41 protein-coding genes and 1 pseudogene (1 of these 42 running past the window's edge) are annotated in these 57,671 nt (G+C 72.3%); 22 read left to right on the top strand and 20 right to left on the bottom strand.

Annotated features, from left to right (window positions below; genetic code table 11):
• A protein-coding gene (locus tag KUF83_RS06140) for a SpoIIE family protein phosphatase (protein WP_217453523.1) crosses the window boundary here: on the bottom strand, window positions 1-2,065 show its 5' portion. Its footprint begins 395 nt before the window's first position; only the first 2,065 of its 2,460 coding nucleotides appear in the window; it begins with the start codon at window positions 2,063-2,065; its stop codon lies off the left edge, out of view.
• 338 nt (window positions 2,066-2,403) lie between these two features.
• Between KUF83_RS06140 and lanKC the strand changes: the two genes are divergently transcribed.
• The 4 genes from lanKC to KUF83_RS42765 all read left to right on the top strand — a co-directional run bounded on the left by lanKC (window position 2,404) and on the right by KUF83_RS42765 (window position 9,051).
• Entirely contained in the window at window positions 2,404-5,070 is a 2,667-nt protein-coding gene (gene lanKC, locus KUF83_RS06135; protein WP_217453522.1) for a class III lanthionine synthetase LanKC, read from the top strand.
• 75 nt (window positions 5,071-5,145) lie between these two features.
• Entirely contained in the window at window positions 5,146-5,262 is a 117-nt protein-coding gene (locus tag KUF83_RS06130) for a SapB/AmfS family lanthipeptide (protein ID WP_217453521.1), read from the top strand.
• Between the two features lie 88 nt (window positions 5,263-5,350).
• Window positions 5,351-7,168, top strand: coding sequence for an ABC transporter ATP-binding protein (locus KUF83_RS06125; RefSeq protein ID WP_374105989.1), 1,818 nt, complete (start codon window positions 5,351-5,353; stop codon window positions 7,166-7,168).
• Window positions 7,165-9,051 carry an ABC transporter ATP-binding protein gene (locus KUF83_RS42765; RefSeq protein WP_308402923.1) on the top strand — a complete coding sequence of 629 codons (1,887 nt, stop codon included), beginning with the start codon at window positions 7,165-7,167 and terminating at the stop codon, window positions 9,049-9,051. Before KUF83_RS06125 ends, KUF83_RS42765 begins: the two co-directional genes overlap by 4 nt.
• On the opposite strand, the pseudogene KUF83_RS06115 reads toward KUF83_RS42765, so the two are convergent.
• Window positions 8,977-9,525: pseudogene (locus KUF83_RS06115) on the bottom strand (LuxR C-terminal-related transcriptional regulator); the annotation flags it as partial. The gene KUF83_RS42765 and the pseudogene KUF83_RS06115 overlap by 75 nt on opposite strands.
• A 323-nt stretch (window positions 9,526-9,848) precedes the next feature.
• Between KUF83_RS06115 and KUF83_RS06110 the strand changes: the two are divergent.
• The gene (locus tag KUF83_RS06110; RefSeq protein ID WP_308402922.1) at window positions 9,849-12,005 is read left to right on the top strand and encodes a SpoIIE family protein phosphatase; all 2,157 of its coding nucleotides are present in this window, start codon (window positions 9,849-9,851) and stop codon (window positions 12,003-12,005) included.
• Window positions 12,006-12,124: 119 nt separating this feature from the next.
• Here KUF83_RS06110 and KUF83_RS06105 read toward each other — a convergent pair whose 3' ends face one another.
• Window positions 12,125-13,510 (bottom strand): S1 family peptidase, encoded by a 1,386-nt coding sequence (locus KUF83_RS06105; protein WP_217453518.1) that lies wholly within the window; start codon window positions 13,508-13,510, stop codon window positions 12,125-12,127.
• 221 nt (window positions 13,511-13,731) lie between these two features.
• On the opposite strand from KUF83_RS06105, the gene KUF83_RS06100 reads away from it, so the two are divergent.
• From KUF83_RS06100 to KUF83_RS06070, 7 genes are all read left to right on the top strand, one after another.
• Window positions 13,732-14,013: a hypothetical protein gene (locus tag KUF83_RS06100; RefSeq protein WP_217453517.1), complete on the top strand. Its 282-nt coding sequence runs from the start codon at window positions 13,732-13,734 to the stop codon at window positions 14,011-14,013.
• A 74-nt stretch (window positions 14,014-14,087) separates the two neighbouring features.
• Window positions 14,088-14,783 (top strand): type 1 glutamine amidotransferase domain-containing protein, encoded by a 696-nt coding sequence (locus KUF83_RS06095; protein WP_217453516.1) that lies wholly within the window; start codon window positions 14,088-14,090, stop codon window positions 14,781-14,783.
• A gap of 537 nt (window positions 14,784-15,320) precedes the next feature.
• Entirely contained in the window at window positions 15,321-15,536 is a 216-nt protein-coding gene (locus KUF83_RS06090) for a type A2 lantipeptide (protein WP_217453515.1), read from the top strand.
• 160 nt (window positions 15,537-15,696) lie between these two features.
• Window positions 15,697-16,503 carry an HlyD family efflux transporter periplasmic adaptor subunit gene (locus KUF83_RS06085; protein ID WP_217453514.1) on the top strand — a complete coding sequence of 269 codons (807 nt, stop codon included), beginning with the start codon at window positions 15,697-15,699 and terminating at the stop codon, window positions 16,501-16,503.
• Window positions 16,504-16,550: 47 nt separating this feature from the next.
• Window positions 16,551-18,767 (top strand): NHLP family bacteriocin export ABC transporter peptidase/permease/ATPase subunit, encoded by a 2,217-nt coding sequence (locus KUF83_RS06080; RefSeq protein ID WP_217453549.1) that lies wholly within the window; start codon window positions 16,551-16,553, stop codon window positions 18,765-18,767.
• A 1-nt stretch (window position 18,768) separates the two neighbouring features.
• Window positions 18,769-21,627, top strand: coding sequence for an NHLP bacteriocin export ABC transporter permease/ATPase subunit (locus tag KUF83_RS06075; RefSeq protein ID WP_217453513.1), 2,859 nt, complete (start codon window positions 18,769-18,771; stop codon window positions 21,625-21,627).
• Between the two features lie 194 nt (window positions 21,628-21,821).
• Complete coding sequence (locus tag KUF83_RS06070; protein ID WP_217453512.1) at window positions 21,822-23,333, top strand: MFS transporter; 1,512 nt, start codon at window positions 21,822-21,824, stop codon at window positions 23,331-23,333.
• A gap of 71 nt (window positions 23,334-23,404) precedes the next feature.
• Here the strand turns inward: KUF83_RS06070 and KUF83_RS06065 are convergent, their stop codons facing one another.
• From KUF83_RS06065 to KUF83_RS06025, 9 genes are all read right to left on the bottom strand, one after another.
• Window positions 23,405-24,904, bottom strand: coding sequence for an ABC transporter substrate-binding protein (locus KUF83_RS06065; protein ID WP_217453511.1), 1,500 nt, complete (start codon window positions 24,902-24,904; stop codon window positions 23,405-23,407).
• A gap of 48 nt (window positions 24,905-24,952) precedes the next feature.
• A complete protein-coding gene (locus KUF83_RS06060) occupies window positions 24,953-25,483 on the bottom strand; it encodes a GNAT family N-acetyltransferase (protein WP_217453510.1) in 531 nt (176 codons plus the stop codon).
• A gap of 16 nt (window positions 25,484-25,499) precedes the next feature.
• Window positions 25,500-25,973, bottom strand: coding sequence for a hypothetical protein (locus tag KUF83_RS06055; RefSeq protein ID WP_217453509.1), 474 nt, complete (start codon window positions 25,971-25,973; stop codon window positions 25,500-25,502).
• 208 nt (window positions 25,974-26,181) lie between these two features.
• Complete coding sequence (locus tag KUF83_RS06050; protein WP_217453508.1) at window positions 26,182-28,170, bottom strand: DUF2264 domain-containing protein; 1,989 nt, start codon at window positions 28,168-28,170, stop codon at window positions 26,182-26,184.
• 18 nt (window positions 28,171-28,188) lie between these two features.
• Window positions 28,189-29,286, bottom strand: a complete 1,098-nt coding sequence (locus KUF83_RS06045; protein ID WP_217453507.1) for a LacI family DNA-binding transcriptional regulator — start codon at window positions 29,284-29,286, stop codon at window positions 28,189-28,191.
• Window positions 29,287-29,326: 40 nt separating this feature from the next.
• Complete coding sequence (locus KUF83_RS06040) at window positions 29,327-30,985, bottom strand: extracellular solute-binding protein (RefSeq protein WP_217453506.1); 1,659 nt, start codon at window positions 30,983-30,985, stop codon at window positions 29,327-29,329.
• 156 nt (window positions 30,986-31,141) lie between these two features.
• Window positions 31,142-32,029, bottom strand: a complete 888-nt coding sequence (locus KUF83_RS06035) for a carbohydrate ABC transporter permease (protein WP_217453505.1) — start codon at window positions 32,027-32,029, stop codon at window positions 31,142-31,144.
• Window positions 32,026-32,880, bottom strand: a complete 855-nt coding sequence (locus tag KUF83_RS06030; RefSeq protein ID WP_217453548.1) for a sugar ABC transporter permease — start codon at window positions 32,878-32,880, stop codon at window positions 32,026-32,028. Before KUF83_RS06030 ends, KUF83_RS06035 begins: the two co-directional genes overlap by 4 nt.
• Window positions 32,881-33,129: 249 nt before the next feature.
• Window positions 33,130-33,843, bottom strand: coding sequence for a MerR family transcriptional regulator (locus KUF83_RS06025; protein WP_308402921.1), 714 nt, complete (start codon window positions 33,841-33,843; stop codon window positions 33,130-33,132).
• A 206-nt stretch (window positions 33,844-34,049) separates the two neighbouring features.
• Here KUF83_RS06025 and KUF83_RS06020 point away from each other — a divergent pair, with 206 nt between their 5' ends.
• Window positions 34,050-34,241: a hypothetical protein gene (locus KUF83_RS06020; protein WP_217453503.1), complete on the top strand. Its 192-nt coding sequence runs from the start codon at window positions 34,050-34,052 to the stop codon at window positions 34,239-34,241.
• Between the two features lie 147 nt (window positions 34,242-34,388).
• Here KUF83_RS06020 and KUF83_RS06015 read toward each other — a convergent pair whose 3' ends face one another.
• Complete coding sequence (locus KUF83_RS06015; protein ID WP_217453502.1) at window positions 34,389-34,817, bottom strand: protease inhibitor; 429 nt, start codon at window positions 34,815-34,817, stop codon at window positions 34,389-34,391.
• A gap of 307 nt (window positions 34,818-35,124) precedes the next feature.
• Here KUF83_RS06015 and KUF83_RS06010 point away from each other — a divergent pair, with 307 nt between their 5' ends.
• From KUF83_RS06010 to KUF83_RS06000, 3 genes are all read left to right on the top strand, one after another.
• On the top strand, window positions 35,125-35,751 hold the full coding sequence (locus tag KUF83_RS06010; RefSeq protein ID WP_217453501.1) for a hypothetical protein: 627 nt from the start codon (window positions 35,125-35,127) through the stop codon (window positions 35,749-35,751).
• Between the two features lie 265 nt (window positions 35,752-36,016).
• A complete protein-coding gene (locus KUF83_RS06005; protein ID WP_217453500.1) occupies window positions 36,017-37,018 on the top strand; it encodes a hypothetical protein in 1,002 nt (333 codons plus the stop codon).
• A 309-nt stretch (window positions 37,019-37,327) separates the two neighbouring features.
• The gene (locus tag KUF83_RS06000; RefSeq protein ID WP_217453499.1) at window positions 37,328-38,497 is read left to right on the top strand and encodes a lactate 2-monooxygenase; all 1,170 of its coding nucleotides are present in this window, start codon (window positions 37,328-37,330) and stop codon (window positions 38,495-38,497) included.
• 334 nt (window positions 38,498-38,831) lie between these two features.
• On the opposite strand, the gene KUF83_RS05995 is transcribed toward KUF83_RS06000, so the two are convergent.
• The 3 genes from KUF83_RS05995 to KUF83_RS05985 form a co-directional block, all read right to left on the bottom strand.
• Window positions 38,832-40,691, bottom strand: a complete 1,860-nt coding sequence (locus KUF83_RS05995) for a ricin-type beta-trefoil lectin domain protein (RefSeq protein ID WP_217453498.1) — start codon at window positions 40,689-40,691, stop codon at window positions 38,832-38,834.
• A gap of 576 nt (window positions 40,692-41,267) precedes the next feature.
• On the bottom strand, window positions 41,268-41,645 hold the full coding sequence (locus KUF83_RS05990) for a toxin Doc (protein WP_217453497.1): 378 nt from the start codon (window positions 41,643-41,645) through the stop codon (window positions 41,268-41,270).
• Between the two features lie 3 nt (window positions 41,646-41,648).
• On the bottom strand, window positions 41,649-41,894 hold the full coding sequence (locus tag KUF83_RS05985; protein ID WP_055617648.1) for a hypothetical protein: 246 nt from the start codon (window positions 41,892-41,894) through the stop codon (window positions 41,649-41,651).
• 223 nt (window positions 41,895-42,117) lie between these two features.
• Between KUF83_RS05985 and sigJ the strand changes: the two genes are divergently transcribed.
• The 3 genes from sigJ to KUF83_RS05970 all read left to right on the top strand — a co-directional run bounded on the left by sigJ (window position 42,118) and on the right by KUF83_RS05970 (window position 47,627).
• Window positions 42,118-43,077 (top strand): RNA polymerase sigma factor SigJ, encoded by a 960-nt coding sequence (sigJ, locus tag KUF83_RS05980; protein ID WP_217453496.1) that lies wholly within the window; start codon window positions 42,118-42,120, stop codon window positions 43,075-43,077.
• The gene (locus KUF83_RS05975; RefSeq protein ID WP_217453495.1) at window positions 43,074-44,816 is read left to right on the top strand and encodes a cytochrome b N-terminal domain-containing protein; all 1,743 of its coding nucleotides are present in this window, start codon (window positions 43,074-43,076) and stop codon (window positions 44,814-44,816) included. The genes sigJ and KUF83_RS05975 overlap by 4 nt, the downstream gene beginning before the upstream one ends.
• A 402-nt stretch (window positions 44,817-45,218) precedes the next feature.
• The gene (locus KUF83_RS05970; RefSeq protein WP_217453494.1) at window positions 45,219-47,627 is read left to right on the top strand and encodes a SpoIIE family protein phosphatase; all 2,409 of its coding nucleotides are present in this window, start codon (window positions 45,219-45,221) and stop codon (window positions 47,625-47,627) included.
• A 52-nt stretch (window positions 47,628-47,679) separates the two neighbouring features.
• Here the strand turns inward: KUF83_RS05970 and KUF83_RS05965 are convergent, their stop codons facing one another.
• The gene (locus tag KUF83_RS05965; protein WP_217453493.1) at window positions 47,680-50,232 is read right to left on the bottom strand and encodes a ricin-type beta-trefoil lectin domain protein; all 2,553 of its coding nucleotides are present in this window, start codon (window positions 50,230-50,232) and stop codon (window positions 47,680-47,682) included.
• A 426-nt stretch (window positions 50,233-50,658) separates the two neighbouring features.
• Here KUF83_RS05965 and KUF83_RS05960 point away from each other — a divergent pair, with 426 nt between their 5' ends.
• Together KUF83_RS05960 and KUF83_RS05955 are read left to right on the top strand one after the other, a co-directional pair.
• Window positions 50,659-51,918, top strand: coding sequence for an SLC13 family permease (locus tag KUF83_RS05960; RefSeq protein WP_374105985.1), 1,260 nt, complete (start codon window positions 50,659-50,661; stop codon window positions 51,916-51,918).
• A gap of 144 nt (window positions 51,919-52,062) precedes the next feature.
• Window positions 52,063-53,916 (top strand): glycoside hydrolase family 9 protein, encoded by a 1,854-nt coding sequence (locus tag KUF83_RS05955; protein ID WP_217453491.1) that lies wholly within the window; start codon window positions 52,063-52,065, stop codon window positions 53,914-53,916.
• A gap of 16 nt (window positions 53,917-53,932) precedes the next feature.
• On the opposite strand, the gene KUF83_RS05950 is transcribed toward KUF83_RS05955, so the two are convergent.
• Window positions 53,933-54,877, bottom strand: a complete 945-nt coding sequence (locus KUF83_RS05950; RefSeq protein WP_217453490.1) for a helix-turn-helix domain-containing protein — start codon at window positions 54,875-54,877, stop codon at window positions 53,933-53,935.
• 63 nt (window positions 54,878-54,940) lie between these two features.
• Here KUF83_RS05950 and KUF83_RS05945 point away from each other — a divergent pair, with 63 nt between their 5' ends.
• Window positions 54,941-55,768 (top strand): phytanoyl-CoA dioxygenase family protein, encoded by an 828-nt coding sequence (locus KUF83_RS05945; protein WP_217453489.1) that lies wholly within the window; start codon window positions 54,941-54,943, stop codon window positions 55,766-55,768.
• A gap of 32 nt (window positions 55,769-55,800) precedes the next feature.
• Here KUF83_RS05945 and KUF83_RS05940 read toward each other — a convergent pair whose 3' ends face one another.
• Together KUF83_RS05940 and KUF83_RS05935 are read right to left on the bottom strand one after the other, a co-directional pair.
• Entirely contained in the window at window positions 55,801-56,448 is a 648-nt protein-coding gene (locus KUF83_RS05940; RefSeq protein ID WP_217453488.1) for an HAD-IA family hydrolase, read from the bottom strand.
• An 11-nt stretch (window positions 56,449-56,459) separates the two neighbouring features.
• Window positions 56,460-57,476 (bottom strand): NAD(P)-dependent oxidoreductase, encoded by a 1,017-nt coding sequence (locus KUF83_RS05935; protein WP_217453487.1) that lies wholly within the window; start codon window positions 57,474-57,476, stop codon window positions 56,460-56,462.
• Window positions 57,477-57,671: the final 195 nt, after the last annotated feature.

The following is a 57,671-nucleotide window of genomic DNA, read 5'->3' as shown; positions in this document are numbered from 1 at the left end:
GGTCCAGGCCGTCGTAGCGCATGAGGAGCAGGGCCACGTCGTCGCTGCGGTTGGCGCCCGCGAGCAGGGCGTCCGCCACCGGTCCCAGGTGGGCGGTGTCCGCGGCGGCCAGTTGGTCGGACAGCCGGCGCAGGCCGTCCTCCAGGTCCAGCTCGGCGGACTCGACCAGGCCGTCCGTGGTGAGGGCCACCACCGTGCCGGGCTGGAGCGGCAGCGGGCTCATGGGGAAGTCGGCCTGCGTGATGACGCCGAGCGGCGGCCCGCCCTCGGTGACGACGATCTCGGTCGTGCCGTCCGGGTGGCGCAGGACGGGCGGCAGGTGTCCGGCGCGCACACACCAGGCGGAACCTTCCGCCAGATCGACGTCGACGTAGCAGCAGGTGGCGAAGAGGTCGGTCTCCATTCCCATGAGCAGCCGGTTGGCGTGCGAGACGACCACGTCCGGGGGGTGGCCCTCGACGGCGTACGCGCGCAGGGCGGTGCGCATCTGGCCCATGATGGTGGCGGCCTGGGCGTTGTGCCCCTGGACGTCGCCGATGACGAGGGCGACGTGGTTGTCGGGAAGCGGGATCACGTCGTACCAGTCGCCGCCGACCTCCAGGCCCGCCGTGGTGGGCAGATACCGGGCCACGGCCTCCGCGCCCGGCAGGGGCGGCAGCCGGCGGGGCAGAAGGGTGCGCTGCAGCATCCCGACGAGTTCGTGCTCGGCGTCGAAGGCGTGGGCACGCATCAGGGCCTGGCCCGCCAGGCCCGCCGAGGCGGTGAGCAGGGCGCGCTCGTCGGGGCCGAAGTCGTGGGGGGTGTCCCAGCCGATGAGGCAGGCACCGGCCATGCGGCCGCCGGCCGGCAGGGGCAGCACGGCGAGTCCGCCGGGGCCGACGTCGGCGAGTGCGGGTTCCAGCGGTGTCCCGGCGGGCCAGATCGCCGCCCGTCCCTCGCGCAGGGCGGCGGCCAGGGTCGGCATGGTGCGTACGGGGGCGTCGGGCCACTCCGAGCGCCACTCGGTGCGCCACACCTCGGGCCAGGCCTCCGGTTCCGGCGGGTCCAGGACGGTGACGACGAGCCGGTCGCCCTCCAGCTCGGCGAGGGCGATGCGGTCGGCCTTCAGGGGCCGGCGCAGGGCGGTGACGACGGCCTGGCCGACGTCACGGACGGTGCCCGCCGTGGCGAGGGCGGCCGCCAGGCGCTGGACGCGGGCGACCTCGTTGCCGCCGGAGCGCAGCTTGGAGGCGTCGGCGACGGTGCCGACCAGCCGGGACGGGCGTCCGTCGGTGGCGGGCAGCAGCCGGGCGCGCAGCCGGAGCCACTTCTGCTCGCCGGAGGGCTGGAGGATGCGGAACTCCAGGTCCCGCTCGCCGACGAAGACGTGGTCGGCCTCCACCACGGACATCAGCGTGGGCAGGTCCTCCGGCACGGTCATGCTCAGCAGGGTCTCGACCTTGCCGTCGAACTCGTCGCGGGTGAGTCCGAAGAGCTCCAGCATCTCGTCGTCGACCTCGACACGCCCGGAGTCCATGGCCAGGCTGAACGAGCTGCTGGGCAGCTCCTCGAAGTCGCCGGTGCTGGACGAGGGCGGGAAGGAGACTGCCTCGGCGAGCATCTCCAGGCACCTGCGGTCCTCCGGGTCGAAGCCGCCCCGGCCCTCGCTCACGGCGACCAGACAGCCGCCGCCGCGCGCGTCGGGCGGCAGCGGCAGGGCGGCCAGCCAGACGTCCCCCGCCGCCGCGTGCCGGGCACCGGGGTCCACCGCGAGCTCCTCGGGGCTGAGCCACAGGGGCCGTCCCAGGCGGTAGGCGTCTGCCGCGGGCGAGCCCCCCGAGAGCGGGTAGCTGTCGCGTACGCCGTACAGGGCGCGGGGCACGCCCGCGGACTCGATCAGGCACAGCTGGTCACCGCGGTCCCCCGGCGCGTACACGAGGGTGAGCGTCGCACCGCCGAAGACGAGTGCCTGTTCGAGCACGCTCCGCAACCGTTCGGGTGAGCCGAGGTCCGCGTGCAGCGACTTGAGGGCAAGTTCGGCACGCAGCGTTCTCGTTCTGCGTCCCGCCGCGCCCTCACTGACCACGTCCGTATTACAGCGCTTCCAGGAGCCCGGCGCAGCCCCTGTGACCGTTCCGAGGCCAGGTCGCGCGTCGGCGGGGCGTCCACGGGGCCGCGCCTTCGGGCCCGTTGGCGGCGTCCCGGGGTTTCTCGGGCGCCGCTCGGACGTTCCGCCGACAGGGGTCACGCTGCGTAGGGCGGGCCGGCGCGGCGCCCGGCCGGTGCCCCCGAACGAGCGCGGAGGGGCGGCGCCCCGGGGCGCCCGGAAAAGCCGTGCATTTCGCACGGTGACCTCGTGACAGGCGTGACTGTCCGTGCCCCGGGCGTGGTGGAAGGCTCAATCAGGAGCCGGAGGGGGTTGGGATGGACAAGCGGTACGAGGTCTATGCGCTGGCCGACAGGCACTTCTACGAGACGCCCGACCGGCTGGCCGGGGAGGGGGCCGACGCGGCGCCCTCCTACGAGACGGCCCGCCGTCCGGTCCCCGCGGGATGGCGGGCGGCGCGCATCGGCGACTGGCTGGCGCTGACGCCCGTGGACGCCGAGGGCAGGCCGCGGTCCGGGCCGGCGCAGGGCTGGAAGATCCACGCCTCGGCCACCCGGGAGAACGCGGAGCGGATCGCGGGGATCGTGTGGGACTACTGCGTGCCGAGGGCCGTCCCGTTCAAGTTCGTCCCAGGACCGCACCTGCTGCACCTGCGGAACGTGAAGTACGCGGCCCGCGACGGGAGCGGAAAGTTCGTCACCATCTATCCGGCGGACGAGGAGCAGCTCCAGGTCGTGCTGGAGGAGCTGGGCGCGCTGCTGGAGGGCCTCGACGGCCCGTACGTCCTGACCGACCTGCGCTGGAACGAGGGTCCGCTGTACGTGCGCTACGGCGCCTTCGCCCGCTCGTTCGTCGTCGACGACCGCGGCACCCTGGTGCCCGCGGTGACGGACGGCGAGGGCCGGCTCGTACCGGACCGGCGGGCGCCCTCCTTCCAGGTGCCGGAATGGGTGACCCTGCCCTCGTTCCTGGAACCCCAGCTCGCCGCACGCAACACCACGACCGTCGGCGACCTGCCGTACCGCATCGAGAAGGCGCTGCACTTCTCCAACGGGGGCGGCGTGTACTCGGGCGTCGACACCCGCAACGGGCAGCGGGTCGTCCTGAAGGAAGGGCGGCCGCACGCGGGCCTCGCCGCCGACGGGGCGGACGCCGTCACCCGGCTCGCGCGGGAGAAGTACGCCCTGGAGCGGGTGTCCGGCCTCGGTGTGGTGCCCGAGGTGCGCGACTGGTTCACCCTCGGCGACCACCGCTTCCTCGTCATGGACTTCCTGGAGGGGCGGCCGCTCAACTCGTTCTTCGCCGAGCGGCATCCGCTGCTCTCCCCCGATCCGGACCCGGCCGCCGTCGCCGACTACACGGCCTGGGCGCTGCGCGTCCACCGCATGGTCGAGGAGGCGGTGGAGGCGGTGCACGGGTGCGGGATCGCCTTCAACGACCTCCACGTGTTCAACATCATGGTCGCCCCCGACGAGCGGTCGGTGTCCCTCCTCGACTTCGAGGCGGCGGCGCCGATCGAGGAGGGCGGTCGCCAGGTCGTCGCCCACCCGGGGTTCTTCGCACCGCCGGACCGGACCGGCGCGGACGTGGACCGGTACGCGCTGGCCTGTCTGCGGCTCGCCCTGTTCATGCCGGTCACCACGCTGTTCGTGGTCGACCGCGCCAAGGCCGCCCACCTGGCCGAGGTCATCCTCGGGCAGTTCCCGGACATACCGCGGTCGTTCCTGGACGAGGCGGTCGCCGAGATCACCCGGACCCCCGCGTCCGCCGGTACCACGACGGCGTCCGCGAGCGCCGTCCCACCAGCGACCGACCGCAACTCACCGTCCCACAGGGCCGGTTCGCCGTCCGCCGCGCCTCCCTCGCCGTACGAAGCCCTCGCCGAGCCCGGCGACTGGCCGTACAGCCGCGACTCGATGGTCAAGGCGATCCTCGCCTCGGCCACCCCGGAGCGCGACGACCGCCTCTTCCCGGGCGACATCGCCCAGTTCTCCGACGGCGGCGGGCTCGGCATCGCGTACGGCGCGGCAGGCGTCCTGTACGCGCTGTCCGAGACCGGGGCCGGCCGGTACGAGGAGGGCGAGCGCTGGCTGCTCGACCACACGGACCCGCTGCCGGCCGGCACGCCGCTCGGGCTGTACGACGGTCTCGCCGGCGTGGGATACGTCCTCGACCGGCTCGGGCACCGGCAGCGGGCACTGGACCTCGTCGGTACGGTCCTCGACGAGAAGTGGCACAAACTCTCGTCCGACCTCCAGGGCGGCCTCGCCGGACTCGGCCTGGTCCTCGACGAACTGGGCCGCACGACCGGGGAGTCCGAGCTGGAGGTACGAGCCGCGGAGGTGACACGGATCCTCCAGGAACGCCTGGCCGAGCCCCCGTCCGACACGAAGAAACGACGGGCCGGCCTGATGCGCGGCGCGAGCGGACCCGCACTGTTCCTGCTGCGCCGGTACGAGGCCACCGGTGATCCCGGACTGCTCGCGTCGGCCGCCGAGGCGCTGCGCCGGGACCTGGAGTGCTGCGTCGTGCATCCGGGCGGCAGCCTGGAGGTCGACGAGGGCTGGCGCACCCTGCCCTATCTCGGCGACGGAAGCGCCGGGGTCGGCCTGGTCATCGACGACTACCTCGGACACGCCGACGACGACCAGGGCGAGTTCGAGCGGGCCCGGGCGGGGATCCTCACCGCCGCCACCTCACGCTTCTACGCGCAGCCCGGGCTGTTCCAGGGCAGGGCCGGCATGGTCCTCCATCTGAGCCGGACCGGTGCGGCGCCCGAGCGGGTCGCCGAGCAGGTCGCGGGACTCGGCTGGTTCGCGATGCCCTATCAAGGCCAACTGGCGTTTCCCGGCCACCAGATGATGCGTCTCTCGATGGACCTGGGCACCGGAACGGCAGGGTGTCTGCTCGCGCTCGGCGCCGCCCTCGACGGCGAGGTCCCCGCTCGACTGCCGTTCCTGCCGCCGCCACGACGGCGGCCCTGAGACCCGGCTCCGCCGCCCGGCGGAGTCGTAACCCCCCGTCCCCACACAAGGGAACACAGGGAAAGGAAAACAATCATGGCCCTTCTCGACCTGCAGACGATGGAATCCGACGACATCACCGGCGGCGGCGGTCCCAGCACGCTGAGCCTGCTCTCCTGCGTCAGCGCCGCGAGCGTCACGCTCTGTCTCTGACAGCACCGTATCCACGGCTCCGGACGGCTCCCGCCTCTCCACGAGGCGGGGCCGGCCGGGGTCCGTCCCCGTGTCGGGAGGCCGCCCGGTGACTGTTTCCGCTGGCTCCGCCACCTCGCCCCACCCCGCAGGTCCTGGTCCTGCGTCCGCCTCGACGGGCGACGCGCTGCTGCGCGCGGCGACCCGCCACAGCGGTGTCCGCTGCGTGGCCCTGGGGCTGATGGCCCTGGCCGCGACGGCGGCGAACCTGCTGCTGCCCGCCGCGCTCGGCCGGGCGCTGGACGTCCTGCTGACCGACCCTTCCCGGGCCACGCGCTGGGTGCTGTACTGCACGGCCCTGATGCTGGTGGTCGCCGTGCTCGACGCCTGCGAGACGGTGCTCGGCGGGACCACGAACGCCCGGGCCACCGCGTGGCTGCGGGCCCGTCTGACCGGACACGTGCTGGACGCGGGACCGCGGGCCGGCCGCCGCTTCGGGTCCGGCGAGCTCGTCGCGCGCCTCGTGGGAAACGCCGGGCAGGCGGGAGCCGCTCCCGCGACCCTCGCCGGCGTTCTCGCCGCCCTCGCCGCGCCGCTCGGGGCGGTCGTGGCGCTCTGGCTGATCGACCTCCGGCTGGCACTGGTCTTCCTCTGCGGGGCGCCCGTCGTCGTCGCGGTCCTCAGAGGGTTCACGCGCAACTCGTCGCAGTGCGTGGCGCGTTACCAGGAAGCGCAGGGTCGCATCGCGGGCGGGCTCACGGAGGCGATCGACGGAGCACGCACCGTCGCGGCGGCCGGGACCGCCGACAAGGAGGTGGCGCGGATCCTGCGGCCGCTCCCCGAACTCTCCCGCGAGGGCCACCAGATGTGGCGCGTCCAGGGGCGCGCCGCCGCACAGGCCGTCGCGGTGGCACCGCTGCTGCAGATCGCGGTGCTGGCCACCGCGGGTCTGCTGCTCGCACAACAGGCGATCAGTGTCGGCGAGTTGCTCGCCGCCTCCCGGTACGCGGTGCTGGCGTCCGGCGTCGGTGTCCTGGTCGGCAGGCTCGGCGCCCTGGTCGAGGCCCGGGCCTCGGCCCGCCGGCTCGGCGAGGTGCTGGACGTCCCGGCGACGAGGCACGGCACCCGCCATCTGCCGCCCGGCCGGGGGCGCTTGGAACTGCGGGACGTCACGGTACGCCGTGGCGGGCGGACCGTCCTGGACGGCGTGGACCTCGTGGTCCCGGCCGGCGGGACGCTGGCCGTCGTCGGCCGCTCGGGCGCGGGCAAGTCGCTGCTCGCCGCCCTCGCCGGACGCCTGGCCGACCCGGACGGCGGTGACGTGCTGCTCGACGGCGTGCCGCTGCGCGCGCTGGACCGGCGCGAACTGCGCCGCCAGATCGGATACGCCTTCGAGCGTCCCGCCCTGCTCGGCGACAGCGTCGGGGCCACGATCGGCTTCGGCGACCCCGTTCCCCCGCCGCACCGGGTCCGGGCCGCCGCCCGCACCGCCCGGGCCGACGACTTCGTGCGCCGCTTGCCCCGCGGATACGCGACGCCCTGCTCCGAGGCTCCACTGTCCGGTGGCGAGGTCCAACGCCTCGGTCTGGCAAGGGCGTTCGCCCGCGGTGGGCGGTTGCTGATCCTGGACGACGCGCTGTCGAGCCTCGACACCGTGACCGAACAGCACGTCACCGAGGCGCTCTTCAGGAACACACCTGGGTGCAGCCGTCTGATCGTCGCGCACCGGGCGTCCACGGCGGCGCGGGCGGACACCGTCGCCTGGCTGGACGGGGGGCGCGTGCGGGCGGTGGGACGGCACGGGGAGCTGTGGACGATGGCCGAGTACCGCCGGGTGTTCGGGGGCGGCCCGGCCCCGGACGAACCCGGGAGCGAGGGTGAGGCCGCAGGGCCGCCGGGTCGCGAGCGTCCCGGAGGGAAACGGTGAGCGGCGACGGCGTGTACCGGCGAGGGTTCCGGTTCCTGCGGGCCAGGCGACGGGTGGTCGCGCGCCTCGCCGCATGGTCCGTGCTGGAGTCCGGGCAGACCTTCCTCACCGGATACGCGCTGGCGCGGGCCGTCGACGCGGGCTTCCTGGCCGGTCGGGCGACGGTCGGGCTGGGCTGGCTGGGGGCCGCCGCGGTCGCCGTGGTCGCCGGGGCGTACGGCACCGGGCGGGTCTACGCCGCCGTGGCGGCGCTGGTGGAGCCCTTGCGCGACCGGCTCGTACGGGACGTGGTCGACCGGGGGGTGCGGGAGGCGGACAGGGGCGCGCTGTCCCGGCTCACGCAGCAGGTGGAGATCGCCCGGGACACCTTCGCCGGAGTGGTGATGGTGTCGCGTTCCTTCGTGTTCACCGCCGCGGGCGCCCTCGTCGGACTGTTCTCCCTCGCGCCGCTGCTGCTGCTCGTGGTCGGGCCGCCGCTCGTTGCCGGAGTGGCCCTGTTCGCGCTGACCCTGCGGCCGCTGACCCGCCGCCAGGAGGCGTTCCTCGTCGCCGACGAGGAACTCGCCTCGCAACTCGGCGCCGTCTGCCCCGGGTTGCGGGACATCACGGCCGCCGGCGCCGAGGAACAGGTCGCCGCCGCGGTACGGGAACGGATCGGGGCCGAGCAGCGCGCCGCTTGTGCGCTGGCCCGGTGGGGCGTGCTGCGTGTGGTGGCCCTGACGGTCGGCGGACAGCTCCCGATCGTGCTCCTGCTCGCCACCGGGCCCTGGCTCCTCGCGCACGGCGTCACGGCGGGCGCGCTGGTGGGCGCCCTCGCGTACGTCGGCCAGTCGCTGCTGCCCGCCCTGCAGAACCTCATCCACGGCCTGGGCACGAGCGGCTCCAGACTGGCGGTCGTCCTGCACCGCCTCTCCCCGGGCACCCCGGGCACCCCGGGCACCCCGGAGCTCTCGCCCACGTCCCGATCCGTACCAGCACCAGCACCAGCACCAGCACCGACGCCGCCGACGGGCTCAGCCCCTCCCGCCGCCGTCACCCTCTCCCATGTCACGTTCGCCTACGGTCCCGCCAGCGAACCCGTGATCGAGGATCTCGACCTGACCGTGCCCCACGGCACCCACCTCGCGATCGTGGGCCCCAGCGGCATCGGCAAGTCCACTCTCACCGCGCTCATGGCCGGGCTCCTCGAACCGACCGGCGGCCGCGTGCGGGTGCGGAGGGCGCCCGGCACCCGTCCCGGCGAGCACCACCGCGTACTGATCCCGCAGGAGGCGTACGTCTACACCGGGACGCTCGCCGAGAACCTCGGGCACCTGCGGCCGGACCCCGTGCCGGAGGCGGAGCTGCTGGCCTCGGCCGATGCCGTCGGGCTGACCGCGCTCCTCGACAGGCTGGGCGGACCGACGGCCGAGGTCGCCCCGGCAACGCTGTCCGCGGGCGAGCGCCAGCTCATCGCGCTGGCGCGCGCCCATCTCGCGTACACCCCCCTTGTGCTGCTCGACGAGGCGACCTGTCACCTCGACCCCGCGGCGGAGGCGCGCGCGGAGCGTGCCTTCGCGCGCCGGGGCGGCACCCTCGTGGTGGTGGCGCACCGGGTCAGCTCGGCGCTGCGGGCCGACCGGGTGCTGGTCATGGACGGCCGTCGCACCGCGTACGGCTCCCACGCGGAGCTGCTGGACCGGTCGCCGCTCTACCGCGACCTGGTCGGCGCCTGGTCGGGCGCCTCACAGCCATCCCTCGCCCTGGGAGATCCGGATGGCGTCGACGCGGTTGCGGGCCCCGGTCTTCCTCGTGATGGCCGCCATGTAGTTGCGTACGGTCCCGTTGGACAGATGGAGACTGCCGGCGATCTCCGCGACGGAGGCCCCGTCGGCGGCGAGTGAGAGCACCGTCAGCTCCCTTCGGGTCAGCGGCATCCTGGCGGCCTGGAGGAAGCCGAATCCGAGCGAGTCGTCGATGAAGCGTTCGCCCGCGGCCACCTTCCGGATCGCGGAGACGAGCCGCTCGGGCGAGCCTTCCTGATCGACGAAACCGAGCGCCCCCGCGTCGAACGCGCGTCGCAGGAGCCCCGGTTTTCGTGCCGTGGCCAGCACCAGCAGGCGGGGGTCCTTCCCGTTCCGCCCGCAGAGGTCGCCGAGCGGCGGCACCCCGTACGCGTCCGCCCGCTCGAGGTCGGCCGCGCAGATGTCCGGCTGTAAGGATCGAATGCTCCTGGGCGCACCGCACCACGGAGCCTCGAACACCGTCAGATCGGATTCCTGGCGTAGCCACTCCGCCAGGACCGACCTCACCAGACACACGTCATGCACCAGAAGCACCCGGATCACATCCGCCCCTTCTGTCCTCCGTCTGCCCATTCCGTCTGCTCATTCCGTCTGCCTATTCCGTTGTGTCCGCTCCCACCGACTGCGTGCCTTCTGCGCGTGCCCACAGGCTGGCGCGTCCCACCTATCCCTTTTCCCGGGCGTGAAGAACCAGCCAAGGGGGCGCGCGGCAGCGCACAGGCGGGGCGCGGAAGCCGCGCCGCACAACGCCCGCCGGGGTGAGGACGGGGTTCCCGGCACGGATGCGCCCTCGTGCGAGGGCGGCCGGCACGCCTGCCGGGCCGCCTTCGCCGTGCGGGAACCGCCCTCGCGAGAGAGCCTTGACCAGGGACTCCTTCGCGTGTCCGAGGCAGGAGGTGGTCGGCGTGTCCGACTGGCAGGCGTCCGGGCACGCGCCCCAGCCCGCCCCGGCGCCGGTCGGCCGGCCGTTGCTCTCGCTGACGCTGGCCGCGCTCATGGACGATGTGCACGCCCATTCGGGAGCCGTGTACCTGCTGCCGCCCGGCGAACAGGTCCTGGAGATGGCGGTGATGGCCGGGCTCCCCAGGGCGTTCGCGGCCCCCTGGGAGCGGGTGGGGCTGAGCGCCCCCATTCCGGTGGCGGAGGCGGCGCGTGACCGGCGGCTCGTGTGGGTGGGCGGCGAGGCGGAGATGGCCCGCCGCTATCCACGGATCTCGGTGGTCCTGCCGTACCCGTTCGCACTGGCCGCCCTGCCGATGGCGACCGCCCGTGCCACGTACGGAGCGGTCTTCGTGACCTGGCCGGGCGCGCATCCCGCGGACCTGTCCGCCTGGGAGCGGGACCATCTCACGGCCGCCTGCGACCGGCTCGCGATCCGGCTGGAGCGGGCCCTGGACAAGGGCCACCCCGTCCGGCCGGAGCCCGATCTGCTCGCCCCGGCACCGATGGCGAGCGTGGCGGGAACGCTGGGCACGGTCGAGGCGGCGCGGATGGTGGCCCGCCTGCCGTACGGGCTCTGCGCGCTGGATCTGCGGGGGCGGATCACCTTCGCCAACGCGGCGGCGGCCGAGATGCTGGGGCTGCCCGTCAGCGGCCTGCTCGGCACCCAGCTGTGGGCGTCGGTGCCCTGGCTGAACGACCCGGTCTACGAGGACCGCTACCGTGCCGCGCTGCTCAGTCAGCAGGTGACGTCGTTCGTGGCGCTGCGGCCGCCCTCGGACTGGCTGTCGTTCCGCCTCCACCCCAGTACGAACGGGCTGAGCCTGCGCATCACCCGGGCACGGGCCGTGGCGCGGGAGGGCCGCGCGGCCTTCCAGCACGGGGACACCGGCACGCGTCTCGTCACCATCTCCCAGGTGCTGAGCCTGGCCGGGGCGCTCACCGAGGCGGTGGGTGTGCAGGACGTGGTGCAGCTGGTCGCCGACGAGATCGCGCCCGCGGTCGGCAGCCAGGGGCTGGTGATGCTCGGCTCCGGGGCGGGCCGGCTGCACGTCCTCGGACACCGGGGGTATCCGGATCCGCGGGTGGTGGAGCGGTTCGACGGAATGCCGCTGACCGAGCAGACACCCGGTACGCACGCCCTGCGGAGCGGTGTGGCGGCCTTCTTCGGCTCCCGCCAGGAGCTGGAGCGGCTGTATCCGGACCTGGACACCACGTCCAGCGGCATGGCGGCCTGGGCGTACCTGCCGCTCATCGCGTCCGGGCGGCCGGTGGGCACCTGCGTGCTCGCGTACGCCGAACCGCATCCCTTCCCGGCCGACGAGCGTGCCGTACTGACGAGTCTGAGCGGGCTCGTGGCGCAGGCGCTGGAGCGGGCCCGTCTCTATGACGCCAAGCATCAGCTGGCCCACGGTCTGCAGGCCGCGCTGCTGCCCCACTCGTTGCCGTCGCTGCCCGGCATCGAGGCGGCGGCCCGCTATCTGCCCGCCACCCAGGGCATGGAGATCGGCGGGGACTTCTACGACCTCGTGCCGACGGCCGGGGAGGCGGCTGCGGTGATCGGGGACGTCCAGGGACACAACGTCACCGCGGCGGGTCTGATGGGTCAGATCCGTACCGCCGTGCGGGCCTACACGACCGTCGGCCAGCCGCCCGGGGAGGTCATGCGCAGCACCAACCGGCTGTTGATCGATCTGGGGACCGAACTTTTCGCGAGCTGTGTCTATCTGCGTCTGGACCCGGCGCGCGGTCAGGTGGTGATGGCGCGCGCGGGGCACCCGCCGCCGCTGCTGAGAAGGCCGGACGGGAAGGTACGGGTGCTCGACCTGGCGGGCGGCCCGCTGCTCGGCATCGACGCGGGCGCCACCTATCCGACCACCGCGGTGGCACTGCCTCCCGGTTCGCTGCTCGCCCTCTACACCGACGGCCTGATCGAGTCCCCCGGGGTCGACATCGAGGACGCGCTGGCCGGGCTCGCGGAGCGCCTCGGCGAAGTGGGCGACCGACCGCTGGACGAGGTGGCCGACAGTCTCGTGCGGCACAGCGGTACGGCGGAGCAGCGGGTGGACGACGTGGCCCTGCTGCTGCTCCGCGCGGTTCCCCGTGTCCCCTAGACGAGCTGGGTGAGCCGCCTCGCGACCGGCCGCACGAAGCCGTACGCACGAAGCGGCCCGGTCCTCCCGCCGGAGGACCGGGCCACTGCGAACGGCACCGTTACTGACGAACCTTCAGATCACTGGCGGTTGGTCAGGCCCGAGCCGTCGTCCACGCCGTCGCCGTTCTGGTCGCCGACCTCACCGTTCTGGTCGCCGACCTCACCGGCCTGGTCACCGACGCCGCCGACCTGCTCCTCGCCGCCGACCGCGTCGCCACCGGCGCCGGCCTCCTGGCCCGCGCCCGCTTCCTCGCCCGCACCGGCCTCTTCACCGGCACCGGCCTCTTCGCCCGCGCCCGCTTCCTCGCCCGCACCGGCTTCCTCACCGGCACCGGCCTCTTCGCCAGCACCGGCGCCGGCGGCACCGAGCGTCGCGCCGACCGCGGCCAGCGCGGTGGTCACGGGCTGGAAGAAGGTCTCGCCGCCGACCTGGCAGTCGCCGCTGCCGCCGGACGTCAGGCCGATCGCACTGCCTTCCGCGGTGAACAGGGAGCCGCCGCTGTCACCGGGCTCGGCACAGACGTTGGTCTGGATGAGGCCGGTGACCGTGCCCTCCGGGTAGTTCACGGTGGCGTTGAGGCCCGTGACCTCGCCGTCGCTCAGACCGGTGGTGCTGCCCATGCGGATGACCGTCTGGCCGACCGCGGCCTCGGCGGCCTCCGTGATCTCCACGGTCTGCTCACCGGTGTTCACCGTGCTGGGCGCCACGGTCGCGGGGTCGTCGTACTTGACGAGGGCGAAGTCGCCCTCCCCGGGGAAGGTGGCGGCCTCGACCGTGCCGATGGGGGCGCCGGCCTCGGAGTCCGACCACTCGGCGGCCGCGACACCGCAGTGGCCCGCGGTCAGGAAGGCCGGGGCCCCGTCGTCGGCGGTGACGTTGAAGCCGAGCGAGCAGCGGGCTCCGCCGCCGAAGATGGCGTCGCCGCCCTCGACGAACGTCTTGAACGTGCCGGCGGACTTCTTGATGGTCGCCATGCCCGAACCGAGGCTCTGGACGGTCGACTCGACCTGGTCCCACTTTGCGCCCGTGACGGTGCTGTCGGCGGTGACCTGGATCTTGTTCGTCCGGGGATCTACGGCCCACGAGGTGCCGGGGACGGTCGCCTTGGTCTTCAGCGTCTGCGAGGCCGCCGTGAGTTCGGCGGTGCTGTTCTCGACCTGGCGGACGACGGCTCCCGCCTTCTCGCCCAGGATGATGTTGTTGTCGTCGCCCACGACGTTGATGATGAGCTGCTGCTTGCCGGCGTCGTAGTACCCACCGGCGTAGTCCTCGCCGAGCAGTTCGGCCAGCTGGGCTGCGAGGTCAGACGCGTCCGCGGCCTTCACCGTTCTGGGGGCGGCACCTTCCGTCGCGTCGGTCTGGGACGCCATCGCGTTCGGCAGGATGAGTGCCGCCGCGCCGAGCGCGACCACGCTTCCTGCGGCTATGACGGCCTTGCGCTTCGGTATCCGCTTGTGACTCAAGTTCTTGACCTCCTGGGGACTGGGGGGTCCGAGCCGCCGTTCGGCAGCTGACTGCGGGCGCCTGGATGGCTGTAGGTACGCAAGCGGCACGTGTGGCGTTCAACGCGGTTTCCCAACTTCCTTTGCGAATGCATGAATCAGTCACGCGGGATGTCCGGTCCCCGGCGCCGGGGACCGGGGCATGCACGACGCTGACCACCACCGATGCGGCCGGACACCCCGTGGACGGCTTCACCGCCGGGCACGCGAACCGGCCAGGTCGCGATGACGGCGAGGCAGGGGCGACGGTGATCGCGGCGCCTGCGGCACGAAAGCCCGTATGCGCCGAGGACCACGGCGCCAAGGCCCACGACGTTCCGGCGCGCGGGCACGGAGTGGGCGTCCCGGCCGAGGAGGCCGCCGCGGAACTCGGCCGGAATGCGTTTATGGAGGGCGAAAGCGACCGGAAGTACGGCCACCTGGCCCTGTGGCCGCATCCGGGCCATTCGGGCTTATTCCCGTGATGCCATCGGAAATCCGATGCCCCCCGATGGATCCCCTATTGGATCTCCGTGTCCCATCGGCCTACCTTCGAGACATGTCAAAGATTCTTTTCGTAGTGACCGGTGCCGACTTCTGGACCCTCGCGGACGGCACGAAGCACCCGACCGGCTTCTGGGCCGAGGAGGCCGTCGCCCCGTACGAGGCGTTCAAGGCCGCGGGCCACGAGATCGTCGTGGCCACCCCGGGCGGCGTCGTGCCGACCGTGGACCAGGGCAGCCTGGCCGCCGAGGTCAACGGCGGCCAGGAAGGCGCGGCGAAGGTCGCCGCCGGCCTCGCCTCGTTCGAGGAGCTGCACAGTCCCGTCCGTATGGAGGACGTGGACCTCGACGAGTACGCGGCCGTCTTCTACCCCGGCGGCCACGGCCCCATGGAGGACCTCGCGGTCAACGCCGACTCCGGACGGCTCCTCACCCGCGCCCTGGAGTCCGGCAAGCCGCTCGGTGTCGTCTGCCACGCCCCCGCCGCGCTGCTCGCCGCCACGAAGGAGGACGGCGGCAACGCCTTCGCCGGCTACCGCCTGACCGGGTTCACCAACGCCGAGGAGACCCAGGCCGGGCTGGCCGACAAGGCCAAGTGGCTGCTCCAGGACCGTCTGGTGGAGCTCGGCGCGGACTTCCAGGAGGGCGAGCCGTGGGCCCCGTACGTGGTGGTCGACCGGAACCTCGTCACCGGACAGAACCCCGCCTCCTCCGCGCCGCTCGCCGCCGAGCTCCTCAAGAAGCTCGGCTGACGGGCCACCGGGGTCCGGGCTGACTGCTCCTCAGGGAGCCGGACGGCCACCCCGTCCGCAACCGAGGCCATCGGTTCGCCCTCTGCTACTTCGCGGTGACAGCCCGTTCGCCGACCGGAGCGGAATCCTGGCTTCAGCAAATCTGCACATCGAATACGCACCCGGGTCACGGCACGCGGCGAATCCCCACAGGGATCGCCGCGTGCCGTGTCATTGGCGAGGTGTGCCCGATTCGGGATCGCAGTGCCGACCGCCGAAATGTGAACCACCCCGGGGCCATGTGAAGAAGTCGCCACCGAGCGGTGCGCAGGTCTGCACGCTTGAACGGATCCGCCCCTCAAATGCCCAGATCACACGCGTCGTTGATTGGAAGCGCGACGCGGCACCGTGCTTTGATCCATTGCACCGCGGGGGCCGTTCGGTTTTCGTTTCCGGGTTCCGGTTCCGGGATCCCGGCGCTCGCGGTCGCGGCCGACCATCTGTCCCCAGAGGGGGCCGCTCCCCCCTTGTGAATATCAATAGGAAGGGAAGTTCATCATGAACTCCACCCCCCAGGTTCAGACCGTCGAGATCTCCGACGCCGAGCTCGACAACGTCTCCGGCGGCCTCGCCCTGAACGCCCTCAGCACCGTCACCGGTGTCGTGGACGGCATCGCCCCGGTCTCCGGCCTGGTCGACACCGCCGTGGGCACGGTCGAGGGCGCGACCGGCCTGAACACCGCCCCGGTCACCGGCCTGGTCGCCGGTCTCTGATCACTCCGTGATCGCATGACGTGCCGTGAGTCCCGGAACCGTTTCGCGGTTCCGGGACTTACGGGTGCCATGGAGCGGACCCCGCACACAGGGGGTGCCGTGAACCACTCGGCTCGCCCGTGAGCCGCTCATCCAGTTCCTCGCAGGTGAGGGAAGACCCGTGCAGTTCCGCCAACAGGCCCTCGCCAAACTGCAGTCGCCGGAGGAGCTCGACCTGCCGGTGCGCTTCGCCCGTCCCCAGGGCTGGCTCGTGCTGGCCGTGACGGTCGTCGTCATGGCGGCCGCGTCGGTCTGGGCCGTGACGGGCTCCGTGGCGTCCACCGTGAGCGCGCCCGCCGTCCTCACCCACGGCCAGGGCAGCTACCTCCTGCAGAGCCCCGTCTCCGGTCAGGTCACCGCGGTCCTCACCGAACAGGGCCGGCGGATCAGGGCGAACGCTCCCGTGCTCGAGGTCCGCACCGCGAAGGGCGACACGGTCGTGCGCAGCGTCGCCGCGGGCCGGGTCACCGGGCTCGCCGCGACGATCGGGGCGATCGTCAGCACCGGCACGAACGTCGCCGCCGTGGAGAAGGTCGCCGACGCCGACGACCCGCTGTACGCGACGGTGTACGTGCCCGCGGAGAACGCCGCCGCTATTCCCTCGGACGCCGCCGTCGACCTGACCGTCCAGTCCGTGCCGACCCAGGAGTACGGGGTGCTGCGCGGCCATGTGAAGTCCGTCGACCGGACCGCCCAGTCGGCGCAGCAGATCACCGCCTTCCTCGGCGACAGCCAGCTGGGCGAGCAGTTCACCGAGAAGGGCAGACCCGTGGCCGTCCTCGTCCGGCTCGACCGGTCGTCCGGCACGAAGTCCGGCTACAAGTGGTCGTCCGTGAAGGGCCCTCCGTTCCGGCTCGACTCCATGGTCGTGGCCTCCGGTTCGATCCGCCTGGACGACCAGCGCCCGATCGATTGGCTGCTGCCGTGAGCGCACCCCACGACACCGCGTCCGCCCCGGACACCGCGGAACCGCGCGTGCCGCCTCCGGTACGGGGCCGTCGCCGCGCCACGCCGCCGAGGGCCAAGGTCCCCAAGGGCCGGGGCAAGAGCGTCCGTACGTCCACCGTCCTCCAGATGGAGGCCGTCGAGTGCGGCGCGGCCTCTCTCGCGATGGTGCTCGGTCACTACGGCCGGCACATCCCGCTGGAGGAGCTGCGCATCGCCTGCGGTGTCTCGCGCGACGGCTCGCGGGCAAGCAACCTGCTGAAGGCGGCGCGCAGTTACGGGCTGACGGCCAAGGGCATGCAGATGGACACGGCGGCGCTCGCCGAGGTCCGGGCCCCGGCCATCCTGTTCTGGGAGTTCAACCACTACGTCGTCTACGACGGGATGGGGCGCCGCTTCGGCCGGCGCGGGGTGCACATCAACGACCCCGGCAAGGGCCGCCGTTTCATCCCGATGGAGGACTTCGACACCAGCTTCACGGGTGTCGTGCTGGTCCTGGAGCCGGGGCCCGACTTCGAGAAGGGCGGCCGCAGGCCCGGGGTCATGGGCGCCATGCCGGCCCGTCTGCGCGGCACCTCGGGCACCATGCCCGCGGCCGTGCTGGCCAGCCTGCTGCTGGTGGCGGTCGGCGCCGCGGTGCCCGCGCTCAGCCGTACGTACATCGACATGTTCCTCATCGGCGGGCAGACCTCGCTGCTCGGGGTGCTGTTCGCGTCGATGGGCGCGAGCGTGCTGCTGACGGTGGTGCTGACCTGGCTGCAACAGGCGAACCTGCTGCGCGGCCGCCTCATCTCCTCCACGCTCAGCAGCGCGAAGTTCCTCCGGCACCTGCTGCGCCTGCCGGTCACCTTCTTCTCCCAGCGCAGCCCCGCCGACCTGGTGCAACGGCTCCAGTCCAACGACGCGGTGGCCGAGACGCTGGCCCGGGACCTCGCGGCGGCGGGCGTGGACGCCGTCGTCGTGGTCCTGTACGCCGTGCTGCTCTACACCTACGATCCGCAGCTCACGGCCGTGGGCATCGGCGTCGCCCTGCTCAACGTGGTGGCGATGCGGGTCGTGATCCGGCTGCGCGCGACCCGTACGGCGAAGCTGCGCGCCGACAACGCACGGCTGACGACCACCGCGTACACCGGCCTTCAGCTGATCGAGACGATGAAGGCGACCGGCGGCGAGGACGGCTACTTCCGCAAGTGGGCGGGGCAGCACGCCACCACGCTGGAGGAGCAGCAGCGCCTCGGCGTGCCGACGGCCTGGCTGGGGGTCGTCGCGCCGACGCTGGCGACGCTCAACAGCGCCCTGATCCTGTGGATCGGTGGGATGCGGGCCGTGGAGGGGCACATCTCCGTGGGGCTGCTCGTCGCGTTCCAGGCGCTGGTGACCCGCTTCACCGCGCCGATCACGCGGCTCAACGGGGTCGCGGGCCGTATCCAGGACTTCGCGGCCGACGTGGCCCGTCTGAAGGACGTCGAGAACTTCGCCGCCGATCCGCTCTACTCACGCCGCGGCGCCGGTGACAGCACCCGCAGGCTGCACGGCCATGTCGAGCTGGAGAACATCACCTTCGGGTACAGCCCGCTCGACAAGCCGCTGCTGTCCGGGTTCTCGCTGACGGTCGGCCCCGGGCAGCAGGTCGCCCTCGTGGGCGGTTCCGGCAGCGGCAAGTCGACCGTGTCCAGGCTGATCTCGGGTCTGTACGCGCCCTGGGAGGGCGTGATCCGTATCGACGGGCAGCGGCTGGAGGACATCCCGCGTGGCGCGCTCGCGTCCTCCGTCTCCTTCGTCGACCAGGACGTCTTCCTCTTCGAGGGCTCGGTCCGCGACAACATCGCCCTGTGGGACCCGTCGGTGCCGGACGAGGCGGTGGTCGCCGCACTGCAGGACGCGGCGCTGTACGACGTGGTGATGCGCCGCCCGGGCGGTGTCCGGAGCCGGGTCGAGCAGGACGGCCGCAACTTCTCCGGCGGTCAGCGTCAACGCCTGGAGATCGCCCGGGCGTTGGTCCGCAGGCCGAGCATCCTGGTGCTCGACGAGGTGACGAGCGCGCTGGACGCGGAGACCGAGCAGCTCGTGATGGACAACCTGCGCAGGCGCGGCTGCGCCTGCGTGGTGATCGCGCACCGGCTCAGCACCGTGCGCGACAGCGACGAGATCGTGGTCCTCCAGCACGGCACGATCGTGGAACGCGGGCGTCACGACGCCCTGGTGACGGCCGGCGGCGCCTACGCCGAGCTGGTCAGGGAGCGATGAGATGACGTCCCCGTACCCGCAGAACCAGCAACAGCAACAGCACCAGCAGCCCGTCGGCGAGGGCGACTACGTGCTCGGCGCGCTCGGCGGCATGGGCACCCCGGTCGACGGCTCGGGCCTCACCCGGCTGGATCTCGAAGGGCCGCACGTCCTGTGGCTCGTCGCGGCCGGGGCCATGGACCTGTTCGCCGTGGACGCGGCCCAGCAGGGCCACTGGCACCACCTCGGCCGGCTCGAAGCGGGCTCGCTGCTGCTCGGCCCGGTCGCGGGACCCCAGCACACGCTCGTCGGCAGACCGCTGCGCCAGTGCGTCCTGCGCCGCGTCGAACTGCGCGAGCTGCACCGGCCCCCGCAGACCGACACCTGGACGTACGACGCGTACGGCAATCCCCAGTACGTTCCGCCCGCCACCAGCCCGCTGGAGTACGCCCTCTCCCTCGGCGTCGGCCGGGGCCTCGCCATCCTGTTCGAGGCCCCCCTCGCGACCGAGAGGGACGCGGCGCCGACCGACGACGACGTCCTGTGGATGCAGGTGCCGCCGGGCAGCGTGCAGTACGGCTCCCTGTACGGCGCCGAGGCCGCGGCGGACCTGCTGGTCGACCCGGCGATGTGGCAGGCGATGGTCGACCAGCAGTACCGGCTGCTGGCCACGCTCGACCGCTGGATCGAACAGCTGGAGCGCTCGCACGAGAACCGGACGGCCGCGGGCATCAAGGCGGGTGAGGCGGTCCGCGCCCAGGCCGACCGCACCCTGCTGGCGTCCATATCCAAGAGCCCGGGGTCCCGTCCGGGCGCGGCCGACGCCGATGCCACGTATGCGGCCTGCGTGCTGGTCGCCCGCGCGGCCGGGATCACCCTCGCGGACCCCGCGCGGGGCGGCGCGGAGAGCGACCGTCTCGACCCGGTCGAGCGGATCGCGCTCGCCTCCCGGGTCCGGGCGCGTGCGGTGCGCCTCGACGGGCGCTGGTGGCACGACGACGTGGGCCCGCTCGTCGGACACCGGGTCGCGTCGGGCACTCCGGTCGCGCTGCTGTGGCGGCGCGGCGGCTATGCGGCGGTCCATCCGTCGAGCGGCCGGGAGACGCCGGTCGAGAAGGCCAACGCGGCGGAGTTCGAGCCGCGTGCGGTGATGTTCTACCGGCCGCTGCCCGAGCGCGGGCTTAGTCCGCTGCGGCTGCTGCGCTTCAGCCTCAGGGGCACCGGCGGGGACATGCGCAACCTCGCGATCAGCGGTCTGGTGACGGTGGCGCTCGGCGCGCTGGTGCCGATCGCGACGGGCCAGGTGCTGGGCGAGTTCGTCCCCAAGGCCCAGGAGACGCTGATCGTCCAGCTCTGCCTGGCCATCATGATCGCCGGCGTGGTGTCGGCGGCGTTCATGCTGATGCAGAACCTCACCATGCTGCGGCTGGAGGGCCGTATCGAGGCGACACTGCAACCGGCGGTGTGGGACCGGTTGCTGCGGCTGCCCACGAAGTTCTTCACCTCCCGCTCCACCGGTGAACTGGCCAGTGCCGCCATGGGTATCAGCGCCATCCGCCGCCTCATGGCGGGCGTCGGACCCGTCGTGGTCCAGTCGGTCACGGTCGGCGCGATGAACCTGGGCATCCTGCTCTGGTTCAGCGTCCCCCTGGCGCTCGCCGCGATCGGCATGCTCGTGGTGATCGCCACGGTTTTCCTCGGGCTCGGCCTCTGGCAGGTGCGCTGGCAGCGCCGGCTGATCGTGCTGAGCAACAAGCTCAACAACCAGGCCTTCCAGACCCTGCGGGGCCTGCCGAAGCTGCGGGTCGCGGCGGCGGAGAACTACGCGTACGCGGCCTGGGCGGGGGAGTTCGCGCGCAGCCGTGAACTCCAGCAGCGGGTGGGGCGGATCAAGAACCTCACGACGGTGCTGGGCTCGGTGTACCTGCCGCTGTGTTCGCTCATCATGTTCATGCTGCTGGCGGGGCCCGCGCGGGGGTCGCTGTCGGCCGCGGCCTTTTTGACGTTCAACACCTCGATGACCATGCTGCTGACCTCGGTGACCCAGCTGACGGGTTCCTTCGTGTCGATGGTCGCCGCGCTGCCGATGTTCGAGGAGATCAAGCCGGTTCTCGACGCGACGCCCGAGGTGCGCGTGGCGAGCACGCGTCCCGCCGAGCTGTCCGGTGCCATCGAGGCGAAGAAGCTGTCCTTCCGGTACACCGACGACGGGCCGCTGGTCCTCGACGACGTGTCGTTCGCGATCCGGCCCGGCGAGTTCGTGGCGGTCGTCGGCCCCAGCGGCTGCGGCAAGTCCACCCTGCTGCGCCTGCTCATCGGCTTCGACCGGCCGGTGTCGGGCAGTGTGCTCTACGACGGCCAGGACCTGGCCGCGCTCGACCAGTCGGCCGTACGCCGCCAGTGCGGTGTGGTGCTCCAGCACGCGCAGCCCTTCACCGGTTCGATCCTGGACGTCATCTGCGGCACGGAGCCGTACACGCCCGAGGAGGCGATGGCCGCCGCGGAGATGGCGGGGCTCGCCGAGGACATCAAGCTCATGCCGATGGGGCTGCACACCATCGTGGCGGGCAGCGGCGCGATCTCCGGCGGCCAGCGGCAGCGCCTGATGATCGCCCAGGCGCTGATCCGCCGGCCGCGCATCCTCTTCTTCGACGAGGCGACCAGCGCCCTCGACAACGAGACACAGCGCACGGTCATCGAGAGCACCCGCGCGCTGGATGCCACCCGCGTGGTGATCGCGCACCGACTCTCCACGGTCATGGACGCCGATCGCGTCATCGTGATGGAGGACGGCCGGATCGCCCAGCAGGGCCCTCCCGCCCAGCTGCTGGCGGACACCGGCGGGCGACTGCACGAGCTGGTGCGCCGGCAGATGCAGTAGGAGCCCAGGGAGGGGCACCGGGCCCGCCGGGCCGCTCAGAGCCGGACGTCGGGGCCCGCCGCCCCGGATGTGACGCCCCTCTCGCTAGCGAAACTTTGTCGTTTCGATGAAAGTGGTCTAACCTCGAAGAGTACGAAACAGTTTCGTTTACGTACTCTCCGTTCCGAGCGAACTTTCCCTGGAGTGGTGCTCCCATGTCCAAGACCCAGACCCTGTCCGAAGGCGCCCGCAAGGGCGCGCCGGACTCACCGGGCACGGCCGCCCCGGCGGCGAACCGGTGGTGGATCCTCTCGATCATCGGCATCGCGCAGCTGATGGTGGTGCTGGACGCGACCATCGTGAACATCGCGCTGCCGTCGGCCCAGGCCGACCTCGGCTTCTCCGACGGCAACCGGCAGTGGATCGTCACGGCGTACGCCCTCGCCTTCGCCTCGCTGCTCCTGCTCGGCGGCCGGATCGCCGACCTCTTCGGGCGCAAGCCCGCCTTCCTCATCGGTGTCGCCGGGTTCGCCGGAGCCTCCGTGCTCGGCGGCGCGGCGAACAGCTTCGGCATGCTGGTCACCGCGCGCGCCCTGCAGGGTGTCTTCGGCGCCCTCCTCGCACCCGCCGCGCTCTCCCTGCTGAACACGACGTTCACCGACGCCAAGGAACGCGCCAAGGCGTTCAGCGTGTACGGCGCCATCGCCGGTGCGGGCGGCGCGCTCGGACTGCTGCTCGGCGGTGTGCTGACGGACGCGCTGGACTGGCGCTGGACCCTGTACGTCAACATCGTCTTCGCAGTCGTCGCCTTCGCCGGCGGCTGGGTCCTGCTGAACAACCACCGCGACGCCGCGAACTCCAAGCTGGACCTGCCGGGCGCGCTGCTGGTCTCCGCCGGTCTGTTCTCCGTGGTCTACGGGTTCTCCAACGCCGAGACCCACGACTGGACCTCACCCGAGACCTGGGGCTTCCTGGTGGCGGGCGGAGTACTCCTGACGGTGTTCGGCTGGTGGCAGACCCGCTCCGCGCACCCGCTGCTGCCGATGCGTGTCCTGCTGGACCGTACCCGCGCGGCCTCGTTCATCGCCGTCCTGGTGACCGGTGCGGGCATGTTCGGCGTCTTCCTCTTCCTCACCTACTACCTGCAGCTGAACCTGGGCTTCAGCCCGACGAAGACCGGTGTGGCCTTCCTGCCGATGATGGCGGCCCTGATGGTCATGGCGCAGGTGTCGACCACGGTCCTGGTGCCGCGCATCGGACCGAAGGCCGTCATCCCGGCCGGCTTCGCGCTCGCCGCGGTCGCGATGGCCTGGCTGACCGGAATCGGGGTCGACTCCGACTTCTCGACCGCCGTGCTGCCGCAGCTGATCCTGATCGGCGCCGGCCTCGGCATCGTGATGCCGCCCGCGATGGCCCTGGCCACGAGCGGGGTCGCGGCGGAGGACGCGGGGGTCGCCTCGGCGACGGTGAACACCATGCAGCAGGTGGGCGGTTCCATCGGTACCGCGCTCCTGAACACCCTCGCCGCGAGTGCCGCGACCGGCTACCTGTCCGGCAAGGACGCGACCGACCCGATGGTCCGGGCCCGGTCGACGATCGAGAGCTACACCACCGCCTTCTGGTGGTCGGCCGGCTTCTTCCTCGCGGGCGCGGTGATCGCCTTCCTGCTCTACCGCCGCGGGGTCCCCGAGCAGGACCCGGACGCCGCACAGGTCGTCCACATGTGAGTCCGCCACAAGCCGAGGGGCCGCCGTCTTCAGGGAGACGGCGGCCCCTCCGCGTGTGCCGGAACCGCCTGTCAGCGGCGCGTGCCGACGCCGACGAGGCTGCGCTCGTACGGGTCGAGCAGCACACCGCGCACCTTGGCGCCCACCCCGGTGATGATCCGCTGGTGGACCAGCGGCACGACGGCGTCCGTGCCGAGAATCGCCGCTTCGGCGGTCATCGCCGCGTCCTGCCGCCTCGCGGTGTCGGTGACCTTCCCGGCCTCGGCGACGGCCTTGTCGACCGTCCGGTCGCACAGCTGCGCCAGGTTGTAGCTGCCGTCGCACGTGTAGTCGCCGGCGAGGATGGAGACGGGGTCGCCGGTGTCGAGCATGGTGTTGCGGGCGGAGACGAACGCGTCGAACTTCCCGGCCAGCGCGTCGCTCTCCAGCCGGGAGTACTCGCGCACCTCCAGCTCGACCCTGAAACCCGCATTGTCCAGCTGCTGCTTCAGCACCTGCGCGACCTCGGGCAGTTCGGGCCGGTTGTCGTACGTGGCCACGGTGATCGGCGTGCCGTCGGCCGCCGCCGCCCGTGCCCTGCCGACCGGTTCGACCCTCTTGTCGGCCGCCCAGGTCAGGGCCGGCCCGTAGATTCCGGCGCCGGGCCCGGCATGCCCCTCGTAGACGTCCTTGGCGAAGACGGAGGTGTCGATCGCCTCGCGGGCGGCGGCCCGTGTCCTCGGGTCCTTGAAGGCGCCCGACCTGCTGTTCAGGAGGACGCTCGTGGTGCGGGTGGTGGCCGTCTCACGGCGGGCGGCCTCGTCGAGGGAGGCGGCCTGCGAGACGGGCACGGCCTCGGCGATGTCGACCTCGCCGGTGCGCAGCGCGTTGGTCCGGGCGGTGCCGTCGGCTGTGAACCTCGCGTCGACGCCGGAGGCCTGGGCGCGGCCGCCCCAGTAGTCGTCGAAGCGGTCGAGGGTGGCGGCGGTGGCGCCGGTGACCTTGGTGAGCTCGAAGGGGCCGGTGGCGGTGCCGACCGGGCTGACCCGGCCCTTCCTCGCGTACGCCTCGGCCGACAGGACGACCAGGCCGGGGCTGGACAGCCGCAGCGGCAGCGCGGGGTCCGGGTCGGCGGTGCTCACCCGCACGTTCCGGCCGCCCGCCGCCTCGGCGGTGAGTTCGACACCGGACAGGGCGGCGGTCGGGGGCTCGGCGCCCGCGGCCCGGGTCAGGGACGCGGCGACGGCCTTCGGCGTGACCTCGGTGCCGTCCTGGAACGCGGCGTCCCGCACGGTGAACAGCCAGTCGCGGTCGTTCTCGCGGCGCCACGACTCGGCGAGCGCGGGAGCGGCGGCGCCGTTGGCGTCGAGCCGGGTCAGGCCCTCGGTGACGCCGAGCCTGCTGAGGAGGGTGGCGTCGGCGCCGTACGGGGAGAGGTTCTCGGCGGGCGGGAAGGCGAGCGCGACCTTCAGCCGGGAGCCTGCCGAGCCGCCGGAGGACGCGTCACCGCCCTCGGAGGCGAAGCAGCCGGTGAGCAGGGGGGCGAGCAGCAGGCCGGCGAACAACCGGCGCCGGGGCGGCGCAGAGCGCATGATCTCTTCAATCGTGGGGGGTGTACGGCGTGCGAGCGGGACGCGTCGTCAGGGCAGGGGGACTTCGAAGTGCAGGGTTCCCTGGCCGCCCGGTTCCTCGCGTTCGTCGTGGACCGCCTTGCCCAGCGAACGCCAGAACGCCTCGGCGCCGGGCACCGTCGGGTCGGTGTGCAGATAGGCGGCGTGATAGCCGCCGTCGGTCGCCGCGAAGTCCAGCAGCCGGCCGACGAGCTGCCGGGCCAGGCCCTGCCTGCGGTCACCGGGGCGGACGTACACGCGACGCAGCTGGGCGGTCACTCCCGAGGGGTAGCGCTCGGCGAGGTGGCGCGGGTTGGGCGGGTGGGCCGGGCCCCGGGAGTCGAGCGCGGCCGTCGCGGCCACCGACCCGTCCCGCTCGTCGACCGCGACCAGCAGGGTGTGCCGGACGGGCGTGAGGTAGGCGCCGCCGAGGTCGATGATGTCCCGGTGCCAGCGCGGTACGTACCCGGTGCCGAAGTCCCGGTACACGGTGTCGAGCATCACCGACCGGGCGCCGTCGAGATCGTCGGGGGTGGCCGTCCTTATGCAGTAGTCACGCACTTGCACATCATATGCATTAAGGCTGGGCGGGCCCGTCCGGGGTGAGGCCGTCACCGCGCCACGACCCTTTCCACACGACCCACACATGACCGTCGGGGCCGTGGTGCACGTTCAGTCCGTCGACGACGGCGAGCAGCGGCAGGTTCTTGGCGCCGGACGGATCGCCTGCGTCCAGCGAGACCGCGACGTCGTCGGTGGCGGCCACGGTGATGCCCGAACGGTCCGCGGTGAGGACGATCCGGCAGGTGTCGGCGGCGCTGCGCGCCAGCAGACACCTGCTCACGGAACAGCCCGCGTCGAGGACCGGGGAGACGAACGACAGCGGGGCGTCGATCACCTGCGTCACCGCCACGGCGGCCGCCTCGGCGGCGAACTCGCCGTCCGCACGGGAGAAACGGGCCGTGAACTCCATCTCGCGGACGGGTTCCATGGGGCCGCGCTCGGTGAGCAGCGCGGGCCCGTCCGACGAAGCGCGTACCGGCGTTGCCACCGCCACCCCTCCTTGGCCAGACAGTCGTACGTACAAATGGTGCGGCCTGGGACTGGGGCAGCACGGCGACTTTACGGCCACAACACCCGCGTGAACAGGTCAGGTTGAACAAACACAAAGACCAAAAGTCAACTACTGCCGCTGAAATTCACCGAGTTGAGTGAACCGGATTGCGCGGTCCGCCGGCCTGCGCGCTCGTCCGGCCTCCTCAGCCGCTTCCTTGGCCGTTTCCCTCCCCCGGCGGAACGTCCTCCCGCGTCCCGTCCGGGAAGCGGATCACCACCGTCCCCTCGGGAGTGACCAACGCGGCTGCCTGCGCCCGCAGTTGCCCGGGTTCGCAGGGCCGTGCCGGGTCGGCGTCGAGGACGACCAGAGTGACCAGGACGTGGACCCCGCCCGGGTGCGACGGCAGCCGCAGGCAGGGAGTGGCGGAGTGCTCGCCGTAGGCGTTGACGGCCCGCCCGGCTGAGACCGTGCCCCGCGGCAGGTCGCCGGAGCCGGGCCCGCCCCAGCCGTGCAGGGCGACGAGCGCGCTCGTGAGGCCGTCCGCTCGACGCGCCGAGGCCCATCCGGGCCCCGTCTCCTGCAGCGGTGGCCCGCTGTCGTCGGCCACGGCCCACCCCCCTTCGCGCACGACGGCTCCGGCCGGTCCCTCGACCCGGTGCACGCGTACCTCCCAGGGCCCGTGGACCACGCTGGTCGTCTCGATGCGGTGCCCCTCCCCCTCCCCGGACCCCGGCAGGACGGCCCGGTGCCAGGACGCCGCGCGGCGCCCCGCCACGCCGAGAGGATGGATCCGGCCGCGCCGCGAGGCCGCCCCGTCCGGCGCGAGCAGGGCGATGTGGTTGTCGGGCCCTGCCACGGAACCGTCCGCCGCGGTGTCGGGAGCCGTGGCGCCGGAGTACGCGAACTTCGCGTAGTGCGGGCTGTCCTCGGCATCGGCCGGCGGTGGCGGCAGCCGGTCGCTGCCGTGGTTGACGAGCCGCACGATCCCGTCGGCGGCGGTCGAGTGGAGCAGCCAGCCCGGCGCGGGCAGCGCCAGGTACGCGTCGGCCGTCTCCACCGGCCCCGGCTCCTCGCGCGCCGTCCACACGGGATGGCCGGCGGGCAGCAGCAGGCCGAGGAACGCCTTGCTCGCCCAGTACGGCGAGGCGGGTCCCGAATAGCGCTGGGTGACCGGAAGGAAGGGCCGGTACCAGCCGAGGCTCAGCAGTCCCCGCTCGTCGGGCACCCCGCGCTCGGCGAAGTGCTTCAGCGCGCCCGAGGCGAGCCGGCGTGTACGGCCGGGCGGCAGGGGGGTGGCGTCCGCGAGCGCGCCGGCCCACAGCGGGGCGGCCGTCGCGTAACGGTAGGTGAGAGAACGGCCCTGGTGGACGGGCGCGCCGTCGGCCCCGAAAAAGTACTGGTGGGCGCCGATGAACTCACGCAGCCGGGCCCTGTGGACGGCTGTCAGCGCGGTGTCCGCGCGGGACCCGGCGATCCGCGCCCACAGCACCGGGTAGAGGTGCAGCGCCCAGGCGTTGTAGTAGTCGAACTTGCGGCCGTCGCCGTCGGTGTACCAGCCCTCGCCCCGGTACCAGTCCTCCAGCCGTGCCAGTCCCCCGTCGATCTCCGCACGGCTGTGCGGGGCTCCCACGGAGGCGAGGAACTCCTCCGTGACCACCTGGAAGAGCCGCCAGTTCGAGTCGTTGGTCTCGGCTCCGACGAACCCGCCGAGCCAGGCCGCCACCCGCTGGCGTACCCCGTCGTCGAGCCGGTCCCAGATCCACGGCCGGGTCTCGTGCAGGGCGATGGCGATCGAAGCGGCCTCGACCATGGGCTGGCCCCGGTCGGTGATGGGCGGCCAGCGGTCGGCCCCGTCCGGGTCGGTACCGGCGGCCAGGCCGGCCGCGTACCGCTCGACGAGGTCCGGCGGGACGCGGCCGTCGGCACCCGCGATCCGGCAGGCGGCGAGCAGGAACGAACGGGCGTACCCCTCCAGGCCGTCGGACCAGGGTCCGGAGTGGCCGGCCCGGCCGGGCAGCCGGTAGTGCGCCGACTCCTGTGACGCGTAGGGGCGCAGGGCGTCCAGCAGGCGGTCGGCCATCGCCTCCCAGTGCGCGCGGGTCCAGCCGGTGACCGGTGACAGGGCGGGGTCGGGGGGCGGCATGCGGGAGGCGTGCGTCGAACCGGTGAGCGACACGTGCGGCGCGGTCATACGGGGGTGGGTCCTCCGTCAGTGAGGGCGTTCGGGCGCGGTGGCGTCGGGCGGGGGCGGCTGGACGCTGTCGCGTACGACGATGTGGGTGCCGAGCAGATGGTGGGCGCCCGCGGCGTGCTCGGGGTCGCGCAGGGCGATGCGTACGGCGGCCCGGCCGAGCTCCTCGGCCGGGGTGCGCACGGTGGTGAGCGGCGGGTTGAAGTCCTCCGCGAGCGGGATGTCGTTGTAGCCGACGACCGAGAGGTCGTGGGGCACGCGCAGTCCGGCGTCGGAGATGGCCCGCAGCACTCCGGCGGCGACCATGTCGTCCCCGGCGAAGACGGCGGTGAAGTCCGGTGTCTCCTTCAGGAGTTGAGTCATCGCGCGATGGCCCGCAGCCCGGCCGAGTCCGCAGTCGACGACGTGCGCGGCCCCGGCCGGCAGGCCGTGCTCGGCGAGCGCGGCCCGGTACCCGGCGACCCGCGCGTCCAGGGCCGTGTTGCCGGGCAGCCCGCCGAGGAAGACGATCCTGCGGTGGCCCGCCGAGAGGAGATGGCCGGTGATGGCGCGGGCACCGGCCTCGTTGTCGAACTCGACGACGAGCGCCGGGATGCCGGGGTCGGGCGCAGGCCGTCCGCACAGCACGAGGCGCGCGCCGGACGAGTCGAGGGCCTGGGCGTAGTGCGCCACCCGCTCCCGGTAGGCGTCGTCCTCGACGACCCCGCCGACCAGCACCACCAGCCGGGCGCCCTCCTCCCGCATCAGCTGCACGAACTCCAGCTCGCGCTGCGGGTCCCCGCCGGTGGTGCCGACCAGGCACAGCCAGCCCCGCGCGGCCGCTTCGGCCTCGACGCCCTCGGCGACCTGCGCGTAGAAGGGGCTCGTGACCTGGCGCAGGACGACGGCGACCATCTTGCGTCCGCCGCCGACGAGGGCGCGGGCGTGCGCGTTGGCGACGTAGTCGAGGTCGCGGGCCGCGCGCAGCACCCGGGCCCGGGTGGACGCGGGCACGGGGTGGTTGCCGCTCAGCACGCGCGAGACGGTAGCCATGGACACGCCTGCCCGCTCGGCGACCTCGCGGATGGTCACGCGCCGCTTCGCCGTCGGCTCCGCCTCTGCCATGTCGTTGCCCATGTCCCCCGCGTCTCCCCTCACAGCCGCCCGACGTGCCACGTCAGTTGTTGGCGGCGTAGTCCCTGGCGAACTCCTCGGCCATTCTGTCGCCACCGCGCTGGCGCCACTTCTTGACCGTCGCGTCCCACTCGGACAGTGGTGTCCGGCCGGCGACGATCCCGGTGGCGGTGTCCTTGAGGAGCGTGTCGAGGGTGGTGCCCCGGGAGGTGTACGTCGAGGACTGGAGCCCGTACGAGGCGTTGCGGATGGCTGCCGGAACGGTCTTCGTCTGCCAGGCGTGCAGGGCCTTCACCGCGTCGGGCAGCCCGGGCACGAACAGCACCTGGGGTCCTTCGGCGAGGTACTTGAGCGGCAGGTTGGTGTTGTTCTCGACCTGGCCGAGGTCGCTCGGTTCGGGCGAGCCGTCCTCGGCCCGGGTGAAGTGGGTGCCCTCCAGTCCGTAGTGGACGAGCTCCCACTCCTTGCTGCCGAACGGCGCCGCGAGGTAGTCGAGGACCCGCAGCAGCAGCTGGATGCGCTCCTTCTTCGCCTTCTTGAGGATGGTGTAGCCGAACGAGCGGCGTGCCGCGACGATGCCGCCGGGGGTACCGCCCACGCTGTACGGGAGGGCGGCCGCGGGTGTGAACTTCCTTGTCCTGTCGAGGAACTTGGGGAGGTAGCCGCCGAACCCGTCCTGCACGGAGCCGACCGTTCCGTTGAGGTAGAGGGCGATCATGTCCGGCTGGGAGATCGAGGTGGCGTCGGGGTGGTAGGAGCCCGCCTTGCGCAGCCGGAGCTGGAAGTCGAGCATCTCCTTGTAGCGGTCGTCGGCGGCGGACGGGAGGAACGTGCCGTCCTTCTTCACCGACCAGCCCCGTGCGCTGACGCCGTGGGCCGCGGAGTGGAAGCCGTCACCGAACGCGGACCCGACCGCCGCCCCCAGGGCGTACTTCCGCCCGCTGGTGCCCTTCCTGGCGACCGCCGCGAAGTCCTGGTCCGTCCAGCCCTCCTTCATTCCGGCGTCCTCGAAGTACTCCTGGTTGAGCCAGAGCGTGGAGCCCGGCAGCGGGCGTTCCAGGGGGATGCCGTAGATCCGGCCGCCGATGCGGCCCATGTCCCGCCAGGCGTGGGTGGGGATGTTCGCGAGGTTCGGATGGTCCGTGACCGCGTCGCCGGACAGGAACGGGGTGAGGTCCTCGGCGCGGCGCTGGACGAACTGGGCCTCGCGCGGCAGCGCGAACCCGGAGAAGATGTTGATGATGTCCGGCAGTTGACCGGGGTCACCCGCCATGACGGTGGCCATCTTCTTCTGGTAGTCCGCCTGCGAGATGACCGTGTACTCGATCTTCACGCCGAGCGCCTTCTCCACGGCCTGCCAGAACCGGTTCGACGAGGCCGGCTTCGGCGGTGTGCCGAAGGACACCGACATCACCTTGACCGTGGAGCCGTCCCCGGGGGTGCGGGAGACCGACTTCGCCAGGTCGGCGGGGTAGGACGTGTAGCCGGGCTGGACACCTTCCCCGGTCGGCGCCAGGTCGGGCCTCGGCCCGGCGAAGGCCTTGTACGCGGGCCAGGGCGCGAGGTCCTTGCCCGCGTTGGACACCCCGTCGTCGCCGGACTCCGTGGAGCAGGCGGTCAGGGCGGTCGGAGCGGCGAGCGCGAGAGTGCCCACGGCGGCGGTACGCATCAGGGCACGGCGGGACATCGATGAACCGGACATACGTGTCTTCTCCCAGCTCTGGACGACTGGCTGTTGACGGACGGCTTGGTGGAACTGGTGAAGCGCGGTGCAAAACGGCACCCCCCATAAGGGGCGCGGGGACTGCGTGGCCGGCCGCAACCGGCCCGCACCCGGAGCGCCGCACCAGCGAGGCGCTCAACTCTTGATGGCGCCGGTGAGCACGCCCTTGGTGAAGTACTTCTGCAGGAAGGGGTAGACGAGCAGGATCGGCACGGTGGCGATCACCAGGACGGCCATCTGCACGGTCTGCGGGGCGTTCACGGCGCCCTCGCTGGTGGCGCTGTCGGTGAGTCCCGATCCGGCCACCACATAGGTCCGAAGCACCTGTTGGAGCGGCCAGTGGTCGCTCTCCAGGTACAGCGAGGCGTAGAACCAGGAGTTCCAGTAGGCCACCGCGTAGAAGAGGCCGACGACCCCGAGGGCCGCCTTCGACAGGGGCAGCACGACGGACCACAGGACCCGCCAGTCCCCGGCGCCGTCCAGCCGGGCGGCCTCGTACAGCTCCTCGGGGATCGACTGGAAGAAGCCGCGCAGGACCACCAGGTTGAACACGTTGATCAGCACGGGAAAGACCAGCGAGCCGTACGAGTCCAGCAGACCGAGCTCCTTGACCAGCAGGAAGCTGGGGATCATGCCGGGTGGAAAGAGGAACGTGAACAGGACGAGGAGCAGCATGGGCCGGCCGCCGAACACCCCGGGACGCGCCAGGGCGTAGGCCAGCGTCACCGTGCAGAAGAGGCTGAGCACCGTGCCGACGACGGTCACTCCCGCGCTGACACCGAGGGCATGGGTGACGATGCCGCCCTCGAAGATGTCGCTGTACGCCTTGGTGGTCGGGTTCGTCGGCCAGAGCACCCAGCCGCCGTTGTCGACCACCTCCTTGGGCGAGGCGAGCGAGGTGGAGAGGATCACGAGGAACGGCACGCACACCAGGAGGACCACGGTGGTGAGCGCAACGGCTTTCGCGGCCTGGGTCACCGGCCCGGGCTTCTCCATCCAGGCGGGCCTCACGTGTGCGCTCACTTGTAGATCCCCTGTTCGCCGAGCCGGTGGGCGACCTTGTTGGCCGCGTAGACGAGGAGCGCCCCGACCACGCCCTTGAAGAGGCCGGCGGCGGCCGCGTATCCGTAGTCGCCGCCGACCAGGCCCTGGTAGTAGACGAAGGTGTCGATGACCTCCGCGGCCTCCGGGCCCACCGCGTCACGCTGCAGGAGCATCTGCTCGAAGCCGACGGAGAGGATGTCACCGAGACGCATGATGAGGAGCAGCACGATCACCGCCCGGATCGCGGGCAGGGTGACGTGCCAGAAACGCCGCCAGGGTCCGGCGCCGTCGATGGCGGCGGCCTCGTACTGCTGCTCGTCGACCTGGGAGAGCGCGGCGAGGAAGATGATCGTTCCCCAGCCGGCGTCCTTCCAGATCACCTGGGCGACGGTGAGCGGCCGGAAGGCGTCGGGGTTGCCGATGATGTCGACGGTGCTCAGGCCCGCGTCGCCGAGATAGCCGTTCACCAGGCCGGTGTCGCCGAGGACCTGCTGGAACAGGGCGACGACGATCACCCACGAGATGAAGTGCGGCAGGTACGCCACCGACTGCACGAAGCGGCGGACCGTGCTCCAGGTCAGGGTGTGCAGCAGCAGGGCGAGAGCCAGCGGCACGGGGAAGTAGAAGACGATCTGGAGGACCGCGATCCAGAGGGTGTTGAGGACGGCGTCCCAGAACTCGGTGTCCTGGAACATCCGCTGGAAGTTGCCGAGGCCCACCCACGGACTGCCCCAGATGCCGTCGAAGGGCACGTAGTCCTTGAACGCGATGACGTTGCCGGCCAGTGCCCCGTAGTGGAACAGCAGGAAGTAGCCGAGCCCCGGCAGCATCAGCAGGAAGAGCGTCCGACCGCTGCGTCGGTGAAAACCTTTTCTTTCCTTACGCACGCCGTTCGGGTGTCGACGGGAAGGGGTCACCGCCTCCGTACCTGCACTGTCCCGCACCTCCACGGCCACGGGCCCTCCTCACCTCTGGTTGTCGGGTGAGGGGAAATTAAAACGTTTCCAACGCGGGGTCAACACCTCTGACACACACGGCCCGTTGAGCCTGGCAGGGCACGCCTGCCGACCTGCGGAGATCTATTGAAACGTTTTCCGTCGGTGTTCGAGATACGCGTCGAGGGCGGCCGAGCCCCGCAGCCGGGTCAGGCTCCGGCGGTGCAACTCGCTCTCGCGTCCGGCTAGTTCGGTCCGGACGCGCTCGGGGCTGCCGCCGGAGCGCAGCTCGGACAGCAGCGAACCGATGGCGGTGAAGGGGTGGTTGCCGCGCCGGAGGAGGACGACGATCCGCGCCAGCCGGACCTCGGACGCCGAGTAGCGGCGGTATCCGGTGGACTTCTCGCGGGTGGGTCGCAGCAGGCCGCGGGTCTCCCACAGGCGCAGCACGGGGGTGTGGACGCCGACGACGTCGGCCACCTCCCCGATCCGCAGACCACCGCGGTCCGCCGGCAGGGTGCCGAGCGGGGGCAAGGCGCCCAGGACCCCCAGGGCCTCGGCGAGTTCGCCCCGCTCCCGGTGGAGTTCGGCGTGGCTCGCGTCCAGTGCGGCGAGGGCGCCCTCCAGGTCGCCGCCGTGCACGGCCCGCATGATGACCCCCGTCGTCGGCCAGCCGTGACCGGCGGCCAGCGCGCGGGCGGCCGTGAGCGCGTGGGCGTGCACGTCCGTGAACACCCGGTAGCCGCTTTCCGTGCGCTCCACGGGCGGCAGGAGGCCCGTCTCGACGTAGTTGCGGACCTGCTGCGTGGAGAGACCGGCCGCCCGTGCGAGATCGACGGCCCGCAGTCGCTCGCCCACCGCTGACTCCTCACACCGTCCCTGAAGCCACATTTGAGGGTTTCAGAGTACGACGTGGCTTCGGCCTGGAGCAGAGGCATCCCAAGTCTCACAAAGCAATTCAATGAAACGATTGAAGGCAGGGCAGGCGCCGCGCCACGTCATGGAAGGGCGGCGCGGCACGCAGAAGCAGAGGCAGAAGCAGCAGCGGAAAAGGAGCGCTCGGTATGAAGTTCACTCTCGAGGTCGACATGGGAGACACCGCCTGGGACGGGAACGCCGCCCGGGAACTGGGGCGGATCCTGCGCTACTGGGGCGGGAACCTCCAGCACTACGAGCTGAAGCCGGGCGACGGGGCGGCGATCCAGGACTCCGGTCACCACGAGGTGGGGGCCTGGCGCATCAGCGCTCCTCAATGACGCCAGGGCCGGCGGAGACGGCCCCACTCCGTCTCCACCGGCCCCTGTTGCGAGGTCGCGTGGCTGTCCGCGACGGGACTCGCACTCCCCATCCGCATCCGCGGGCCTCCGTCGACGCACTCGGACAGACCGCGCGACCCCGGTCTCTCAGAACGTGAAGACGGTCGTCCCGTAGGAGTTCTTCACGCACTCGTTGGAGAAGGTGCGTTCGTAGGAGACCCGCTTGCCCTGCCAGACTCCGTCGACGGTGACGACGACGGGATCGTATTCGCGGGTGCACATGACGTTGTCTCTGGCCGGCAGGGCGCTGAAGTCCCCGCCCGACGCGCGCAGTTCACCGCATGCCGCCGCGGCGGCCGGGTGGGTCCCCGAAGCGGTCGGCGCGCAGCTCAGGGTGACCGCGCGTTCGGGTGCGGCTTCGGCCGCGATCTCGCCGTGGCCCACAGTGAGCACCAGGGACGAGGGGGCGTAGAGCGCGGTCGGCGAAGGGGTGGCGAAGGCGGTCCCGGTGAGGGGACCGCAGACGGCGGTGGCCGCCAGTGTGATCGTCGCTGCCCAGCGCGCGGTGTTCGGCATTGTGTGCATCCTTCCGCTCGGGTGTCTCCGAACCTGCTCGGTGTGTGCCGGTTCGGCGAGCGCGAGTCTGCCGAGTTCGCGACGGAAACACACGTCGACCCCACGCGTTTCAGTAACCTTGCGTATTGAATCAGTGGCGCGAAGTTACGGAATTCGAACAGGCTGCCCCTGCAACTGAGCGGGCGCCGGGCCGCCGAGGTGACGCGCTGGCCGGATATGCGCTGCTCAGCAATAGGCCTGAAACATTCCGCTTCAAGCAGAGCACGGACCCCTTGCGCCCCGACTGCCGAAGAGTAATCGTGATTACATGATTACAGCCGAACAGCACGAGAAGATGCGCGGCTGGTTCGCCGGCCGCCTGCCCGACGACCTCTTCGAGAGTCTGGGCGAGGTCACGGTCGACCGCGAGGAGATCACCGTCGTCGGCCGCATCCCGGAACCCCGGCTCACCGAGGGCGCCTCGGACGCCGAGCGGGAGGCGGCGGTCGGCTCCCGCGTCCAGGAGTTCCGTGAACGCACCCGCGACACCCGCGTAGCCGTCGCACGGGAGGCCGAGCACCGCTTCGGCAAGAAGGTCTCCTGGGGCGTCGAGTGCGGCGCCGAACGCGCCCTGTTCACGCATGTCGCCGCCCCGGTCATGACCCGGCTGCGCCAGCCTCAGCGGCAGGTGCTCGACACCCTGATCGCCGCAGGTGTCGCCCGCAGCCGCAGCGACGCCCTCGCCTGGTGCGTACGCCTCGTCGAACGCCACGCGGACGACTGGCTCACGGAGTTGCGGGACTCCCTGGAGCACGTACAGCGGGTCCGCGCCCAGGGACCCGACGGACCGGACCGCCCTGCCGAGGCTCCCCCGGCCGCCCCTCCCGGCGACAGGCCCGACCGGTCGGCGGACGAGCCGCGGGACGAGCCTGGCACCGAGCACGGCGGCAACTGACCGCGCACGAGGGAGTGTTCGCGTGCCGCCCGGTGATCCGACCGGCGGAGTCGGCATCCGGCCGCCGGTCCCAGGGCCGCGGAGGGCGAAGGCTGGGAAATGGCGGAGGGTTGGGAACGGAGGGCGGAGACCTCGGTCGATGGGAGCAGGGCCGCCGTGTCGGTGGCCGCGTCCCTCGACGGCAGTCTCCGCCCCGGGAGCGAAATCCGGACAGCTCCGGTCGCCGGGGCCGCCGGGGAACACGGCGTTCGTAGACTGCCCGGCCATGGAAGAGATCTACGGGCTGGGCGAGATCACCTGTCCGTCCGGTGAGTTGGTGATCGTCGACGGCGGTCACCTGGGTATGTGGAGCGGGGAGCGTTCACCGGCGCTGGTCGATCCGGGAGCCTTCGGCGTCCAGGAGCCGGCGGTCGCCGCCGATGTGAGCGCCGCGACCGACTTCCTCATCACCGGTCGTGACGCCGACTCCGCGGCCCACTCCTTCGACCGGCAGCCCGGGCGGACGCTCCACGACATTCCGGCTTCGGGGGTCACACGGCTGACCGAACTCTTCGACGCGCACTGCAGGGAACACGGCCTCGACGCCGCCCTGGAGGCCTCGGCCGAGCGGGTGCCGCACCGGGAGCGCGTGCGGAGGTGCGTGGCTGGGGGCGGAGGCTGCTTCCTGATGCACGGCGTGCCGGTGGTGGCCCTCGGAGGGGTGCCCCGCGACCGGCCGCTGCCGGTGCTGGCGACAGGCGCCGGCATCGTGCTTCCCCTCGCTCCCGGCCCCGCCGCCGAGTCCGTGGACCTCGGGGAACTGCGCGTCGACTGGGCCCGCCTGTTCTTCGGAGACGCCGACGCGCTGAACGCCTGGCGGCACCACGATCCGGTCGACGGGCTGGCCGACGTCGCGTTCTGGGGCGCCGCCGAGGAGCAGGCCGCCGCGGAGTTCGGGGCTCCCGGGCTGGGCGAACCCGGCGAGGACGGAGTGAAGGGCTGGACGGGTCTGCCGATGACGGACGCGATGCGCCTGGCCGGCGCCCTCTTCGACTGGAAGGACGCCGATCCGCGGCGTCGGCTGATGGTGGACTTCCGCCCGCACTCCCACCACTGGCAGGTCATGCGCCAGGTCCGCGCATCCGCACTGGAGGCCGGAACCGTCGAGGTCGGCGGCGCGCGCGTGCTGTGCGCGATGACCGGCCAGGGCGACGGCCGGTACCCGGTGTCGGCGGACCTCGACGCGACGGGCCGACCGGTCGCCGTACGCGTGTCGTTCCGCGGCTAGACACACGAGTCCGATGCCGCGGCCGGCGCCGCGAGCCCGGGTTCTGCTCGGCGGGCTCAGGGGCAGAAGCCGGCCCGGAAGGTGCGCGAGACGCGTTGCGCTCGTTCATGTGCGCCGGGGCGCGGCGGTGTTGCGAGCATCCCGCACGGCACCCGCCGCACCGGACGCATGCCGGGTGCGCTCCCATGGTGGACGGATCATGTCCCACTCGTCAGGATCGTCGCGGGAACAGGCCACCACAGCGCGCGGTCTCCCGCAGCGACGGCACGGTCTCGACGGCGAGATCCAGGCGAGAGGCGGAACGTACGGATGACGAAGCACTGGGCGGACTTCCAGTACGAGATCTATCTGAACGGGATGACGGGCGCGGTGCCCCGGCTGCCCACCGATCTGACACGGCTGGAGGAGCTGACCGAACAGCGGCTGGGCCCGGGCCCGGTGGGCTATGTGGCGGGCAGCGCGGGCAACGGCAGCACGGCGCGGGGGAACCGGGCCGCGCTCGACCGCCGCCGGATCGTGCCCCGCATGCTGCGCGACGTCCACGAACGCGATCTGTCCGTCGAGGTGCTGGGCCGCCCGCTGCCCGCGCCCCTCGCCCTCGCGCCGGTCGGCGTCCTGTCGATCATGCACCCGGAAGCCGAGTCGGCGGCGGCGCGGGCCGCCGCCGCGCAGGGCGTGCCGTACATCCTGTCCTCGGCGTCCAGTACGCCGATGGAACAGGTCGCGGAGGCAATGGGCGACGGCGAGCGCTGGTTCCAGCTGTACTGGGCCAAGGACCGCGAGGTCACGAAGAGTTTCCTGGACCGGGCGAAGGCGGCCGGATTCTCCGCGCTGTTCGTCACGCTGGACACGCCGTTGCTGGCGTGGCGGCCGCGCGACCTGGACCAGGCGTACCTGCCGTTCCTGCACGGGGTGGGAACCGCCAACTACTTCTCCGACCCGGCGTTCCTGGCGGGCCTGGCCAAGCCGGTGCACGAGGACCGCGACGCGGCGGTCATGCACTTCGTCCAGATGTTCGCCGACCCCGCGAAGACGTGGCCCGACCTGGAGTTCCTGCGGGAGAACTGGGACGGCCCGATCGTCCTGAAGGGCATCCTGCACCCGGACGACGCCCGGCGGGCCGTCAACGCCGGGATGGACGGCGTGGTCGTCTCCAATCACGGCGGCCGCCAGGTGGCCGGCTCCGTCGCGGCCGCCGACGCGCTGCCCAAGGTGGTCGAAGCGGCCGGGGACCGGCTGTCCGTCCTCTTCGACAGCGGGATCCGCACGGGCGACGACATCTTCAAGGCCTTGGCGCTGGGCGCCGAGGCGGTGCTCGTCGGACGTCCGTACGTCTACGGGCTCGGCCTCGACGGCCAGGCCGGCGTCGAGCACGTCATCCGCTGTCTGCTCGCCGAACTCGACCTCACCCTCGCCCTGTCGGGGCACGCCGGCCCGGCGGGCCCCGGAGCCGACGACCTGGAGGAGGGGATCGCGTGAACGCCCGGGCAGGCACCGCGCCGCGGAACGTACCGGCCCTCGCCCCACCCCACGGGGCGGCCGCAGGGCCGGAGCGGGTCTCGCCCCGCTGTTCCCCGACGGCGTCCGCGTGACCGTCGCCGGGACGGCCGACGAGGACACCACCGCGCTGCGCGAGGCCCACCCCCTCGTCCCCGGGCGCGCGCCTCCGCCGGACACGCCGCGGCCGCCTCGCGGCGGGAACCGGTCCCGTGCGACGGCCCCGGCGCAGCGGACCGCGCCGGCGGCCGTCCGTGACGTCACCGGCTTCCTGGCGTACGGGACCCCCCTGGACGTCGTGTCGTGGGGCCCGCGGTCACAGACCGATTCCGGTGACCGACCGCACCACCTGCAGCACAGGCAGCGGCGCGGCGGGAAGCGGGCCCGAGTCGCCGACGGTGGTGACGCGGCGCTGCGCGTAGGGACTCGCCGGGGACGCGGTCGGCTCCGCCGGCTCGTCCGGCTCCGAGGACCGCGGGTGCGCCTCGCAGGCCGGTGCGGTGCACGCGGGATCCGAGCCGACCTGTGTGTCGGCGGCCGACGGGTCGGCCGTGGGCCGGGCGGACGGCCCATCCGTTCCCGCGATCGACAGCGACTCGGGAGTGGCCTTGGCGGCGTCGGTCAGCCAGCGCTGGTCGTCGCTCCGGTCGCGGATCTTCACCACCACCTCCGCGTCCGCGCCGCCGGAGGCGGGGGCGACAGCGAGCCCTTCCTCCCGGCGGGGCAGCAACTCACCCTGCACGGTGAGGTCGTACCGCACGTCGTCGCCCCGTTTGGCGCTCACACCGGCGCAGCGGCCCAGAACGACCACTCCGGCGTCCGCATGGGAGTCGAGGCACAGGTCGGGGTCGGCTCCGCTGCGCAGGAGCCCGTCCTCCTCGTACGACCACTTCTGGGTCTCGGCCGACGAACACGTCTCCAGTTCGGTGCCGGCGCCGGCCTTCGCCCGGCCGCCCTTGATGTCGAGGCAGAGGTCGGCGGCGAGGTTGCGCAGCCGGGTGCGGATGGGGCCCGTGGGAAGGCCCGCCGAGTTGGGCGGGGCCGACGAGGTGGCGGGCGGTTCCTGCCCGCCGGGGCTGGGGGCGAGGCTGCTGGACGCCCCGGTGGAGGCGGAGGGGTCGTCGGCGCCGCCCTCGTCCTGCGACCACAGGCTGGTCACCAGGACCGTGGCGAGCAGGGCGGCGGAGACCACGCCGGCTCCGGTCAGGAGTGCCTTCGAGTGCCGCGGGGCCGGGGAGGAGTGCCGCCCCTGCCCGGTGGAGAACTGGGACAGCAGACGGCGGCGGCCCCCGCCGCCCGGGCGTCCGCCGGTGTAGCGGCCGGCCCTGGCCGCCGAGCTGCCGCGGCTGGGCCGTGACTCGAGATAGCGGCGGGCGCCCCAGCCGAGCACACCCTCGGCGAGCAGTCCGCCCAGCCCGCCTTCGAAATGGCTCAGTTGTTCGGCCGCGTATCGGCAGAAACGGCACTCCAGCAGATGTTGCTGCACATCGGGGAGCAACGCTCCCCCGCGGCGAATCGGGACATCCAGGAGACGGTTGTAGTAGCGGCAATCCTTGTTCGGCGCGAGTTCGCGGTGGGCGCGTACGCAGCCTTCACGGAATTTCTCGCGGGCCTGCTCCAGCGCGGCCGTCGCCATGTCGGCATCCATACCCAGCAGACCGGCCGGTACGGATATGTGCTCGGCCTCGACCTCGGTGTGCCAGAGCACGCACTGGGCAAGTCCCGGGAGAGCCTGGAAAGAACGCTCCGCGAGCTTGCGATTCGCCGGGGTCATGGACTTCGTCGCGCGCATACCGCGACCCCCGGCCGGTTTCCGGAGATCGGGCAGCACCGCGGATATACGGTCCTCCGCGGACCACGCCTTGATGATGTCCCGTACGGCCACGAGGAGTTGAGGGCGCAGGGCGACGCCGGACCCGGCGCGCCTGAGGCGTTCCAGGACCTGCTGGAAGGCCGCAGCGGTCACCATCGAGGCGACGTTCGCCGAGGAAGCGAGGCAGATGACCGCGTAGTCGTGTGTCGGCTGCCAGTGCCGGGCGAGCAGCAGTGCGACGGTGTGGGTGGGGTCGCCCTCCGGCTGGGCTCTGAGGAGCGCCGCCAGACTCTCGTCGCTTACTCCGGGAGCGGTACCGGAGTCGGGCGGATATGACGGACGGGGCGGGTGGGGGGTGTGCACTGAGCGGTTTCCTTCCAAGGCACAAGGTGGCACACAGGAGTTCTGACCGCCGAAAAGGAGCTCCGGGTTGGTGCGTACCTTTTGGCTTGGTGGTTCGGAAAGCGGCCGGGACGTCGACCGACTCGACGTCCGTCGGCCGTGAGCCTTTTGAGCCCGACGGCACGGTGAATCCTGAGCAGCGAATCAGACCTGGCCATTGGCCATGTACGAGGAAGTTCACCCTCGCACAAAACTCTCACACCCAACAAGGCACTTGAGCTACTTCAGCAACATCTGTGCATAGGGGGAAAGACGACGCCGACCTCGGTCAACTCCGTCCGCGGAGGTCGGTTTTCGAAATGGCATTCGTTGCCAAGCGCCCCGTGTGAACCGCGTGCACGCGCCGACGCCCCTCGCACGCTCCCCGGCGCGGGGGTGCCGGTAGTCCACTGGTACCGGCCCTTCTCGGAGGCCCCGCGCTGGACGGCGGCTCTCCCGCGCGAAACGGGCCGCCGACCCCGATCCTCCCGCCCTCGGTCGGCGGCCCCGAGAACGGACCCACCCCCTGCCTTCGCGGCGGGGCGGTGGGGCGGCGGCTCAGATCTGCCAGGAACGCAGTCGGTCGGCGGCCCCGAACACGTCCGCCTTGCCGGACATCAGATCGCGCGCCAGGTCGACGAGGGCCCCGTACGGAGGATCGATCCCGACACCGCTCACGAACATGTACGAGACCGCTGTCGCACAGGCGAAACGGGCGTTGGCGGAGGGCAGGGGCTTCAGCAGGGCGAGGGTGTGCAGGAGCGCGGCGGCACGCCAGGCCGGGTCCGAGTCCACTCCGAGCCGCGGCGGGTCCACCCGGTGCCGGGCCACCGCGGCCACGAGCACCGAGAAGTCGTTGACGGTCGGCTGGTCGGGCAGCACCTCTTCATGACGCTGGAGCAGCCAGGGCACGTCGATGTGGATGACGGGGGCCATGGGTCAGGCGGCCCGCCCCTCGCCCTTGGTGGGTGGTTCGTCGTCGGGGAAGGCCGCCGCGAACTCGTCCGCGTGCGCGGCGAAGAAGCGGCGGAAGACGTCCGCGCCCTCCTGCAGCGCCCGGTGCCGGACGATGTCGGCGGCGGCCGCTTCACGCACCAGGGCTTTCATCGACGTACCGCGCTCCTTGGCGATCTGCCGCAGATCCTCGAGCTCGCGCTCGCTGAACTCCACGTTGAGAGCTGGCATACCCCCACGGTACCGCGAGAGGTACTCACCCGTAAATACCAGCAGGTCAGAGCCACCATGTACCGGTACCGCAGGGGTACCTCCGTTCGATCGAGCGCTCGCGTGGCCGGGGCCCGGCCGGCCGTGCGAGCGCTGAGATCTGCGTCACATTTCACCGTGGACTGTCACATCCCGCGCCTCCGGAGCCCTCGCAGTAGTGAGCGCCGCTACGGGAGGCACAGGCATGTCCGAAAGTCCGGCACCGGAGACCACCGAGGTACTGACCACGGCGACCCGGCAGTTCATGGATCACCGCGAGCTGCTGTTCGCGATCGTCTACAACATGCTCGGCGGCGTCGCCGACACCGAGGACGTGCTCCAGGACACCTGGCTGTCCTGGTCGGGCAGCCGCGACCGCTCACCGCACCGGCGGATCGAGAACCCACGCGCGTATCTGGTGCGTGTCGCGGTGAACCACGCGCTGACGCGGCGGGCCGTGATCAGCCGTCGCCGCGAGACGTACGTCGGCCCGTGGCTGCCCGAGCCACTGGTGGCCGGGTCCGGCGGGGAGGAGCCGGCCGACGCCGCGGACCGCGCCCTGCGTGCCGAGTCCGTCTCCCTGGCGATGCTCGTCGTCCTGGAGTCGCTGACCCCGCTGGAGCGGGCGGTGTTCGTCCTCCACGAGGTGTTCGGGTACCCGCACACCGACATCGCGCGGTTCATCGACCGCAGCCCCGCGGCGGTCCGCCAGCTCGCGCACCGCGCCCGCCGTCACGTCCACGCCCGGCGTCCGCTGTACGAGGCGCATCCGCGGGTGCGGAGAGAGGCGACCGAGCGTTTCGTCGAGGCCGCGCTCGGCGGGGACATCGGGGCGCTGATGGAGATCCTCGCGCCGGACGTGACGGTGTGGGCGGACGGCGGCGGCAAGCGGCGCACGGCGGGGCTGCGGCCGGTGCACGGACGGGACAAGGCCATCCGCCTCCTCACCGCCCATGCCTCGCGGCACGGCGTCCAGCACCTGGACATCCGTTACCGGCGCGTCAACGGCGACGACTCGGCGGTGCTGTTCGAGGGCCGGTCCCCCTACGCGGTCATGGTCATGGACCTCACCCCGGAGGGCGACCGGGTGTCCGGCGTCTACATCGTCTCCAACCCCGACAAGCTGACGCACGTGCACCTGGGCGAGCGGGAGGGGGACGCGTGAGCGCCGCCGGACGCCAGGAGGCCGGGGCGCCTGCCGGCCGACGTGTCGCCGACTGGTTCGACGGCCGCCTGGGCACCCACACCCTCGGCAGGAAGTACCTGCGCAAAGTCTTCCCCGACCACTGGTCGTTCCTGCTCGGGGAGATCTGCCTCTACAGCTTCGTCATCCTGATCCTGACCGGCGTCTACCTGACGCTGTTCTTCCACCCGTCGATGAACGAGGTGACGTACCAAGGCAGTTACGTCCCGCTGAACGGCATCCGGATGTCCGAGGCGTACGCGTCGACGCTGGACATCAGCTTCGACGTACGGGGCGGTCTGCTGATCCGGCAGATCCACCACTGGGCCGCGCTGATCTTCATCGCCGGAATGCTCATGCACATGATGCGGCACTTCTTCACCGGCTCGTTCCGCAGGCCCCGCGAGGTCAACTGGCTCTTCGGCTGGACCCTGTTGCTGCTCGGCCTGTTCGAGGGGCTCTTCGGTTACTCGCTGCCGGACGACCTGCTGTCGGGTACCGGCATGCGGTTCGTGGACGGCGCCATCCTGTCGGTGCCGATCGTCGGGACGTATCTGTCGTTCTTCGTGTTCGGCGGCGAGTTCCCCGGGCACGACATCATCGCGCGCTTCTATTCACTGCACATCCTGGTGATCCCGGGGATCATGGCGGCTCTGGTGGTCGCCCACCTGATCCTCGTCGTTTACCACAAGCACACGCAGTTCCCCGGCCCCGGCAGGACCGAACGGAACGTCGTGGGTGCGCCGTTCATGCCGGTCTATCTGGCGAAGGCGGGCGGCTTCTTCTTCCTGGTGTTCGGGGTGATCACGCTCATCTCGGCGATCGCCACGATCAATCCGGTCTGGTCGTACGGCCCCTACCGCGCCGACCAGGTGTCCACGGGAGCCCAGCCCGACTGGTACCTGGGCTTCGCGGAGGGACTGGTGCGCATCATGCCGGGATGGGAGATCACCGTGGCCGGGCACACGCTGGTCCTCGGTGTGCTGATTCCGATCGTCGTCTTCCCCCTCCTCCTCGTCCTCATCGGTGTCTATCCGTTCGTGGAGTCCTGGATCACCGGCGACAGGCGCGAGCACCACCTCCTGGACCGTCCGCGCAACCGGCCGGTCCGTACGGCCATCGGCGCCGCGTGGATCAGCCTCTACCTCGTCCTGCTCGCGGGCGGGGGCAACGACATCGTGGCCACCCGGTTCCACCTGTCGATCAACACGGTCACCTGGGCGGTCCGGATCGCGGTCCTCGTCGTCCCCGTGGCCGTCTTCGCCGCCACCCGGCGCATCTGCCTGGCCCTCCAACGCCGGGACCGCGAGCTGGTGTTGCACGGCCGCGAGACCGGGGTGATCAAACGGCTCCCGCACGGCGAGTACGTCGAACTGCACCGGCCCCTCTCCCCCGCCGAACTGCACACCCTCACCCAGCACGAACAGCCGCGGCCGCTCGAAGCAGGCCCCGCCGAGGACGCGAACGGCGTGCCGCGTCCGGACGGGCGCGTGCCTCGTCTGCGGGCCCGGCTCTCCCGCGCGCTGTACGGCGACGACGCGCAGATCCCGAAGCCGACGGCCGAGGAGTACCGGGAGGCCCACCGGCCCGGTGAGCCCCAGCCGGGCGAGCCGCGGCCGGGCGAACGTCCCGCGGGTGAACGTCCCACGGGTGAACGGCTGATCGGTGCGCCCTCGGCGGTCGAGCGTCGGGACGGTGGGGCGGGGACCCCGGACAGCTGATGCGCGGAACGCCCCGGGTCTCACCGGGGCGACGGCTGCCCGTGAGGCGGTGGGCACCGTCACCGCACGGTCGCCTCCCGCGGTCACGACGCGCGCTGAACGGCCTTTGCTGACACGGGACTTGTGCCTCGCGGCGAGGCGCAGTCCGTGCGACTCGCCCACGGTGGCGGCAGGTCGGCGCCCGCGGCCCTGCCCCTCGCGCCGGGCCACCCGCCCGGCCGGCCCGGCGTGAACGGCTCCCGTCGGGCCACCCCGAACCCGTTGGCGACGGGCCGACCGTGAACGCGGCCGGGTGCGCGGGCGGGAACCGGTGCGCCGTGTGCGGAGGACCCCGACGCACTACGCTGGAACCCAAGTGACGCACCTGTTCACCGTGAGTGTGCGCGATGGAGCGGCGGCGATGTGAGGAGCCACAGCGATACATCGGGCGACGGCCCGGGCTACCCGTTCGACGAGACCTCCACGGCAAGGGCCGTCATCGACGGTGACGGCATCCTCGTCGAGTGGAACGAAGGCGCCCGGCGTCTGCTCGGCCATGCGCCGGACGATGTCGTGGGCCGTCCCGCCGCGAACCTGCTGGCACCGGACACCGTGGCCCTGCCGCGGCCACCGGCCGACAACCGCTGGAGCAACACGCTGGCGCTGCGCCACGAGGACGGCCGCACGCTCCGCGTATGGCTGCTCGCGCACCGGCGGCGGCCCGAGCTCGGCGACCGCAGCGACTGGCTCGTCGTGACCCCGCTGGAGAACGGCACACCCGTCGCGCAGGACGAGTTCCTCGCCGCCACGTCCCTGGACCAGTCACCCTGCGCGACCGCGATCTTCGACGAGCGACTGAGGCTGCGCAGGGTCAACGCGGTGATGGCCGAGACGATGGGCCTCCCCGAGGAACGCGTCCGCGGTCTGCGCATCCCCGAGATCGGCGGCAGACCGCAGAACGAGGAGCTGGAAGCAGCCATGCTGCAGGTCCTGCTGACCGGGCGGCGCGACGACGTGGAGACCCTGGGCACCAGTGGCGACAACCGTGCGCTGGCCTGGCTGGCGCGGATGGCACCGCTGGCCGACGCCGACGGCAGGGTGCGCGGTGTCTGCCTGACCGCCCACGACTTCACCGACCAGTACCTCGCCCGCGAGCGTCTGCAGATCGTGAACGAGGCGAGCATCCGGATCGGCTCCACCCTCGACGTCACCCGTACGGCCCAGGAGCTGGCCGACGTCTGTGTGCCCGCGCTCGCCGACTTCGTCAGCGTCGACCTCGTCGATCCCCCCGACCACGGCGGTGAGCCGTACACCGGACCCGTCCTCGCCCCCGTGAGTCTGCGCCGCGCCGCGCACCGGTCGGTGAACCCCGGCGATCCGGAGGCGGTGGTCAAGCTGGGGCAGATCGACGTCTATCCCGCCGGCTCGCCGCAGGCCGACTCGCTGCTGGCCGGCCGGCCCATCGTGGCCGCGGATCCCACGACCACACTGGCGGAGTGGCTCGCCTGGGACCCGGTGCGCGGGGAGCGGGTCAGGGAGCACGGCATCCACTCGACGATGTCCGTACCCGTCCAGGCCCGTGGCGCGACCCTGGGCGTCGCCGTCTTCACCCGGTTCCGGCGGCCCGACCCCTTCACCGCCGACGACGTGCTGCTCGCCGAGGAGGTCACGGCCCGGGCGGCCGTCTGCATCGACAACGCCCGCCGCTTCTCCCGGGAGCGCGAGACCGCGATCGCCCTGCAGCGCAGCCTGTTGCCGCAGTCCCTGCCACGCACGGCCGCCGTCGAGGCCGCCTCGCGCTATCTGCCCGCGGCACGGGCCGGGGTCGGCGGTGACTGGTTCGACGTGATCCCGCTGTCGGGAATGCGGGTCGCCATGGTCGTCGGGGACGTCGTCGGCCACGGCGTGCAGGCGTCGGCCACCATGGGCCGGCTGCGGACCGCCGTGCGCACGCTCGCCGACATCGACCTGGCTCCGGACGAACTGCTGACCCATCTCGACGACCTGGTCGTCCGGCTCTCCGCCGAGGCGGGCAGCGAGGGCACCACGGGCGAGGTCGGCGCCACCTGCCTGTACGCGGTCTACGACCCGGTCACCCGTCGCTGCACACTCGCCCGGGCCGGGCATCCGCCACCGGTGATGCTGCCGCCCGGCGGCCCGCCCGAGGAGATCGACGTACCGCCGGGGCCGCCGCTGGGCCTGGGCGGGCTGCCCTTCGAGTCGACCGAGCTGAGGCTCGCGGAGGGAACCGTCCTCGCTCTCTACACCGACGGCCTGGTCGAGAGCCGCGACCGCGACGTCGACGAGAGCCGCGCTCTCCTGTACCGGGCGCTGGCCCAGGGCGCGGACTCCCTCGACGAGACGTGCCACGACGTCCTCCAGTCGCTGCTGCCGCCCGCCGGCGCCCCGGACGACGTGGCCCTGCTGCTCGCCCGCACGAAGGGCCTGCCGACCTCCCAGGTGGCGACCTGGGACATCCCGGCCGACCCCGCTCTCGTCGGCCCGATCCGCAAGCAGGCCGTGCGGCAGCTGGCCGTCTGGGCGCTGGACGAGGCGGCGTTCACGACCGAGCTCGTGGTCAGCGAACTCGTCACCAACGCCATCCGGTACGGGGAACGCCCGATCCGGCTGCGCCTCATCCACAACACCACCACCCTGATCGTGGAGGTGTCGGACTCCAACCACACCGCGCCGCACCTGCGCCGGGCCAAGACGTTCGACGAGGGCGGTCGCGGTCTGCTGCTGGTCGCCCAGCTCACCCAGCGCTGGGGCAGCCGCCACACCACCGAGGGCAAGACGATCTGGGCGGAGCTGACGCTCGGCGAGGACTGATACGCGCCACGAGGACCGTCAGAGTGACCTGTCCCCGTGGCGACGGGCAGCGTCAGCGGCCGCCGTACCCCCCACCTCCGTAGCCTCCGCCGCCGTATCCGCCGCCGTACGGATAGCCGCCTCCGTAACCGCCGCCGTATCCGCCTCCTCCGTAACCACCGGGCCAGCAGTAGTAGCCGTAGCACGGGGCGCCGGAGGCGGAGGGCGTGGGCTGCGGGGTCGGGGACGCCGCTGGAGGTGTGGGCTTGGGCTCGGGTGACCGCGGCGTGCGGCTGGGCTCCGGTTCACCGTGGGGCGTCGGCCGCACCGGGTCCCTGTTCGTGTACGAGGTGATCCACTCCATCTGGAGCGAGTCCACCGACGCGTCCATCTCCCAGCGCTGTTCCGGCCCGTCGTCACGGGTCTTGAGGACGAGCCCCGTCTCCTCGTCGCCCGAGACGGGGGCCAGGGCGAGGGTCGGCTGCCCCAGGGGCACCAGGTTGCCCGCGAGGGTGAAGTCGTAGCGGGCGCTCTCCCGGTTCCTCTCGCCCTCGCACGACCCCAGGCGGACGGAGGAGGGAAGCCGGGAATCGAGGCACAGATCCTCGTCGGCCAGGCTCCGCAGCAGCCCGTCGCTCTCGTACGACCACTGCTGGCGCTCCGAGGAGGTGCAGGTGGCGAGGACGACCTCCGCGCCCACGGCCGCCTTGCCGTCGGCGACACCGACGCAGTCACCGCTGTCCTTGTTGCGCAGCCGTCCGCGCTGCGCGCCGGCCTCCGCGTCGCCGACACCGATCCTCGTCGGCCGCTCCTCCGGTTCCTCCGCGGCCGTCCCGGAACCCGAGTCGGATGAGGGCGTGGCGTCGTCACCGCCGCCGGACCACAGAACCAGCGGCACGAGGACGCATCCGCTCACCGCGATCACGGCCAGGGCGAGGTTGCGCCGCTTCAGCAACCGCTTCCTCTCCGGATCGCCGACGGGGCTCGCATCGGGGTGCGGAGGCAGCCGCAGGGCGTGCCGGGGGCCGGAGTTCGCGGCATGGCCCGCGGCCGACTGTGAGACGGCGCCGGGGCGGAGGTCCGCGACGATACCCGTGAACGAATCGATACCCGTACGAGGGGCGACTCCCGGAGCCGGGTCGACACGTGCAGTCGGATCGACACCTGGATCCGGGTGGGCACCGACGTACGGGGCCACGCTCGGATACGGAGGAGCCCCCGGGTACGGCTGGGCACCCGGGTACGCGCCGCTCTCCGCACCCGGCAGGGCATCCGCGCCCCGGTGCGAGTGGGCGTAAGGGTCGCTGCCGGCGCCCTCCGGGGACCCGGCGGGCTGCTGAGGCGCGGCTCCCGGACCGGCATCCGGGCCGGAGAGGAGGCTCGTGTCCACGTGGTCACCGACGGCCCGGTGAGCCCCGTCCGTGGGCCCCGTCCCCGCTCCTTCCTCCGCGAAGGCGGCGGAACCCGGATGCGAGCCGGCTTCCGGACGGGGTCCGGCCTCCGCCCTGGGGCTCGGGCCCCACACGGAGTCGGCCTCCGGGTAGCGGGCGGCGCCGGAGCCGAGCGGGGAGTCCACGGAGACCTCGCCGGCCGGGTCACCTCCGGCACCCGGGTGGACGCCGAAGCCCGAGAACGGACCAGGACCCGCGTGGGGGCCCGCCCCGTACGGAGCGGAATGCTGGTGCGGGCCTGCACCCGGATACGGGCCGAAACCAGGGTGCGGGCCCGCGTACGGGTCCGTCTCCGGCGCCGTGAACAGCACGCGCCCGGCCTTCGTCTCCTCGACGCCGGTACGGCGCCCGGGCCTGGAGTCGAGATATTCCTGAGCCGCCCATCCCAGGACGCCTTCGGCCAGCAGGACGGCCAGGCGGCCCTCCGACTGCCTCAGCTGTTCGGCCGAGTACTGGCAGTGGCCGCAGTCGGCGATGTGCTGCCGCAGATCGGGGTCGACGCTGTTGCCGCCGCGCCGGAGCGAGACGTCGAGGAGCCGGCTGTAGCGGCGGCACTCGTCGTCGGGGGCGAGTTCACGATGGGCTTCGAGGCAGTTCTGTCGCAGCAGTTCCCGAGCGCGTTCCAGCGCCTGGGGAGCGTCCTCGGCCGCGATGCCGAGCAGACGGGCCGGGACCGCGAGTTCCTCGGCCTCGACCTCCGCGTGCCACAGCACACACCGGGCGGCCTCCGGCAGCCGCTGGAACGCGCGCGACACCAGACGCCGGTTCTCGGGCGGCACAAGCAGCGCCGCCGCCCGGCCGTTGTCGCCGGGTGCGGACTGCAACTCGGGGTGGAGCAGCCCACGGCGCTTGTCCGCGTCCCACTCGCCGGCTATTCGGCGCACGGCGACCAGCAGTTCCGGCCGCCACGCCGCCCGGGGCCCGACCTGGCGGACCGATTCCCCGAAGAGCCGGGTGAATGCGGCGGTGGTGAGCATTCCCGCGTACTGCACACCGTTGGTGCACAACCGGGCGTACGAGAAGACAGGCACCCAGTGCCGTCCCAGCAGTTCTCCGGCGGGATAGTGGGCGGGCCGCTTGCCCGACCCCTTCTTCAGGTCTGCCGCGAGCCGTTCGTCGGTCGTATCGAACAGGCTGCCGGTCGAGGGGGAATTCGACGGGGTCGCGTCGTTCACGTGCACTTTCCTCCAGAGCCCCTTGCAGAAATAGTCCATACCAAGGGGTACGGAAAACATTGTCTGCACGCTGACAAGGTGCACCTTGACACAGTGAACCCTCGAGTAACAAGAGAACGCTCTCAATCCCCTTTCTCCCGGCCGCCCTTTGACAGAGACAAACTGTCAACAGAGGCTCTCGCCAATGCGATTCGGATGGAAAAGCCTTCAAGTTACTTGAGGTAAGTACCGTTTTGATGCAACTGGACCCTGCGACGGGCCCCGCTATTCCGTTGGAATATGCAACTCAAGAACGAGCAGAAGAGACCGAGGGAAGGCCCGGAGGGCGGCACTCGCACCCCCGTTCGCCTGCCCGACCCGCCCTCTGATTCCATTGAGCGAAACCGACAATCACTTTCTGAAGGACACGCCCTGAGTTCCGCACTCGTGACCGCCCTTTCCGCCGCTCTGCTCGTGGCGGTACTCGCCGGTGCCGTGATCCGGCCGTTCGGACTGCCGGAAGCCACCGTCGCCGTCCCGGCCGCGGGCGTGGTGATGGCGACCGGCGCCATCTCCCTCGACCACGCGCGCGCCGAGGCGGAACTGCTCGGTCCGGTCGTCGGCTTTCTCGCCGCGGTGCTCGTGCTGGCCAAGCTCTGCGACGACGAGGGGCTCTTCCAGGCCTGCGGCGCCTGGCTGGCCCGTACGTCGAAGGGACGTCCGCAACGGCTGCTGGCCGCCAACTTCCTTCTCGCGTCGGTCATCACAGCCGTACTGAGCCTGGACGCCACGGTCGTCCTGCTCACTCCGGTGGTGTTCGCGACCGTGGCCCGCCTCGGCGCCCGCCCCAAGCCCCATGTGTACGCCTGCGCGCATCTGTCGAACACGGCGTCGCTGCTGCTGCCCGTCTCCAACCTCACCAACCTGCTCGCGTTCACGGCCAGCGGTCTGAGTTTCACCAGATTCGCCCTGCTGATGGGCCCGGCCTGGGCCGTGGCCATCGCCGCCGAGTACCTGGTCTTCCGGCGCTTCTTCGCCGACGACCTCAAGGGCGACGCCGCCGTACCGGCCGACCCCGACACCGGCCCCGACGGCGTCACCGTCGACATGCCCGTCTTCGCGCTGGCCACGGTCGCCTGCACCCTCGCGGGCTTCGTCGTGACGTCGGCGCTGGGCATCGAACCGGCCTGGGCGGCCTTCGCCGGCGCCGTCGTCCTGGCCGGCCGCGCCCTGGTCCGCGGGCGCACCACCGCGCTCGCCGTCGTACGGGCCACCTCGCTGCCCTTCCTCGCCTTCGTGCTGGCCCTGGGCATCGTGGTACGTGCCGTGGTCGACAACGGCCTCTCGGACGCGCTCGGTCACCTGGTCCCGGACTCGTCGGGCCTGATGGCCCTGCTCGGCATCGCGGCCCTCGCCGCCCTGCTGGCCAACCTCATCAACAACCTCCCGGCGGTCCTGGTCCTGCTGCCCCTGGCCGCGGCGGCCGGCCCCGGGCCGATCCTCGCCGTACTGCTCGGGGTGAACATCGGGCCGAACCTCACGTACGCCGGTTCCCTGGCGACCCTGCTGTGGCGACGGATCGTCCACCAGCACGACCACGACGTCGAACTCGGTGAGTTCACCCGCCTCGGCCTGATCACCGTGCCCGCCACACTGATCCCGGCCGTGGCGGCGCTCTGGGTCTCGCTGCGTGTGTTCGGGAGCTGACGGGCCCTTACCGCGAGGTCGTGCGCGGAGCATTGACGCCGTGACATGGTCATGCAATGCTCCCGTTTGGGAGCGCTCCCACAGCCCGGCCGCCCGCACGCGGCGGCATCCATGGACCCCGTTCCAGGCACCGGGAGGCGCTCCATGCTCACGTTCCGGCACGTGCACCGACGCCCCACGAAACGACGTACCGCGAGACGCGCCACGGCCGGCCTGCTGACGGCGGCCCTGCTCTCCGGCGGACTGGCCCTCGCGCCCGGCGCGACCGGCGCGCCGTCCGCCGCCGATCCCGCCGTCGCCGCGACCACGCCCGTACGCGTCAACCAGGCCGGCTATCTGCCGAACGGCCCCAAACGCGCCACGGTCGTCACCGCGGCCACCCAGCCACTCACCTGGCAGCTGCGCAACACGTCGGGTTCCGTGGCTGCCTCCGGCCGGACCGTCGTCCGCGGCGCCGACGCGGCCTCGGGCGAGTCGACCCACGTGGCGGACTTCTCCGAGTACCGCAAGGGCGGCCGCGGATACGTCCTGGTGGTCGACGGGCGGAGCAGCGCCCCCTTCGACATCCGCGCGGACCTCTACGACGGCATGCGCTCCGACGCCATGGCCTTCTTCTACCACCAGCGCAGCGGCACGCCGATCGAGGCCTCGCTGGTGGGCCCCTCGTACGCGCGGCCCGCCGGGCACCTCGGCGTCGCCCCGAACCAGGGCGACACGAACGTCCCGTGCCAGCCGGGGGTGTGCGACTACACGCAGGACGTCCGGGGCGGCTGGTACGACGCGGGCGACCACGGCAAGTACGTGGTCAACGGCGGGATCTCCGCCTGGACGCTGGTCGACTCGTTCGCGCGGGCCAAGCGGGCGGGCAACGCGTCCGCGCTCGGCGACTCGACCCTGCGGATACCCGAGCGCGGCAACGGCGTCCCGGACGTACTGGACGAGGCCCGCTGGGAGCTCGACTTCCTCATGCGGATGCAGGTGCCGGACGGCAAGCCGTACGCCGGAATGGCCTTCCACAAGATTCACGACGCGGCCTGGACGGGTATCCCGACCCGGCCCGAGCTGGACGCCCAGCCGCGCGAGCTGCACCGGCCGTCCACCGCCGCCACGCTCAACCTCGCCGCCACGGCGGCGCAGTGCGCGCGCGTCTTCGCACCGTACGACTCCACGTACGCGAAGCGGTGCCTGGGTGTGGCCCGCACGGCGTGGGCCGCGGCGCAGGCCAACCCCGCGGTCTACGCGCCGGAATCGGACAGTACGGGCGGCGGCCCCTACAACGACACCCAGGTCACCGACGACTTCTACTGGGCGGCGGCCGAGCTGTACGCGGCGACCGGCGAGCGCGCCTACCGGGACGCGGTCACCTCCTCGCCCTGGCACACGTCGTCCGGCGCGCTCACCCCGACCGGCTTCAACTGGGCCGACACGGCGGCGCTCGGCCGGCTGACCCTGGCGACCGTGCACAACAAACTGCCCGCGTCCGACATCAGGCGCGTCCGGGCGTCCGTGACGGCCGCGGCCGACGGCCACCTCGCCATGATGGCCGGGCAGGGCTACGCGGTGCCCATCCCCGCGAACGGGTACGTGTGGGGCTCCAACAGCCAGGTCACCAACAACGCGATCGTCATGGCCACCGCCTACGCGCTGACCGGTCAGCAGCGCTACCGGGCGGGGGTGCTGGAGGCGATGGACTACCTGCTGGGCCGCAACACCCTGGACCTCTCGTACGTGACCGGCTACGGCGATTCCTACGCCCGCAACCAGCACCACCGGTTCTGGGCGAACCAGTACGACGCCTCGACGCCGAACCCGCCGGCCGGCTCCCTCGCGGGCGGCCCCAACAGCGGTCTGCAGGACCCGGTGGCACAGGAGAAGCTGGCCGGCTGCGCACCCGCGGCCTGCTACATCGACGACATCGGCTCGTACGCGACGAACGAGGTGACGATCAACTGGAACGCGCCGCTGGCCTGGCTGGCGGCCTTCGCCGCGGAGCGCTGACCGGCACGCGCCCCGGTCACGGCGGCTGTCGGCGCCGGAGCCCCGCCCGGTACGCACCGGGCGGGGCTCCGTAGCGCTGCCGGAAGACCCGGCTGAAGTGGAACGGGCTGGCGAAGCCGGCGGCTGCCGCGATGCGTTCCACCGGCAGGTCGGTCGCCTCCAGCAGCCGCGCTGCGTGCAGCAGCCTGGCGGCGAGCAGCGCCCGCATCGGGGACCGGCCGAGCTGCTGGGTGAAGAGGTGGGCGAAGCGGGAGGGCGACAGTGACACCCCCGCGGCCAGCGTCTCCACCGTGTGCGGCGCCCCGGGGTCGGCGGCGATGCGCGCCTCGGCCCGGCGGATCCGCGGGTCGACGCCGGACGGTTGCGTTTCGCCGCGTGCCGTGGCGGTGGCGAGGAGGACGATCGACTCCAGGGAGCAGAGGGTCAGTTCGCGGGCGGCGGTGCCGTGGGCCACGGCGACTTCGCCGTCCCCGGCTGCCGCACCGGAGTCCCCGCGGTCCCCGGTTTCCCCGGCGGGCGGGGGTCCTTCGCCGGTCCAGCGCGCGTCGGCGAGCATCCGTGCGAACGCCTGCTCCAGCCGGTCCCTGACACCGGCCGGAACCGGCGTGACGGCAAACAGCCGGTCACCGCGGACGTACGGCCTCAGCCAGTCCGTCCAGGCCGGCCGCGGCTGGCAGTGGGCCCACCAGAACGCCCACCGCCGCGCGCCCGGCGCGACTGCGTAGTGATGGGGCACGCCGGGGCCGAGGACGACCAGGTCGCCCGCACCCGCCCTGCTCTCCGTCGCGCCCTGGGCCAGGCGCCCCTCACCGCCCGTGGTCCAGGTGAAGAGCCAGCTGTCGGCGCCGTGCGGCCGGCTGACGCTGTAACCGGGGCGCTGATCGAAGCGGCCGACGGTCACCAGGCCCGGCGGAGGGGACGGCGCGGCAGTCTCGTACAACTCGTCAGCACGCACAGGCATCCTCCGGGAAAGCGCTTTTGCCTAGCGTGAGGCACACGGACACCGAGGCAAAGGAGCGATCGTATGGCAGTCACGGACAGGGGAACCGTCGGCACGGCGGCCGGGGACCTCGTGCGGCACTTCGAGGAGGACGGCTTCACCGTGGCACGCGGGCTGTTCGCCCCGGCGGAGATCGACGCGCTGTGTTCCGAGTTCGCCGCGCTGCACTCCGCCGGGCCGGTGCCCGGGCACTTCGAGCCCCGCGCGACCGAGGCCGCCGGGTCCGCCGACCCGCTGCACGTCTTCCCCCGGGTCATGAACCCGCACCGCATCAACGGCACGGCCCGGCGTTTCCTCCTCGAACCCCGGCTGCGCGCGGTCCTCGAACTCCTGCTGGGCGAGGAGGTGCTGGCCGCGCAGAGCATGTTCTACTTCAAGCCGCCGGGGGCCCGCGGGCAGGCCCTGCACCAGGACAACTTCTATCTGCGGGTGGAGCCGGGCACGTGCGTGGCCGCCTGGATCGCCTGCGATGTGATCGACCGCGGGAACGGCGGCCTGGAGGTCGTGCCGGGCACCCACGGCATGGACGTGTTCTGTCCGGAAGAGGCCGACGAGGGGGTGTCGTTCGCCCGCGAGTACGTGCCGCCGCCGCCCGGCCTGTCCGCCGTACCGATCGACATGGAACCGGGAGACGTCCTCTTCTTCAACGGCAGCCTGGTGCACGGCTCCGGACCCAACCACAGCGGCGACCGCTTCCGCCGTTCGTTCATCGGCCACTACGTGGGCCGCTCCGCGGAGCGCATCGGCCGCTACTACCCCACCCTGTCGATGGGCGGGGAGCCCGTGCCGCTGCTGGAGAGCGAGGGCGCCGGCCCGTGCGGCACGGAGTTCGCGCCGACGGGACCGCACTGAGGACGGGACCCCTGCGAGCCCGGAGCACCGGCTCAGGACCGCAGCAACTCCGCCGTGCCCAGGTCCAGTACGCCGTCGTGCCAGGTCAGCCCGCGCAGGTCGCGTACGACGACGGGCGCGCCGGTGTCCAGGCCGCGCGGCCCGACGCCGATGACGTACGCGCCGGCCGCGGCCCCCGCCGTGGCGCCCGCGGCGCTGTCCTCGAAGACGACGGTGCGTGCCGGGTCCACGCCGAGCCTGGCGGCCGCCGCGCGGTAGCCGTCGGGGGCGGGTTTGCCGTGGCTGACGTCGTCCGCGGTGACGAGCACGGGCGGCAGGGGCAGACCCGCGGCGGCGAGGCGGGCCCGGGCCAGCCCCGTGACTCCTGAGGTCACGACGGCCCAACTGCCCCGCGGCAGGCCCGTCAGCAGGTCGAGGGCGCCGGGCAGGGCGGTCGTGGTGGCGGCCGCCTCGATCTCCAGGCGGTCGATCTCGGCGAGGGCCGCGGGCCGTTCCCCGGGGTCGGTCACGAGCAGCGCGACGGTGTCGGCGGAGCGCCGTCCGTGCACCATCGCCGTGACGTGCTCGGCGGGCAGCCCGTGGGCGCGGGCCCACTCGCTCCACGCCTGGTCGACGCCGAGGTCGGAGTCGACGAGGACGCCGTCGTTGTCGAAGAGGAGACCCTCGCAGGGGATGTTCATGTCCGGGCCCTTCAGGTGACGGGACGGTTGCGGTAGCGGCCGACGAGTTCGCGTGCGGCGGCCTGCATACGGGCGGGCGGCAGACCCTGGGCCAGCAGGGTGAGGTCGTCGACGACCATGTCTCCGATGCTCAGGAAGGCGTCCGGGATGCCGCCCGCCCGGTGGGCGGAGAGCACCAGTCCCTCCAGCGTGCGGGCGGGGTCGTCGGCGGCGACGGGTTCGGCGGGCCAGACGTCGACGCCCGCGAGAAGGCGGCCCTCGGCGACCCGGGCGAGCAGCGCGGGGAAGTCCACGACCGGTGCCCGGCTGACGAGGACCAGCCTGGCCCCGTCGGGCAGCAGAGCGAGTTCGCGCTCGCCGAGCAGGTGGCGGCTGTCGTCGGTGACGGTGGCGAGAACGAAGACGAACGTGCTGCGGGCCAGGGTCTCGTCGAGCGTGGCCGGTACGAGACCCTGCTCGCGCAGGACGGCGGGCGGCAGCCAGGGGTCGTACACGCGCAGGGTCGGGCGGAAGGGCGCGAGGAGGGGGTGGAGGCTGCGGCCGAGGTTCCCGAACCCGATCAGGCCGACGTCCGCACCGCGCAGCAGTACGGCGTCGGCGTTCCCGTCGGACACGTACCGCTCCCGTCCGGCGCGGAAGGCGCGGTCCTCCCGGCTGATGCCGCGCGCGAGGTCGAGCGCGAGCCCGAGGGCGTACTCGGCGACGGCCTGCGCGTAGGCGGGCCCGCAGCCCAGGACGTGGATGCCGCGCCGGAAACACGTGTCGTAGTCGACGTTCGGGAAGAAGTTGCCCTCGACGTTGAGCAGAGCCGTCAACCCGCCCGCACGGGCCAGTCGTTCGGCCGGCAGGTCGGGCTGGCCGACGATGGCGAAGGCGTCCGGCAGGGCCCGGTCGAGGGCTTCCTCGGTGTCCGGTTCGACGACGGTGAAGCGGTCGTGGAGGCGGGCCAGCGCGCCGGGGCTGAAGATGCGTTCCCTGGGGTGAGGGGCGGCGCGCAGGATCACGAGCGGCTTGTGCGTGGTGCTCACGGGTCTCCTTGCGTCCGTCACGGTCCTTGTCGCGTCCATGCGCGGCGGGTGCGTCCCTGTTGGGCGGGCGTCGGCCTGACGGAACGGTAGCCCGGCGCCGCCGGTGCGGCAGCACGGCGGGTCGCTACCCGTACCCGAGCGCCGGGAACCTCCCGCGGCGGGTCGGACGGTGCGGCGCGCGGCCGGCCGCGGGCC

Source organism: Streptomyces sp. BV286 (genome assembly GCF_019090165.1).
Lineage (GTDB): Bacteria > Actinomycetota > Actinomycetes > Streptomycetales > Streptomycetaceae > Streptomyces.
The sequence above is the reverse complement of the archived record's forward strand: the minus strand, read 5'-3'. Positions and strand labels throughout refer to the sequence as shown.

What these genes read in the sequence shown, in the direction of transcription:
- lanKC (WP_217453522.1), top strand. Translation starts at nt 2,404, where the DNA reads ATGGACAAGCGGTACGAGGTCTATGCGCTGGCCGACAGGCACTTCTAC.
- KUF83_RS06130 (WP_217453521.1), top strand. Translation starts at nt 5,146, where the DNA reads ATGGCCCTTCTCGACCTGCAGACGATGGAATCCGACGACATCACCGGC.
- KUF83_RS06095 (WP_217453516.1), top strand. Translation starts at nt 14,088, where the DNA reads ATGTCAAAGATTCTTTTCGTAGTGACCGGTGCCGACTTCTGGACCCTC.
- KUF83_RS06090 (WP_217453515.1), top strand. Translation starts at nt 15,321, where the DNA reads ATGAACTCCACCCCCCAGGTTCAGACCGTCGAGATCTCCGACGCCGAG.
- KUF83_RS06075 (WP_217453513.1), top strand. Translation starts at nt 18,769, where the DNA reads ATGACGTCCCCGTACCCGCAGAACCAGCAACAGCAACAGCACCAGCAG.
- KUF83_RS06070 (WP_217453512.1), top strand. Translation starts at nt 21,822, where the DNA reads ATGTCCAAGACCCAGACCCTGTCCGAAGGCGCCCGCAAGGGCGCGCCG.
- KUF83_RS06065 (WP_217453511.1), bottom strand. Translation starts at nt 24,904, where the DNA reads ATGCGCTCTGCGCCGCCCCGGCGCCGGTTGTTCGCCGGCCTGCTGCTC.
- KUF83_RS06050 (WP_217453508.1), bottom strand. Translation starts at nt 28,170, where the DNA reads ATGACCGCGCCGCACGTGTCGCTCACCGGTTCGACGCACGCCTCCCGC.
- KUF83_RS06045 (WP_217453507.1), bottom strand. Translation starts at nt 29,286, where the DNA reads ATGGGCAACGACATGGCAGAGGCGGAGCCGACGGCGAAGCGGCGCGTG.
- KUF83_RS06040 (WP_217453506.1), bottom strand. Translation starts at nt 30,985, where the DNA reads ATGTCCGGTTCATCGATGTCCCGCCGTGCCCTGATGCGTACCGCCGCC.
- KUF83_RS06030 (WP_217453548.1), bottom strand. Translation starts at nt 32,880, where the DNA reads ATGCTGCCGGGGCTCGGCTACTTCCTGCTGTTCCACTACGGGGCACTG.
- KUF83_RS06020 (WP_217453503.1), top strand. Translation starts at nt 34,050, where the DNA reads ATGAAGTTCACTCTCGAGGTCGACATGGGAGACACCGCCTGGGACGGG.
- KUF83_RS06015 (WP_217453502.1), bottom strand. Translation starts at nt 34,817, where the DNA reads ATGCCGAACACCGCGCGCTGGGCAGCGACGATCACACTGGCGGCCACC.
- KUF83_RS06010 (WP_217453501.1), top strand. Translation starts at nt 35,125, where the DNA reads ATGATTACAGCCGAACAGCACGAGAAGATGCGCGGCTGGTTCGCCGGC.
- KUF83_RS06005 (WP_217453500.1), top strand. Translation starts at nt 36,017, where the DNA reads ATGGAAGAGATCTACGGGCTGGGCGAGATCACCTGTCCGTCCGGTGAG.
- KUF83_RS06000 (WP_217453499.1), top strand. Translation starts at nt 37,328, where the DNA reads ATGACGAAGCACTGGGCGGACTTCCAGTACGAGATCTATCTGAACGGG.
- KUF83_RS05990 (WP_217453497.1), bottom strand. Translation starts at nt 41,645, where the DNA reads ATGGCCCCCGTCATCCACATCGACGTGCCCTGGCTGCTCCAGCGTCAT.
- KUF83_RS05985 (WP_055617648.1), bottom strand. Translation starts at nt 41,894, where the DNA reads ATGCCAGCTCTCAACGTGGAGTTCAGCGAGCGCGAGCTCGAGGATCTG.
- sigJ (WP_217453496.1), top strand. Translation starts at nt 42,118, where the DNA reads ATGTCCGAAAGTCCGGCACCGGAGACCACCGAGGTACTGACCACGGCG.
- KUF83_RS05955 (WP_217453491.1), top strand. Translation starts at nt 52,063, where the DNA reads ATGCTCACGTTCCGGCACGTGCACCGACGCCCCACGAAACGACGTACC.
- KUF83_RS05950 (WP_217453490.1), bottom strand. Translation starts at nt 54,877, where the DNA reads ATGCCTGTGCGTGCTGACGAGTTGTACGAGACTGCCGCGCCGTCCCCT.
- KUF83_RS05945 (WP_217453489.1), top strand. Translation starts at nt 54,941, where the DNA reads ATGGCAGTCACGGACAGGGGAACCGTCGGCACGGCGGCCGGGGACCTC.
- KUF83_RS05940 (WP_217453488.1), bottom strand. Translation starts at nt 56,448, where the DNA reads ATGAACATCCCCTGCGAGGGTCTCCTCTTCGACAACGACGGCGTCCTC.